Genomic DNA, 56,478 nt, shown 5'->3' with positions numbered 1-56,478 from the left:
GAGGTAGGGCTGGCCCCGAATACCGTTGCGAAGGCGTACCGCGAACTCGGTGAGCAGGGTGTGATCGAAAGCCGGGGCAAGCAGGGCACCTTCATCGCAGGCGGTGGCGACCCGATCCGTGTCGGTGCCGAGAAGGCGGCCACCCGATATGTGCAGGAACTGCGCAAGCTGGGCGTCTCCGACGACGAAATCCTCGACTTCGTGCAGTCGGCTCTCCGCGGCGCCGGTTGAGCTGGGCTTCATCCAGAAGAAGCGATTCCAGAAAGGGGAACACTCGGTATGGCCTCCGCACTGTTCCGTGACCTCGCCATCCTGATCGCACGCATCGGTCTGGGCGTCGTTTTCGTCGCGCACGGCTGGCAGAAGTTCTTCGAATACGGGGTGAACGCGACGCAGGAGTCGTTCGCCGACATGGGAGTACCACTTCCCGACATCTCGGCGATAGCGGCAGCGACGATCGAACTTGCGGGCGGATTCGCGCTCATCGTGGGATTGGCCACACCGGTGGCCGGATTTCTTCTGTTCCTCGACATGCTCGGTGCGCTGATCCTCGTGCACGCCGACAAGGGTGTCTTCGTTTCGGAGGGCGGTTACGAACTCGTGGTGGCATTAGGCGTGGGCTCGCTGCTTCTCGCCGTCATCGGCGCCGGGCGCCTCGGTATCGACGGTCTGATCGGACGGGGTTCGGGATGGGGCAAAGCCGCGGTGTGACTGCACGCGCACGCCGGCTCTCGGGCAGGGGTCGGCGCGCACCCCAGCTTGCTTTTACTTCCGTCAGTGACCAACGTAGTTGTTCATGGCAATGAATACTGATCTGCCGGATCACCCATCCGAGGCTCCGAATGTGCTTGCATCCGGTGGGCTGAAGCGGATCGGTGTTCGCACCGACTACGTCGTGTTTTCCGTCGCTGCCGCGGCGGTGGCGCTGATCGTCGTGTGGGGTCTCGCGGCCCCCGACAATCTCGATTCGACTACCGGCAAGGCCCTTTCGTGGTTGGTCACCGATCTCGGATGGCTGTTCGTTCTGTCGGCGTCCGGTTTCGTGCTCTTCTCGTTGTGGCTCGCATTCAGCCGGTTCGGTCACATTCCGCTCGGTAAGGACGGCGAGAAGCCGGAGTTTCGGACGGTCAGCTGGATCGCGATGATGTTCAGCGCGGGCATGGGTATCGGGCTGATGTTCTTCGGTGTCGCCGAGCCGCTCGCGCACTATGTCACGCCGCCCCCCGGCAGCGACGGTGGAATCGGAACCGCGATGGCTACCACCATGTTTCATTGGAGCCTGCACCCCTGGGCGATGTACGCCGTGGTCGGCCTGTCGATCGCGTACGGTTCGTACCGCAAGGGTCGCAAGCAGCTGTTCAGCTCGGCGTTCATACCTCTGCTCGGTCGGCGCGCGGAAGGTCCGATCGGCAAGTTCATCGATGTGCTCGCGATCTTCGCGACACTGTTCGGTACCGCTGCCTCGCTGGGTCTGGGGGCCCTTCAGATCGGCTCCGGTTTTCAGGTCGTCGGGTGGATGTCGGAGGTGAGCACCTTCCTGCTCGTCGCGATTGTCGCACTGCTGACTTTGGCGTTCGTCGCCTCCGCGGTGTCGGGTGTCGCGAAGGGCATCCAGTGGCTGTCCAACACCAACATGGTGCTTGCCGTCGTGCTGGCGCTGTTCGTGTTCGTGGTGGGTCCGACGGTCCTGATCCTGAACCTGCTGCCGACGACGATCGGTGCCTACGCTGCCGAACTGGCGCAGATGTCGGCGAGAACCGGGGCGTCCTCCGATCCCTCGACCGGTGAGTGGTTGTCGTCGTGGACCATCTTCTACTGGGCCTGGTGGATTTCGTGGACCCCGTTCGTCGGCATGTTCCTGGCACGCATCAGCCGCGGCCGGACCATTCGCCAGTTCGTTTTCGGAGTCATTCTGGTTCCGAGTGTGGTCAGCCTCGTCTGGTTCGCCATCTTCGGCGGCGCGGGTATCGGTGAGCAGCGCGACGGTATCGACCTCGCCGGGCAGGACACCCAGGAAGGGCAGCTGTTCGGGATGCTCGACCACCTGCCGCTCACCGGCATCACCACCGTTCTGGTGATGGTGCTCGTCGCCATCTTCTTCGTGTCCGGCGCGGATGCCGCATCGATGGTGATGGGTACCCTCTCGCAGCGCGGTTCGCTCGATCCGCAGCGCTGGGTGGTCGTTTTCTGGGGTTCGCTGACCGGTGGGGTGGCTGCCCTGATCCTGTGGACCGGTGGTGATACCGCCCTCGACGGACTGCAGACGATGACGATCATCGCGGCCGCACCGTTCGTGATCGTGATGATCGGTCTGTGCGTGTCGCTGTACAAGGATCTCTCGCGCGACCCGATCGTGGTCGACGCCAGGGAGATGCGGCGGGAACTCCGGAAAGCGGTGGCGAAACGACGCCGCTCGCCCAGTTCCGTGAAGAACCGGCGCGGGGGTTCCGGTTCAGCGCCAGCTGGGTAGCCAGAGCTGGTTTTGCCACATCTCGGGTGTGATCGGCAAACCGGTGAGGATGGGCCACAGCCAGATGAAGTTGGCCACCACCAGTCCCACGTAGAGGCAGACGGCGAGGAGACCGGTGCCGCGTCGTTCGTAGGACGACGTGGCCCTGCCGAGGATGTCGCCGAGGACGAGGGCGATACCCATCACCATGAACGGCGCAAGGGCGACTGCGTAGAAGTAGTACATCTGGCGGTCGAGGGTGGTGAGCCACGGGAGAAAGGCGGCGCCGTAGCCGGTGAGCACGGTGGCATATCGCCAGTCCTTGCGGACCACTGCTTGCCACAGCGCCCAGGCTAGCATCGGCACCGCGAGCCACCACATCGCGGGCGTGCCGACGAGCATGACCACCTTGACGCAGCTGGACGCGCTGCATCCGGACACATGGCCGCCCTCGGCGAAGTAGTAGAGCATCGGGCGAAGACCCATCGGCCACGTCCACGGTTTCGACTCCCACGGGTGATGGTTGCCCGCGGAGTTGGTGAGACCTTCGTGGAATTGGAGGACGTTGCCGCTGTAATACCACAGCGACCGCAGCGCGGACGGGAGGAACGACCAGGTTCCACCGGTTCCGATCTCGTTGCCCACCGCGTGCCGATCGACCCCGGTCTCGCTCGCGAACCATGCCCAGTAACTGCCGAGATAGACGAACAGCGGGACGACGACGAGCGCATACAGTGCGGGGCCGACGTCGCGGAGAGCGGCGCCGAACCAGGGCCGCTGCACCCCGTAGGTTCGTCGGGCCGCCACATCGAACAACACGCTGAGCAGCCCGAAGAAGACGATGAAGTAGATGCCCGACCACTTGGTTCCGCACGCCAGGCCCAACATGATTCCGGCACCGAAACGCCACCACCGGACACCCAGACGCGGCCCCCACTCGCTGTCGCCGATCCGCCCTTCGTCGTACACGCGGGCCATTCGCTCGCGAACCTGGTCGCGGTCCACGACCAGACATCCGAGGGCGGCGACGGCGAACAGGGCCAGGAAGATGTCGAGCATGCCGAGGCGGGAGGACACGAAGGTGACACCGTCCGCGACGAGCAGGATGCCCGCGAGACCGCCGAGGAGTGTGGACCGGCTCAATCGCCTGACGATGCGAATGACGAGCAGAACCAGGATCGTGCCCGCCACCGCCGACGCGAACCGCCACCCCCAGCCGTTGTAGCCGAAGATCGCCTCGCCCATCGCGATCAGTTGTTTCCCGATCGGCGGATGCACCACCAGGCCGTACCCGGGGTTGTCTTCTATCCAGCCGCCGGTGAGAACCTGCCAGCCCTGTGGCGCGTAATGCTTCTCGTCGAACACGGGTGTGCCCGCGTCCGTGGGGTATCCCAGCATGGTGAACCGGGTGATCGCCGCGATCGCCGTGACGAACAGGGTCACCACCCAGCCGCGGGCACGGTCCACGGGACCGAAGCTGCGGGGAGGGGTGAGGGGTGCCGGGCTGACCACCGCCGAGTGTCGTGCGGAGGGCGTCGGTCGCTCGTCCGTCAACATCGTCACGCGGCAATCGTAGGCTGTGGGTCATGACTGGTCGCCTCGTGCTCGCCGCAACGCCGATGGGGGACGTGGGTGACGCCTCGCCCCGGCTGCGTACGGCGCTGGAAACCGCCGACGTCGTCGCCGCCGAGGACACCCGTCGCACCAAGGCTCTGGCTTCGGCGCTCGACGTGACCATCACGGGAAAGGTGGTCAGTTTCTACGACCAGGTGGAGGTGGCACGACTGCCTGCGCTCGTCGCCGATGTTGCGGCGGGTAAGACGGTGCTCCTCGTGACCGATGCGGGGATGCCCTCGGTGAGTGACCCCGGCTACCGGCTGGTGTCGGCGTGTGTCGCCGAGGACCTGGCAGTGACCTGCCTGCCGGGACCGTCGGCGGTGACGACGGCACTGGCCCTCTCCGGGCTCCCGGTGGAGCGCTTCTGTTTCGACGGCTTCCCGCCCCGCAAACAGGGCCAGCGCAAGACGTGGTTGCGGGAGTTGGTGAACGAATCGCGGGCGTGCGTGTTCTTCGAGGCACCGCACCGGCTGGCCGACTGTCTCACCGACGCCGTCGAGGTTCTCGGCGGCACCCGGCGCGCCGCCGTCTGCCGCGAACTGACCAAGACTTACGAGGAGGTACGCCGCGGCACCCTCTCGGAACTCGCCGAATGGGCGGCCGAGGGGGTGCGCGGCGAGATCACCGTGGTCGTGGAAGGGGCCACCATCGTGGCCTCCGATCCCGCAGACCTCGTCGACGAGGTGGAACGACTCGTTGCCGACGGCACCCGGCTGAAGGACGCCTGCGCGTTGGTTGCGACCCCGGGCGTGTCGAAACGCGAGTTGTACGAAACCGTCCTGGCTTCGCGCAAGGAGTAGGGCCACCCCGACGGTGGCACTACCGCCGAAGTGCCCGCTCGCCGGGTGCGAGGGTGGCATCGTCGGCGGCCGCCTGCCCGGCGTACCAACCGTGCGCGTCCACCGCCCTTCCGCGGGCTTTGCGAGTACGCGGAAACAGGCGGTCGAACTCCGCGTCGACAGCTTCGGATTTCGTGGCGAGAATCGGCAGGAGGTCGTCGACCGGGATCGACGCCTCGTCCGCGGCCTCGACTGTCGCCCTACTGTCGGCGTCGCGTAACCGCTGACCGATCCGACTCGCGAACCCTGCGAGGAAACCTTTACGAAACGACGTGGTGCGGGACCCGCTGCGACTCTGCGCATCAGCGAATTGCATTGCCCGCGTGGCCTGCACCAGCAGTGAAGTGAAGAGCATGTCGACCTGTTGCAGGTCGAGTGGTGTTCCCACCACTGTGGCGATGGCCAGCGAACTGAACCACACCGTCCGCACCCGGTTGGAGTCACCGATCTCGGTGAGCAGGTGCACCTTCTCCTTGACGTACGGATTTTCGAGATGGATCCGGCGACTGTGGACAGCGGTGTTTCCCGAGCCGTTCTGGGTGTGGAGGAGGGCGGCATTGATGGCGTAGCGGGTCATCAACTCCTGGGCCTTCGCGGTGAAAATTTCGGCTTCCTCGGCGAAGTCGGTGGCCTCTGCCTTGGCGAGCAGTCCCCGAATCCTGTTGAGTACCTTGGCGTCGGCCTCGGTGTTCCCGCTCGCGACCGACCCGGTGACCTCGACCCGAACGCGGGGCCAGGTGGACGGCGGGGGAGTGAGGACGGTCCACCCGGGCAGATCGGTCCAGGCCAAGGAGAGGTCGGTCAACTGGTAGACCGAGTGGTAAGGGTCCTCGAAGAGCAACCCCGCAGCCAGGGCGCGCACGCCCGCGTCGTCGGACATGTCGTCCATCGCCTCACCGACTCGATCCGAAATGCGCTGCGCCAGATCCGAAGCCGCGGGGTACTGCTCGGCGATGGTACGGAGTTGATCGAGCCAGTCGTGGGGCGCCCGATCCTGGGCGCGGGTCCGCTCCGCCTCGTGCAGGACGAGTGCTGCCGCGAGCGGCGCGTCGGCCGGCTCCTTCGATCTCCGCGCCAGATGGAGGACGTCGGCAGGTTGCCAGCCGCGCTCGTACGCGGCCGACAACTCTCCCAGAAGGGTGTGGACGGCGGCCGCCGCCGGCGGGCTCACTTCGTCGTCGAACACGCGCGCTCCCGTTCCGGATCCACTACTGCCGAATCCGCCGTGTAGAGATCGAATGTATGTTCTATTCGCCGTCATGGGTGAGAGTGTGCATGCAGGGTCCGACAACTCGGGCCCTGCACGGCTCACTCGTCCACGTAACGAGGGAAAACGCCCGACGGTGCGGGCAGTGGCGTGCCCGCAACGATGCGGGTGGCGAGGTCGGTGAACTGGCGGGCCTCCGCTTTCTGGCCCAGCAGGTCCAAAATCTTTTCCGCCGCATTCGGCATCACCGGTTGCACCAGAATTCCGACGATGCGCACCACCTCGAGCGTCACGTACAGCACGGTGGCCATCCGCTCGGGGTCGGTCTTGCGCAGCACCCACGGTTCCTGCTTCGAGAAGTACCGGTTGGTCTCACCGAGAACCGACCAGATCGCCTCCAGCGCGAGATGCAACGCCTGGACGTCGTATTCGGCACGGCACTTGGCCAGCAGGGCGTCCGCCGAGGCGAGCATCGCCGAATCCTCGTCGGTCAGCTCACCCGGCACCGGAACCTGGGCGTCACAGTTCTTCGCCACCATCGACAGCGAGCGCTGCGCCAGGTTGCCCAGCTCGTTGGCCAGGTCGGCGTTGATCCGCGTGACGATGGCCTCGTGGCTGTAGCTGCCGTCCTGCCCGTACGAGATCTCCCGCAGCAGGAAGAAGCGGACGGCGTCGAGTCCGTACTGCTCGACCATGGCGACCGGGTCGACGACGTTGCCGACCGACTTCGACATCTTCTCGCCCTTGTTGTAGAGGAACCCGTGCACGAAGACCCGCTTCGGCAACTCGATTCCCGCCGACATGAGGAATGCCGGCCAGTACACGGTGTGGAACCGGGTGATGTCCTTGCCGATGATGTGGAGATTCGCGGGCCAGAACTTGCCGAACTGCTCCGACTCCGTGTCGGGGTAGCCCGCACCGGTGAGGTAGTTGGTGAGGGCGTCCACCCACACGTACATGACGTGCTCGGGGTGGCCGGGAACCGGGACACCCCAGTCGAAGGTGGTGCGTGAGATCGACAGGTCCTTCAAGCCGCCCTTGACGAAGCTGACGATCTCGTTACGACGTGTCGCCGGCGCGATGAAGTCCGGGTTCTCCTCGTACAACCGCAGCAGCTTGTCCTGGTACTCGGACAGCTTGAAGAAGTAGGTCGACTCCTCCGTCCATTCGACCGGCGTCCCGGTCTCGGTGGACAACCGCGAGCCGTCCTCCTGAAGTGTCGTCTCGGCCTCGGTGTAGAAGGCCTCGTCGCGCACCGAGTACCAGCCCGAGTAGGTGTCGAGGTAGATGTCACCTCGCTCGAGCATCTTCTGCCAGATCGCCTTGCTGGCTTCTTCGTGATCGGTGTCCGTTGTCCGGATGAACCGGTCGTACGAGATGTTCAAGGTCTTGTCGAGAGCCTCGAACACGTCGGAGTTCCTGGCGGCGAGCTCGCGGACGTCGATACCTTCCTTGATCGCCGTCTGCTGCATCTTCAGGCCGTGCTCGTCGGTTCCGGTCAGGAAGAAGACGTCGAACCCGTCGAGGCGCTTGAACCGTGCCAGCGCGTCCGAGGAGATGTACTCGTACGCGTGACCGATGTGCGGGACGCCGTTGGGGTACGCGATCGCCGTCGTCAGATAGAAAGGTGGCCGCGAAGCGGTGGAGTCAGCAGCATTCATGGTGCGACCACTCTATCTGCGCCCCGCGGTTCCGCGACGCGCAGATTGGTGTAAACGCCGCTTCGACCGGCCGCGAGACCGGGGTGTTGGCGTTCACGCGGTGTCGCCGTCGACAATGTGCGCATGAGCAAAGACCGTCCCGCACCCGAAGCGCCCCAGCCACTGTTTCCGCTCGTCGACGCTCACACTCATCTCGACGCGTGCGGAGCCTCGGATGCGGCGAGTGTCCGGAAGATCGTGGACCGGGCGGCCGCTGTCGGTGTGGAGCGAGTGGTCACCGTGGCCGACGACCTGGATGCCGCACGGTTCGCCGTCGATGCGGCCAACTGGGATGCGCGGGTGTATGCGGCCGTCGCCATTCATCCGACGAGGGCAAACGTCCTCGACGATGGCACGAAGGCCGAGATCGAGCGATTGGCCGGCGATCCGCGGGTGGTGGCGGTCGGGGAGACGGGCTTCGACTTCTACTGGCCCGGGAAGCTCGACGGCTGCGCCACCGTGCCGGAGCAGGAAGAGGGTTTCCGATGGCACATCGACCTGGCGAAACGGCTCGGAAAAACGCTGATGATCCACAACAGGGACGCAGATCAGGCGCTGCTGGACGTGCTGCGCGAGGAGGGGGCGCCCGACACGGTGGTGTTCCATTGCTTCTCGTCGGATGCGGCCATGGCGCGTGAGTGCATCGACGCGGGGTACGTGCTCAGTTTCTCGGGCACCGTCAGCTTCAAGAACGCGAAGGCGTTGCGAGAGGCGGCTCTCCTCGTGCCCGCCGACCAGCTCATCGTGGAGACGGACGCCCCGTTCCTCACCCCGCACCCGTTCCGGGGCGCGCCCAACGAGCCGTATTGCCTGCCCTACACGGTGCGTGCTTTGGCAGAGGTTCGCGGTGAGGAGCCGCAAGCGCTGGCACGGGCGTCGACGGTCACCGCCGAGCGGGTCTACGGCCTCCGGCCCGTGAGTGGTTGACGAGTCCCTGGACTCGTTAACCATTCACAGGGCCGCAGGCCTAGGTTGAAGTTTCAACTAAGACATTCTAGGCTGATGGCCGTCACGTAACGGTCGTCCCGATCCGCGGGGACGCCTCGATGAAAGGCACGGTCATGAACAACCCCGCAGTTCGCAATCTCGGAATCCTCATCGCCCGGGTGGGCATCGGAATCATCTTCCTCGCTCACGGCTGGCAGAAGGCCTTCACCAACGGGCTGGACAAGCAGACGGCCGGATTCGAAAGCATGGGTGTCCCACTCCCCGGTATCTCGGCGTTCGTGGTCACCTGGCTCGAGATCATCGGCGGTCTCGCACTGATCGTCGGCGCTGCGGTGCCGATCTTCGGCATCCTGCTGTTCCTCGACATGGTGGGCGCGTTCTTCATCGCGCACATCGACAAGGGCATTTTCGCCAGTGAGGGCGGATACGAACTGGTCCTCGCTCTCGGCGTCAGCTCTCTGCTTCTTGCAGTGGTCGGGTCCGGCGCGTACGGCGTCGACGGACTCCTCGGTGCCAAGCTGCCCTGGGCGGCGAAGGACACCGCGCGCGTCTGACCTCGCTGAAAGTGGCAGAGGACGCCTCGGGCGTCCTCTGCCACTTTCGTGTCAGAGGACCTTGTTCAAGAAGTCCTGGGTACGGGCCTCACGGGGACTCCCGAAGATCTGCTCGGGTGTGCCCTCCTCCACCACGTAACCGTCCGCCATGAAGATCACCCGATCCGCGACCTCCCGGGCGAAGCCCATCTCGTGCGTCACCACCACCATGGTCATGCCACCCTTCGCGAGGTCGCGCAGCACCTGCAGCACCTCCCCGACCATCTCCGGGTCGAGGGCGCTGGTGGCCTCGTCGAACAGCATGATGTCCGGGTTCATGGCGAGAGCGCGCGCAATCGCGACCCGCTGCTTCTGCCCGCCGGACAGGCTCGCGGGCTTGGCGTCCGCCTTCTCGGCGAGCCCGACCTGATCGAGCAGGCGGACCGCCGTTGCCCGTGCTTCCTCCTTGGTTGCCCGCTTTGTCTGGACGGGTCCCAGCATCACGTTCTCTATTGCCGTCATGTGCGGAAACAGATTGAAGTGCTGGAACACCATGCCGATGTGCTGACGCACCCGGTCGATGTCGATCTTCTTGTCGCTCACGTCGAAGTTGTCGACGACAACGCTGCCGCCGGTGATGTCCTCGAGCCGATTGAGGCAGCGCAGGAAGGTGCTCTTGCCGGAGCCGGACGGGCCGATCACGCAGACCACTTCGCCGCTCTGAACCTCGACGTCGATGCCTTTGAGTACCTCGTTGTCACCGAACGACTTCTTCAGACCGCGCACGCGAATCTTCGGCTCGGTGGTGGCCGTCGGGGTCGGGTTCGATTCGGTCATCGATTGATCCTCTTCTCGAGGCGATTCGACAGCTTGGTCAACGCCATGATGATGATGAAGTACATGACGCCGATGATCAGCCACATGTTGAAGGACTGGTAGTTGCGGGCGATGATGATGCGCCCGGTCTGCGTGAGCTCGGCCAGCCCGATCACGGACAGGATCGACGTATCTTTCAGGGTGATCACGAACTGATTGATGTACGACGGGATCATGGTGCGCACGGCCTGCGGCATCACCACCTTCTGCATCGACTTCAGATAACTGATTCCGAGGCTTCGCGACGCTTCCATCTGGCCCTTGTCGACCGACAGGATGCCGCCGCGCACGATCTCCGCCATGTAGGCGCCCGCGTTGAGACTCAGGGTGATGATGCCGGCGGTGAACGCCGACATCTGGAAGTCGAGTGCCGCCGGAATGCCGAAGTAGATGAAGAAGGCCTGCACCAGCAACGGCGTTCCGCGGAAGACGTCGACGTAGGTGGTGCCGATTCCGCGCAGCACGATGTTGGTCGACACCCGGAACAGGCCGAAGATCGCGCCCAGCATGAGAGCGATCGCGATCGAGACCACGGTGAGGACGATCGTGAGCCACAGTCCCTCGAGCAACAGCGGGTAGGTGCTCTTGATCAATCCGAGAATGGAATTGTCGTCTGTGCTCGCGTCGGTGTCGAGGTACCGGGCGAGGATCTCGTCGTACTGGCCGCTGGCCTTCAGGTTGGCGAGCCCGGCGTTGAACTGCTGCAGCAGCTGCGCGTTCTGGCTCTTGGCCACGGCGAAGCCGTAACTTGCGCCCGGAACCTTGTCGGTGACGGTCTTGAATCCGTTGCCCTGCTTGATGCCGTAAGCCAGTACGGGGTAGTCCTCGAACACGGCGGCCGAGTTACCGGTGCGCACCTCGTCGAACATGCTCGACGAGTCGGCGAAGTACTTGGTGGTGAAGCCGTACTGATTCTTGATGGACTCCGCGTAGGTGGCACCCTCGGTGCCGTTCTTGACTGCGACCGACTTGCCGCGCAGATCCTCATACGAGGTGATCGAGTCGTCGTCCTCGAGCACGCCCATCTGGACGCCCGACTCGAAGTACGGGTCGGAGAAGTCGAATGTGGCCTTGCGGGCGTCGGTGATCGACATCCCGGCGATCATTCCGTTGGCCTGCCCGCCCGTGACCGCCTGTAGTGCGGCGTCGAATCCGACCGCGTTGACGGTGTAGTCGAATCCCTGGTCTTCGGCGATAGCCGCGAGCAGATCCATGTCGATGCCGACGAGCTTGCCGGACTCGTCCTGGAACTCGAACGGCGCGAACGTGATATCGGTGGCGATGATGTAGTTGTTGCCCGGGGCGGGCGGTTGCGCGCCGTTCGGATCGGGCTGGTGCGCGGCTGCGAGGCCTGGCGCGACGAGTGTGACGAGCAGCGTCAGCGCGGCGATCACCGCGGGCACTCTCGGACGTCTGACGTGTCTCAGAAGTCGATCGGATCTGCTGTGCACGGAACCCCAGCTTTCTATGACAGGTGCCCGGTCGCTTCCGGGCTGTTGGTGCAGACGCAAGATACTGCGTCACCGCGGGTGGCCCGAATTCGACGCGTTTTCGCGTTCCAGTCGAAAACCATGTCCGATCTCAATCTTTTTGTGATCTAGGTAGCAGGTACAGGCTGCAAAGTTGCCATAGCAAGGCCGATTCGTTACCGTACCGTGATCAAACTTTCGCCAGCCTTTGGGACTTGATGTGTCAGTACTCGCCAGACTTAACAACGCCAAATCGCCCTTTCTCTACGTGGTGGTCGCCGCACTGCTTGCGACCCTCGTCGTCGGTGGCGCCCTGGCCGTAGCCCGGCACAAGACCGTCACAATCGACGTCGACGGCGAGAGCATGTCGCTCGGCACCATGGCTACCGATGTGAGCGGGGCCCTCGACGACGCCGGGTACACCCTCAACGAGCGTGACGCTGTCGCGCCTGCTGCCGGCGCCTCGATCTCCGAAGGTGACACCGTCGTGTTGCGGCGCGCCCGTGAGGTCACGCTCACCGTCGACGGAGAGCCGAAGAAGGTGTGGACCACGGCGCTCACCGTGGACGACGCCCTGAAGCAGTTCGAACTGGCCGACGACGTGCACGTCTCGGCGTCGCGTTCGCAGCGCCTTCCGCTCGAAGGTGCCGAGCTGGACGTCGTCGAGCCCAAGCTCGTCAAGGTTGCCGACGGCGGGGCGCCGATCGCCGAGGTCCGCCTCGCCGCCCCCACCGTGGGCGCACTACTGGCGGCAAAAGGTGCGCCACTCGAGCAGGCCGACACCGTCGTGCCTCCCGCCGACAGCCCCCTCGTCGACGGCGCCGAGATCCGCGTGACCCGCGACCGCACCGAGACCCGCACCGAGACCCTGCCGATCGCGCCCCCCGAGAACCGCGTGGACGATCCCGCGCTCGACAAGGGCAAGACCGTCGTCGAGAACCCGGGCGTTCCCGGTGAGCGCACCGTGACGGCCGCAGTGAAGACCGTCAACGGGGTCGAGGCAGGCCGCCAGGAACTGAAGTCGGAGATCCTGCGCGAACCGGCGCCCGCCGTCGTCCGCGTCGGAGTGAAGGAGATCGCCATCTCCAACGCGTCGACCTGGGACTCCATTGCGCACTGCGAGGCCACCGGCAACTGGGCCATCAACACCGGGAACGGCTTCTACGGCGGACTCCAGTTCACGCAGAGCACCTGGGAAGCGTTCGGTGGCACCGCCTACGCCCCACGCGCCGACCTCGCGTCGCGCGAGCAGCAGATCTCCGTCGCCGAAAAGGTCCAGGCGACGCAGGGCTGGGGTGCATGGCCCGCCTGCACCAGCAAGCTCGGACTCCGCTGACCCGCTCGGCTCGAGTAAAGGAACACGATGTCGCCCTTCGCCAAGATCAACTCGGCCCGCTCGCCGCTGCTGTACACCGTGGTCGCGCTGCTTCTCGCCACACTGATCGCCGGCGGAGTGATGGCCGTGGTCCGGCACAAGACCGTCACACTCGACGTGGACGGTGAGAAGGTCTCGCTGAGCACCATGAGCACGAGTGTCGATGCCGCGCTGTCCGACGCCGGGTACTCGCTCGACGAGCGCGACGTGGTGGCACCCGAACGGGACGCGACCCTGTCCGACGGTGACACGGTGGTTCTGCGCCGCGCACGTGAGGTGTCCCTGACCGTGGACGGCCAGCCCAAGACCGTGTGGACCACGGCGCTCACCGTCGAGGACGCGTTGAAGCAGTTGGAACTCGCCGAGGACGTGCACGTGTCCGCGTCGCGTTCGCAGCGTCTGCCCCTCGACGGCGCCGCGCTGGAGGTACTCAACCCGATGGTGGTCAGGCTGACCGACGGCGCTCTGTCAGTGACGGATGTGCGGTTGGCGGCACCGACGGTCGGGGATTTCCTCACCGCGCACGGTGCGCCTCTCGAACAGTCCGATACGGTCGTGCCTCCCGCGGACACGCCGTTGGCGGAGGGTATGGGCGTCACGGTCACCCGCGACCGAGTCGAGACGAAGGTCGAGACCCTGCCGTTGGCGCCGCCGGAGCAGCGGATCGAAGACCCCACGATGAACATGAGCCGCACCGTGGTGGAGAACCCCGGCGTGCCGGGTGTGCAGGACGTCACCTTTGCGGTCAACACGGTCAACGGCAAGGAAGTGGGCCGCAATCAGGTGGCGGCCACGGTCACCACGCCCGCGCAGCCCAAGGTGATCAGAGTCGGCGCGAAACCGGGCACGGAGGTGCCTCCCGTCGAGAACGGCGCCGTCTGGGATGCGCTCGCACAGTGTGAAGCCACCGGGAACTGGGCCATCAACACGGGCAACGGCTTCTTCGGCGGCGTTCAGTTCGACCAGAACACCTGGGAGCGTCAGGGCGGTCTCAGGTACGCACCGCGGGCCGATCTCGCCACCCGCGAGGAGCAGATCGCCATCGCGTCCCGAACGCAGCAGACCCAGGGCTGGGGAGCATGGCCGACGTGTTCGGGCAGGCTCGGAGTCCGTTAAAGTTCCCCTGGTGTCCGACGCCGAATCACCCCATGTCGAACGAGGCCAGTCTCCCCGAGGGCAGGCTGCTCTGCTCGGCCCCGCCGAAGTGCGTTCGCTAGCCGAGGAATTCGGTGTGCGCCCCACGAAGCAGCTGGGGCAGAACTTCGTTCACGACGCCAACACCGTTCGTCGTATCGTGGCCACCGCCGGCGTGGGGAGCAGCGACATCGTTCTCGAGGTCGGGCCCGGTCTCGGGTCGCTCACCCTGGCGCTACTCGACGTGGTGGACAAGGTGATTGCGGTCGAGATCGATCCCAACCTCGCCGCGCGGCTGCCGGTCACGGTCGCCGCCCGCGCTCCGGGGCTCGCGGACCGGTTGACCGTGGTAGGGGCGGATGCGATGCGCGTCCAGCCGTCCGAGATCCCCGGTGAACCCACCGCGCTCGTCGCCAACCTGCCGTACAACGTGGCCGTGCCGGTGCTGCTGCACCTGTTTGCGGAATTACCCAGTCTGCGAACGGCTCTGGTGATGGTGCAGGCCGAGGTGGCGGACCGCCTGGCGGCACCGCCCGGCAGCAAGACCTACGGAGTGCCGAGCGTGAAGGCCAACTTCTTCGGTTCGGTCCGCCGTGCGGGGTCCGTGGGCAAAGCGGTCTTCTGGCCTGTTCCCAAGGTGGAGTCGGGATTGGTGCGGATCGATCGTTACGCAGAACCTCCGTGGCCGATCGACGACGAGCACCGGCGACGAGTGTTTGCCGTGATCGACGCGGCATTTGCGCAGCGCCGTAAGACTTTACGAGCGGCGCTCAGTGGCTGGGCCGGATCGCCGGCCGAAGCGGAGCGCAGGCTCGTCGAGGCAGGAATCGAGCCGTCCACGCGCGGGGAGAGGCTCGACGCTGCGGCATTCGTGCGTCTTGCTGCCACCCGTCCGTAGCCGCGGTTCCGCATCCTGCGGAGGATGCCGGCAGCGAAGTGAGTATCTCGGGCCGAGGCGAGCGCCGACACGACGTGCCGAATCCCATCAGGTGGGCGCTGATCGACCCAAATTCTGGGGTTGGGGGAGACAAGCGGGCGCGGGTGTGGTTCACTATTGGAGGTCGTAAGTTTTGTGTTTGTGTTTCCCACGCTCGCAAATCGATGGTTGCGAGCGTTTGGACGTCCTCCACAGGAATTGTCATAAGCGGTCGTGTCAGATGACCCAGGTAACCGAGCCGGTTACCTGAAGAAGAAACTGTGTTAGAGGAGATTTACATGGCAGAGGGCATCGTGAAGTGGTTCAACTCCGAGAAGGGGTTCGGCTTCATCGCCCCCGAGGATGGCAGCGCTGACGTGTTCGTCCATTACTCGGAGATCCAGAGCGGCGGCTTCCGCACGCTCGAGGAGAACCAGCGTGTTTCGTTCGAGATCGGCCAGGGCAACAAGGGCCCGCAGGCCACCGGCGTCACCCTGGTCTGAGAACGGCTATGACTTCCCGGTTCGCCGGGACATGACGTTCGAGCAAGGCCCCACTCCGCAGGAGTGGGGCCTTGCCTCGTTTCCATCTCACGCCGAACGTAGATGCGCAGCCTGATACGCGAGATTGATCGCGCACACCAGCCAGAGCTGAAGCGCAGAGTTCGGGCCGAAGAGACCGACGACGGCGCAGATACCGAGGGTCAAAGCGACGAGGAAGGTTGCGGTGCCCAGTGCGCGTCGGCGTGCCGGCCGAAAGATCAGCACACCGGTGACGAGAAGTGCCCACACCGTCGAGGCGAGAATCGCCGCGCAGACATACCACGCCGACGAGTACCGTGCCGGCCAGGTCCACGGATCGTTTCCGTTGTCGAGTGTGCAGAGGAACGCGAGCGAGAACAGCATGGTGACGACGGTTGCGGCGCCGAGCGCCACATGGGCCCCCACAAGCACTTTCGCGCTGTTTTCGGGCCCTGACGGCGCGCGAGCGCGCCCCTCCTCGACAATCGTGTGCTGCATCCCCGACAACCCCGACCTTTCGTCTCGTCGCTGCTCGGACGCCGAACAACGACCGTGTCGCTCCGTCGTTATCCGGGACACGGTGACCACCGCACGGCGTCTTGGTCAGGCGTTACCGTAGCGGTCGGCGAAGAGGCGATGGCGCTCGCCCACCCGTCGGCACTCTTCCCGCAGCTCAGGGGGATCGAGGACGGTGAAATCGGTACCGAAAGCGCTGAGCCACTGGGCTATCGACGCCAGGGAGTCGCCGCCGAGCGCCACCGCGCAGCGGCCGTCCGGCAGTTCCTCGAGAGTGCCCCAGTCTTGGTGCACCATGGGTGCGATCTCACCGATCGGAGCGTGCAACAGCACTCGCGCGCGTACCCGGGTGACGGCGCGGGTGATCCCGCGGGCGACGAAGTCGGCGGCGCCGCCCGGTGGGAGCTCACGCGGCGTGAAGCGGGGTCCTGTCGGAATCTTCGGCGTCATCCGATCCACCCGGAACGAACGCCAGTCGGCGCGCGTGAGATCCCATGCCACCAGATACCAGCGGACCCCGGACCGAACGAGTCGATAGGGCTCCACCTCGCGGCGACTCGCGGTGCCGTCGTGGGTGTTGTAGTCGAAGCGGAGCCGCTCGTGGTTGTGGCACACAGATGCGACGTCGGAAAGCACCTGGGCGTCGACGGCGCTCCGTGCGGGTTCTCGGTGCACCACGTCGACCTGCAACGTCTCGAGGCGGTGCCGAAGCCGCGACGGCATCACCTGCCGGAGCTTGGCGAGGGCGCGCATCGACGCCTCGCCGATGCCCACCACCGAACCGGTGGAGCCGGACTGGAGTCCCAGTGCCACCGCCAGAACCTCCTCGTCGTCGAGTAGCAGAGGCGGCATCTCGGCGCCGGCACCGAGCTGATATCCGCCGCCGACGCCGACGGTCGCGTCGACCGGATAACCGAGGTCGCGAAGCTTGTCGACGTCCCGGCGAACGGTGCGCGGTGTGATCCCGAGTCGATCGGCCAGTTCGGCTCCCGACCACTCCTTGCGGGTCTGCAGGAGTGAGAGCATCCGGAGGAGTCGCGCCGAAGTTTCTCGCATGACGACAAGAATGCCACCGATTGCGGACGGGTTCTGTCCTGATTTGTGAAGCAAACCGCCGGGTACGAAACCGGGCAGGGCCACCGGGCGGGCCACTACACTGGCCGCCGACGCTCCACGGACCATCGCACGAGTCTTGTAGTGAAAAATCCGACGGAAAGGTCCTCGTTGAGAATGCACACGCATGTCCGGCCGTATCCGGCCAGAGCGGTGTTGGCCGCCCTTCTGTCCACCCTCGTCACGTTCGTCCTCCTCGTCTCACCCACCGCGACGGCTTCGGCCTCGGCGGCGGATCTCTTCAACAGTGCCCAGGGAAAATTTGCTGACGGGGACGCCCGAGGTGCGCTCGCCGACATCGGCGGAGCCGTCGCCCAGGACCCGGGGGACCCGAATGCGGTGGCTTTGCAAGCGATCTATGCCGATGCCGCCTCCGACCTGATCACCCGCGAGGCCGCGCTCTCACGACTGGGCGCGATGGATGCAGGCATGCGGGCCGGCGTGCACGGCCTGCTCGACGCCGTCAGGACTGCGTCGTTCACGCCACCGAACCCGCTTCCGGCAATCCAAGGCCCGTCCACCGCCATCATCGTTCTCGGTTACGGACTGCTGCCCGACGGCAGCATGCGCTCGGAGTTGATCAACCGGCTACAGGCCACGGTGATCCAGTCGTTCGTGTCGCCGTTCTCGCCCATCATCGTCACCGGCGGCAACCCACAGAACGGCATCACCGAGGCAGCCGCCATGCAGGGATGGCTGCAAGCCAACGGTGTTGCACCCCAGCGGATTCACGCAGAGCACCGTGCCGGATCGACGGTAGCCAACGCGCTGAACTCGGTTCCGCTGGCGCGCTCGCTCGGTGCGGGTGGCGCGATCATCGTGACGTCGGCCAACCACATCCGCAGGGCAACGGTCGATTTCAACGTTGCCGGGCTTCCGGTGGTCGGCGCGATGAGCGCCGTTACCAGTGCGGGGCAGCTGATCGCCGAAGTCGCGCCCTTGACCAAGGACCAGCAACTCGGCATGTACCGAGATGCCATCCGGGTGTTCGGCATCCCCGCCGGTTACTAGGTGTGCGGCACGATAGGGCAGTGCTGTGACGATTTCGTGTCATCGGTGTTTCTGCCACGAGAACGATAGTCGGCGCAGGCGTGGGAGGTGCCACACTGCAGATCGTGGCAGTATTGCGACGCACCGACCGCAGGAGGACACATGCGCTTGTCGCCCCATGAGCAGGAGCGTCTGCTTCTGAGCTACGCCGCCGAACTCGCGCGCCGGCGGCAACAGCGGGGCCTGACTCTTAATCATCCGGAGGCGGTCGCGATCATCACCGACCACATCCTCGAGGGGGCGCGGGACGGACGTTCGGTGGCAGAGCTGATGGTATCCGGGCGTGAAGTGCTCACCCGGTCGGACGTGATGGAAGGCGTCCCCGAGATGCTGCACGATGTGCAGGTCGAGGCGACCTTTCCGGATGGCACCAAGCTCGTCACCGTCCACGATCCGATTGCATAGGAGGCACCGTGATTCCAGGTGAGGTGTTCTGCGCCGACGGCGTGATAGCGCTCAACGAGGGCGCGCCCCGCACGCGGCTCGAGGTCGTGAACGCCGGCGACCGACCCGTACAGGTCGGGAGCCATGTCCATTTCCCGCAAGCAAACTCCGCTCTGCACTTCGACCGCGTGGCCGCGCACGGCTTGCGGCTCGACATCCCCGCCGGCACGGCAGTACGGTTCGAACCGGGCATCGCGCAGACTGTTTCGTTGGTGCCCCTCGGTGGCAGGCGCGAAGTGCACGGGCTGAACCTGACGCCTCCCGGAAAGCTGGACCCGTCTTGACCGAACTCACCCGTGCGCGGTACGCCGAGCTGTTCGGCCCCACCACCGGCGATCGTATCCGGCTCGCCGATACCGACCTGCTGATCGAGATCACCGAGGACCGCAGCGGGGGACCAGGCCTCGCCGGTGAGGAAGCTGTGTTCGGTGGCGGAAAAGTGTTGCGGGAGTCGATGGGGCAGGGCCGTGGGACGCGGGCCGACGGCGCCCCCGACACCGTGATCACCGGAGTGGTGATCGTCGATCACTGGGGAATCATCAAAGCAGACATCGGTATTCGCGACGGTCGCATCGTGGCTCTCGGGAAAGCCGGCAACCCCGACACGATGTCCGGGGTGCACCCCGACCTGGTAGTGGGTCCCTCCACGGAGATCATTGCTGGGAACGGCAAGATCCTCACTGCCGGCGGGATCGACTGCCACGTGCACTTCATCGCACCGCAGATCCTGGAAGAGGCGCTCGGCGGCGGCATCACCACGCTCGTCGGCGGCGGCACCGGACCGGCCGAGGGCAGCAAGGCCACCACCGTGACACCGGGGTCGTGGCATACCGCACGGATGCTCGAGGCGCTCGACGGCTGGCCGATGAACATTGCCCTGCTGGGTAAGGGAAACACCGTCAGCTCCGAGTCGATGTGGGAACAGCTGCGCGGCGGAGTGTCCGGTTTCAAGCTGCACGAGGACTGGGGTTCGACGCCCGCCGCGATCGACGCGTGCCTCACGGTGGCCGACGCCGCCGGAGTACAGGTGGCCCTGCATTCGGACACGCTCAACGAAGCGGGTTTCGTGGAGGACACCCTCGCCGCCATCGCGGGCCGAGCGATCCACGCCTATCACACCGAGGGTGCGGGCGGCGGGCACGCGCCGGACATCATCACGGTGGCCGCACACCCGAACGTCCTGCCGAGTTCCACCAATCCGACTCGGCCACATACCGTCAACACACTCGACGAGCACCTCGACATGCTGATGGTGTGCCACCACCTCAATCCCAAGATCCCCGAAGACCTCGCATTCGCGGAGAGCCGCATCCGGCCGTCGACCATTGCAGCGGAGGATCTGCTCCACGATCTGGGCGCGATCTCGATGATCGGCAGCGACTCGCAGGCGATGGGGCGCATCGGTGAGGTAGTGATGCGTACCTGGCAGACGGCCCACGTGATGAAACGGCGCCGGGGCTTTCTTCCCGGCGACAACGGGGCAGACAACCAGCGCGTCCAGCGTTACGTCGCGAAGTACACCATCTGTCCGGCGGTCGCGCACGGGCTGGAAGGGGAGATCGGCTCCGTCGAGGTGGGCAAACTGGCCGACCTGGTGCTGTGGGAGCCGGCGTTCTTCGGAGTGCGGCCGCACGCGGTGATCAAGGGCGGCATGATCGCGTGGGCGGCGATGGGTGATGCCAACGCCTCTATTCCGACGCCGCAACCGGTGCTGCCGCGGCCCATGTTCGGGGCGGCGCCCAGGGCCGCCGCGGCGACCTCGGTGCACTTCGTCGCCCCCCAGGCACTCGAGGACGGTCTGGCCGATCGGCTCGCACTCGGCCGGCGGCTGGTTCCGGTCGCGAACGTGCGGTCCAGAGGTAAGGCCGACATGCCCCGTAACGACGCGCAACCCCGCATCGAGGTAGATCCGGATACGTTCACCGTCCGTATCGACGGTGAGGTGTGGGAGGAACAGCCGGCATCGGAATTGCCGATGGCACAACGTTATTTCCTGTTCTGATGCGCCTCGCTCATCTGTTCACGCTGGCCGACTCCAGGTTGCCGACCGGCGGGCATGTGCACTCGGGCGGGATGGAAGAGGCCGTCACCAGTGGTCTGGTCCGCGACATCCCCACGATGGACGCGTTCCTCCGCAGGCGGATTCGGGCGTCCGGGCTGGTCGCCGGGTCGATCGCCGCGGCAGTGTGCGACGGCCGGCTCTCCACCGACCAGGGCGACCTCGAGATGGATGCACGCACCCCGTCTCCGGCGGCGCGTACCTCGTCCCGCGCACAGGGAAGGGGCCTGCTGCGGTTGTCCCGCACCACCTGGCCCGAACAGAACTGGTCGCTGCTGGGAACGCGTCCGCACCTTCCGGTGGTGACCGGAGTGGTCGGGCGTCTCACCGGTGTCTCGGCCCGTGAGGCGGCGCTGGTCGTCGTCTACACCACCATGACCGGTTCCGCGATCGCCGCGCAACGGCTGCTCGCGCTCGATCCCGCGCAGGTCGCCGCCTGCACCTTCACCTTGGCGGATCTGTGCGATGACGTCGCCGATGACTGCGCGACCGGGCTGGCGAGCGTGTCCGATCCGCTTCTCGACGTCGTCGCCCAGCGCCACGTGGAACGAGACCGACCACTGTTCGTGTCCTGACGACTGAATCCTGACGAGTAAGACTGAATTAGCCCTGAGTGAGGAGAGTGACCATGCCACCGCATGTCATCGACGGTGAACCGCACGTTCATCTGCACGATCGCCCGAAGCGGACACGAGTAGCGGGTGAGCCGGTCCGGATCGGCATCGGCGGGCCGGTGGGGTCGGGCAAAACGGCTCTGGTGGCAGCACTGTGCAGGCAACTGCGCGACGAGCTGTCCCTCGCCGTTCTGACCAACGACATCTACACCACCGAGGACGCCGACTTCCTGCGTCGTCACGCCGTGCTTCCGGACGAGCGGATTGCCGCCGTGCAGACCGGTGGCTGCCCGCACACAGCCATCCGCGACGACATCACCGCCAATCTCGACGCCATCGACGACTTGATCGACACCAACCCACCGCTCGACTTGATTCTCGTCGAGTCGGGCGGCGACAACCTGACGGCCACGTTCTCCTCCGGCCTCATCGACGTGCAGATTTTCGTCGTCGATGTCGCCGGTGGTGACAAGGTTCCGCGCAAGGGCGGTCCCGGGGTGACGTTCTCGGACCTGCTCGTGATCAACAAGACCGATCTGGCGCCGATGGTCGGTGCCGATCTGTCGGTCATGCAGCGGGACGCCGAGCAGGTTCGTGAGGGCAGGCCTACCGTGCTGATCTCGCTGACCGAGGACCCGTCGTCCGGGCCGGCTCTGCAGTGGGTGCGCGAGCAGGTCCGCACGCTCGCCGACGTGCACGGGTAGTGCGCACCGAGCTGACCATCGTGGCGACTCCCGGCCGGAGCCCCCGGATCTCCGCCGTCGGCGGGCTCGCTGCCCGGATCACCGGGCGCGACACGGTCCACGTGATCGGCACGGCCGCCACCCCGCTCGGCGGTGACCACTGGGACATCACCGTCCGGGTGCTGTCGGGGGCGCGGCTGTCGCTCCGCAGCGTCGCTGCGTCCCTGGCCCTGCCCGGCCGGGGATGCACGGTGTCGACGGCACACTGGTCGGTCGATGTGGAAGACGACGCCGCCCTCGACTGCGCCCTGGAGCCGACCGTCGTGGCCGGTGCCGCCGAGCACCGGGTCGAATCGACGGTGCTCCTCGCACCGACGTCGACGCTGGTCTTGCGAGAGCGGGTACAGATCGGCCGCAGCGGGGAACGTGCCGGAATCTGGATCGGGACGACCGACGCCGATCTGGGGAATGTTCCGCTGCTCCGGCACCGGCTGGAGTTGGGCGCCGGCACCGTCTCCCATGACCTTCTCGACGCGCCCGCCGCCCTCACCAGCGAGCTCCGCTATCCCGACGATCGTCCCGCCGAGGTGTCGGGCGACGCCCGCACAGCCCGAACACGTCTTCCGCTCGCACGAGGAGGCAGCCTCACGACGCAGCTCGGCCCGCGACTGTGAGTTGAGGTCGGGGGTGCCACGCATTTCGACCCCCGTACTGCGAGCGCCTAAGCTCTATCCTTGTGCTTTCCGTCGTTCCTCGCCCCGTCGTCGTCCGGGCCCCGTCCAAGGTCAATCTCCACCTGGCCGTCGGGGACCAACGCGCCGACGGCTACCACGAGCTGAACACGGTCTTCCAGGCGCTCTCGCTCGGCGACACCGTGTCGGTCGCGCCTGCGGATGCGCTGACGGTGAAGGTTCGCGGTGAGGATGCCCGCGTGGTTCCCACCGACAGCCGCAACCTCGTCTGGAAAGCCGCCGAGATGCTTGCGATCGAGGCCGACCGGCGTCCCGACGTCGAGATCTCGATCGACAAGGGCATCCCGGTTGCCGGTGGCATGGCGGGCGGCAGCGCCGACGCCGCCGCGACGCTGGTGGCCCTCAACGCGCTGTGGCATCTCGACCTCTCTCGTGAGGACCTCCATTCTTTCGCAGCGAAACTGGGTAGTGACGTGCCGTTTGCGCTGCACGGTGGTACCGCCTTCGGAACCGGACGTGGCGAGAGGCTCCTGCCGGTTCTCTCGCGCAGCACCTTCCATTGGGTACTCGCGCTCGCAAAAGGTGGGTTGAGCACCCCCACGGTGTTCCGGGAACTCGACCGCCTGCGCGCCGCCGGCACACCACCGAAGCTCGGCGGTGCGGACGACCTCATGCATGCGCTCACGACGGGCGACGCTGCAACGCTCGCGCCGCTGCTGGGCAACGATCTGCAGGCCGCTGCCCTGTCCCTCGAGCCACGACTGCGGCGGACGTTGCGCGCCGGAGTCGCCGCGGGCGCGCTCGCCGGCATCGTCTCCGGGTCGGGGCCGACCTGTGCCTTTCTGTGCGCTGACGCGGATGCCGCGGTCCGTGTCAGCGCAGAACTCGCAGGTGCGGGAGTGTGTCGCACCGTGCGGGTCGCGAGCGGACCGGTGCCGGGCGCCCGAATAATCAATGACGCGGCGGAGGGATCGCACTGATGGCGAATCTGATCAATCTCGAACAGGTATCGAAGTCGTTCGGCGTCAAGCCGTTGCTCGACTCGGTGTCGCTCGGCGTACAGGAAGGCGAACGCATCGGCGTCGTCGGCCTCAACGGTGGCGGCAAGACCACGATGCTCGAGGTGCTCGCCGGTGTGGAGGCGCCCGACTCCGGACGCGTCAGCCGGGTCGGCGGCCTGCGGATGGCGGTGGTAACGCAACGCGGCGTCCTGCCGCCCGGCTCCAGTGTCGGCGACGTGGTTCTCGGACCGCTCGGCGTCGCCGCTCACGAATGGGCCGGTGACGCCCGCATCCGCTCCGTCCTCGCGGGCATCGGAATCGACAACCTCGGCTTGGAAGTCACCGTCGACGGACTGTCCGGTGGCGAGCGACGGCGTGTCGCGCTGGCGGCGGCGCTGGTGCAGGACCTCGACCTCCTGGTACTCGACGAACCCACCAACCACCTCGACGTCGAGGGGGTGCAATGGCTGGCCGAGCACCTGGTGTCCCGCCGTAGCGCCCTCGTGGTCGTCACCCACGACCGCTGGTTCCTCGACACCGTCGCCAACCGCACGTGGGAAGTGGTGGGCGGCAGGGTCGAAAGCTACGAGGGTGGTTACAACGACTGGGTTTTCGCACGGGCGGAGCGGTCCCGGCAGGCGGACGCCTCCGAGGAGCGCCGGCGTAACCTGGCCCGCAAGGAGTTGGCGTGGCTGCGGCGCGGTGCTCCGGCCCGCACGTCGAAGCCCAAGTACCGGATCGAGGCCGCGGAGGCGTTGATCGCCGACGTGCCGCCGCCCCGCGACAACGTGGCGTTGGCGTCGTTCGCGCAGCGCCGGCTCGGCAAGGTGGTCATCGAACTCGAGGATGCCCGTCTCGAGACGCCCGACGGCCGGGTGCTCGTCGACGACCTCACGTGGCGGCTCGCGCCCGGTGAACGTGTCGGTCTGGTCGGGGTCAACGGTTCCGGCAAGACGACGTTGCTCCGCACGCTCGCCGGGGAGATCGAACCTGCGTCGGGCAAACGCATCCAGGGACAGACGGTCCACATCGGATGGTTGCGCCAGGAACTCGACGACCTCCCCATCGGCATGCGGGTCCTCGAGGCCGTCAAGGACGTCGCGGAGCGAATCACTCTGGGCGACAAGGAGGTCTCGGCTGGACAGCTGGCCGAGCGGCTGGGCTTCACGCCGGCTCGTCAGCGAACACCGGTGGGTGACCTGTCGGGCGGTGAGCGGCGCCGCCTCCAGCTCACGCGAGTGCTGATGGCCGAGCCCAACGTCCTACTTCTCGACGAGCCGACCAACGACCTCGACATCGACACCCTGCAGCAGCTCGAGGACATCCTCGACGGCTGGGCGGGCACGATGGTCGTCATCAGCCACGACCGCTATCTGATCGAGCGCATCTGTGACACGACCTGGGCACTGTTCGGTGACGGGAAGCTGACCAACCTCCCCGGTGGCATCGAGGACTACCTGCGACGCCGTGCGGTGATGGGTGACGTCGGCGCACCGTCCGTCGCGTCGACAGCGACGGGTGCGTCGGCACCCAAGCAGGCGCGTGACGGTGCGGCGGAACGTGCTGCGCGCAAGGAACTTTCTCGCCTCGAGCGTACGGTCGCCAAGCTGGACGAGCGCGAGCGGAAGCTGCACGAAAAGCTGGCCGAGGCAGCGACGGATCCAGACAAGTTGCAGAAGCTCGACGTCGAGCTCAAGCAAGTGGTGGCCGAGAAGGAAGCGGCTGAGGAGCAGTGGATGGAACTGGCCGCCGATCTGGACTAGCCGGTCGGAAACCGAACGGTCAGCACACCATCCCGGTCGGTGACGTGGACCGTCCGGCCGATCACCGACCGCGGGGGAGTGCGGGTGTACGCCGACAGGACGGCTGCGTCCTCGGGCCCGGTGCGTCCGGCGAGGCGCCGCCCGTCGGACGTGTGTGCGACGACGAATCCGGTGGCGGGGACACCGTCGCGGCCGTACTCCACGGTGGTCGTGAGAATCTCGGCTTCGCCGTCGTATCCGGTGACGAGTTCGGGAGCGTCCGAACCGAGCTGTTCCGGCTCGGGGGTGCCGATGTAGCCGTTCCGGTGCGGCGTGCCCGAGAGCAGGACGACGTGCTGGTACGTCAGATATCCGCCGTTGCCGTGGACGAGGGCCGGGCCGGCGCCCTCACGAACGCGGCGGGTCACTTCGGCGATGGCGTGCAGGGTGTAGCTGTTGAGCGGGCCGCCGAAGAACGAGTGCCCACCGGTCACGCTGGGGACGGTGTCCTCGGGTAGGCCGAGTGCGCGAATCAACAACTTCGGGACCACCGGGAAGCAACTGTAGGCGTCGACGACATCGAGGGCGGACGCCTCGAGGGAGGCCTGGGCCAGCGCGCGGCCGACGGCCTGGTTCATCGCCGCGGAGGCTCCGAAGCTGTTGCGGGCAAGCACATCCACCGGGTCGGTCGCTCCGGCGCCACCCCACAGATAGACCACACGGTCGTCGGCGATGCCGTGTTCGCGGGCGAGCGCCAGGGAGCACACCACGACCGCGGCCGCCTGATCGACGAACGGCATGGCGTTGAGCGTCAAAGGATACGGTTCACAGACCATGCGATTGCCCGGTCCGGTGGTCGCGATGTCTTCGGGGGAATACACCGTCGACGTCCACGACGCCGGATTCTTCGCCGCCAGCTCTGAGAAGGCCGAGTACATGCGGGCCGACCACGCCGAGGATTGCTCGGGTGTGCCGCCCGAATCGTAGGTGAAGCGATTCTCGAACAAGGGATAGACGCGGGTCGGCACGATCAGCCCGGCCCGCTGCATGCCGGGGCTCCCGAGATCGGAGGCATCGAAGGCCGGTGGCCCTCCCGGCGCCGTTACCCAGCCGAGCGACACCGGATCGGTGCCCGACTTCTGTAACGCCGTCATGGTCGCCTGCGCCTCACCGCCCACCAGCAGTGCCACCGACGATCGACCGCCGGCGATGTCGTCACCGATGCGGTCGAGAAGAGCAGCAGGCCAATGGCCGCCGATCGGCGAGGTGCTTGCGATGGTAGGCGCCTGCAGGTTCAGCCGGGCCGCGAGCAATCCCGGAAGATCGTCGTAGGACCAGCTGACGGACTTGACCGCGTGTATCGCGTCGATCCGGGACCGCAGCGCTGCGACACCGCAGTCGGCGATCGCTGACTGCGCGGCCTCCGAGATGAGATCGAGTGGCTCCCGCGGGCCCGCAGGAACCCCACTTCGTCCGGACCGTACGTCGCCGACACCGACGATGACGGGTACGCGCGCTGGATCGAGCATGGAAACCCCTTCGGTGTCCGGACGGTCGAGAACCTCGTCAGCGACACCCTAGTGTGGAACGCGTTATATGTAGATGTCGGGTCACATTCACCCTGGGGGATCGGAGATCGAGTGTGGCCGAAGTCCGATCGGCGCGTTTTCGACGGGTGCGGGCGGGAAGTCGATTCGTGACCTTTTCGTGTCCCGAATCACGGCGCAAATATGCATGATCCGGGCAAAAGGGGGGAATCCAAGGCGAGCCCGCAGATGTTCGGACTAATCTGCAGTCCAGGGCATGCATGTCGCTGCACAGGAGGCGGGGGTCATGGATCTCGAAGCAATCAAACAGATCGAGCAGCTCAAGCACCGTTACTCTCGTGCACTCGATACCAAGTCGTGGGAAGAATTCGCCGACACCATGGTTCCCGAAGTCAAGGCCACGTACAGCGAATACCTGACGTTCGATTCCCGTGACTCCTTCGTGTCCTTTCTGGAGAACACGTTGGGCACTCACGTGATCACCGAGCACCAGTGCGGGCAGCCCGAGATCACCGTCACCGGTGACACGGCTGTCGGAGTGTGGTTTCTTGCAGACACCACGCTCATCCCCGAGGACGGCATGTTGCTCCGGGGGTCGGCCTACTATCACGACAGTTACATCCGGTGCCCCGATGGTGCGTGGCGGATCACGTCCACCGGGTACGAGCGCACATGGGAATCGGTGGCTGCGCTGTCGGACTTCCCGAGTTTCCGGCTGACTTCCAACAAATGGGCGATGTTGCAACCCCCCGCCTCGGCCTGACCGAGCACCGGAGGTTGCCACGACGAGGCGGGAGGTGACGATGTCGTCTGCAGTGCCCGTTCCCGGTGCGGTGCCGTACCTTACGGTGCGAAGAGGCACCGAAGCTGTCGAGTGGTATTCGGCGGTATTCGGCGCGCGAGTGGTCGGGGAGCCGATCGTTCTGGACGACGGCAGGATCGGCCACGTGGAGTTGCAGCTCCCCACCGGGATGATCTACCTCGCCGAGGAGTTCCCGGAAATGGGTTTGACTGCGCCGGAGTCAGGTTCGACATCGGTCAGCTTGATGCTGGCCGTCGACGATCCCGACGCCGTCCTGTTGAGTGCCCGCGATGCCGGGGGGACCGTGGAGCGGTGGATCTCCGAGGGGCATGGACATCGCAACGCCACCCTCATCGATCCGTTCGGGCACCGCTGGATGCTCGTCGGGCCGTAGGCCACACCGGCCCGCTACTGTCGGCACATGCCGATCGCACCGGACCCTTCGTCGTTCCCGGACACCCGGGCGTGGATACGGGCTTTGCCCGCGCTCACCGTCGTCGACCCAGCGCTTCCCGAACCACTGCCCGTCGATGCGTTGCCGGACGCGCCGCAGATCCTCTTTCTCGACTGGCTCGCCGAGGCGGCGGCCGCCGGTGTTCCAGAACCGCACGCCGCCGCGTTGTCGACGGTGGACCCGGGCGGTCGACCCGACGCTCGGTTCCTTCTACTCAAGGACGTCACGGAGCGAGGTTTCTGGTTTTCCGGCGACACGCGTTCGCCGAAGGGGCGTGATCTGACGTCGAACGCTGTTGCTGCGCTGACTATCTACTGGCGGGAACGGGGGCGTCAGATCCGGGTGCGCGGAACTGTGGTCGACGGCGGTCCGGACGTGTCGGCCCGCGATTTCCGGGAGCGGTCGGTGACCGCCCGCGCCGTCGCGACTGCGAGTCGCCAGAGCGAGGTGCTCACCGATCCCGCGGAATACGAACGGGTGGTCACGGCGGCGGCCGCGAGCATCGAGGCCGACCCCGACTTCGTGTCGAGCACGTGGCGAGCCTGGTGCCTAGTGCCCGACAGCGTCGAATTCTGGCAGGCCGATCCCGGGCGCCGGCATCAGCGCTGGAACTACCGAAGAGAGCCCTCGGGCGAGGGGTGGACGCGCGCGATTCTGTGGCCGTAGGCGCCTGCCGGATGCGGGACGATCAGCGAAGGGTCGTGGAGGGGGAGCGCAGGTCCACGACGATCGACTGGCCGTTCAGCTGGGCGTGAATCTCCGGCCGTTCGAATCCGGCCGCCACGAGGTACTCACCGAGCAGCTCGAGCAGTTCGTCGGCGTCCACGGTGGGGTCGGCGGAGTGGCTGCTCGCGGACGCGAGGTGGTCCTCGAGAAGTTCGGTGTGTGCAAGACGGCCCGCGACCCGCACGGCTGCCACTCCCATCGCGTTGCGTCGCTTCACGGTGCGTCCACGGGACTCGAGGGACGAGGTGGTGTCAACCGGCTCGGCTGCCTCCTCGGTGCTGTGAGAGCCCGAGCTGCGCGTCGGCAGCGGGAAGGTGAACGTCTCGGCGGAGCTGGGCGTCGACGCGCCGTTGCCGGTCAGTGCTCCGCTGCTCGGTTCCGCGAAGGCTGATTCGGCGGTCGAGCCGTTGCCTCTGGAGCCGTTGCTGCCCGATCCATTGGTAGAAATGCCGTTCTCCATCGTGTCGCTTCCTGCTCGTAGACAAACGGGTTCTCGCACCAGCCCGCCAGTTTGCTCGATACGAACGTGAAAGCTACCAGCACCCGAGGTTCCGCCGCGGATCCGGCGGACGGCCGACTTCAGTCGGCGGCGGCCACCAGCGGCTCGAGCGTGAGGTCGGGCAACTCCTTCTGGATGTACTGCAGTCGCCACTTGTCACTCACGAGCGCCAGTAGAACGCCGTCGGATCGGGTGAACACCTCGACGCCGCGCTGACGGTTCAGCTCGTCGACGGACTGCGGATCGGTCCGTCGGGCCAACGCGTAGGCAAGCGGTTCCATCCGGGCCTCGACGTTGAACTCGGCCTTCATCCGGGCCGCAACCACCTCGAACTGCATGGGGCCGACCGCCGCCATGACGGGTGACGCGTCGCCGCGAAGGTCGTTGCGCAGAATCTGCACGACACCTTCGGAGTCGAGCTGATCCACCGCGCGGCGGAACTGCTTGTACTTGCCCGCGCTCTCGGCCCGCAGGATGGAGAAGTGCTCAGGAGCGAACGACGGGATCGGCGGGAACTCCACCTTCTTCTCGAAATAGAGAGTGTGCCCGGGGGCGAGGGCCGTGGCGTTGACCAGTCCCACCACGTCGCCCGGGTAGGCGGATTCGACGGTGGACCGTTCACGACCGAACACCGTCTGCGCGTACTTGGTGGTGAAGGGCTTACCCGTCTGGGCGTGGGTGACCACCATGCCGCGCTCGAAGACGCCGGAGACGATCCGCATGAACGCGAGGCGGTCGCGGTGGGCTGTATCCATCCCGGCCTGCACCTTGAACACGACGGCACTGAACGGGTCCGTGACCTCGCGGGGAGTGCCGGTGATGTCCTCACGGGGGCGGGGCGGCGGCGCCAGCTCCACCAGAGTGTCGAGGATCTGCCGCACGCCGAAGTTGAGCATCGCCGACGCGAAGATCACCGGCGAGGTCTGACCGCCGAGGAACAATTCCTGATCGTGGTCCTGGCCGGTGGCCGAGAGCAGCTCGCTCTCCTCCGCGGCGGTGACCCACTCGCTGCCCTCCTTCGCGAGGGCGGCGTCCGCGTCCATCAGCTCTTCCGGGGCGATCTTGGCGCCGCCCGCGGTGCGGGTGAACCGGATGTACTCGCGGGGGGCGCCGTCCTCGCCGCGGCGCAACAGTCCTCGGAAGTCACCGGCGATGCCCACGGGCCAGTACAGGGGCGTCGGGGTGAGGCCGATCCGCTCATGGATCTCGTCGAGCAGTTCCAGCGGTGTCTGACCGGGGCGGTCCCACTTGTTGATGACCGTGATCACGGGGATCCCACGGTGACGACATACCTGGAACAGCTTGAGCGTCTGCGGTTCGAGACCCTTCGCGGCGTCGATGAGCATGACGGCGGCGTCGACAGCGGTCAGGACTCGGTAGGTGTCCTCCGAAAAGTCCGAGTGACCGGGAGTGTCGACCAGGTTGATGACGTTATCGGTGAGGTCGTCCGGCGACGCCTCGGTGGAACGGTAGTTGAACTGGAGAGCCGTGGAGCTGACCGAGATACCGCGGGCCTTCTCCATCTCCATCCAGTCGGACACCGTCGACTTGCGCCCCGCCTTCCCGTGCACGGCGCCCGCCTCGGAGATCACCTTCGCGTGCAAGGCGAGAGCTTCGGTCAACGTCGACTTACCGGCATCGGGGTGGGAGATCACAGCGAAGGTCCGGCGGCGCTGAGCCTCCGCGCGGACGCCCTTGCCGAGCTTGTCCTGCGACGAGGCAGTGGTGGCGACAGACTCCGCCTCGGCTGGGATGATGTCGGCCGAGTCGGACGGGGTAGTCAACGAAGAACCTCTCGGGGGACTGGATGCGGAAAAGCCAGGTGGCCGCATACCAGGTTACCCGGGGGCCGAGAAGGGATTTACAGCACATCCGGCGAGAGGTAACACTGACCTGACGTAACACTCAGCTCGGGTTCGGATATTTAATCAGCGTGAGTCGTCGGGGCGCTCCGGAGTTACGTCTACTGCGTTCGGACACCCGTATCTGCACGAGGAGAAATCTTGAGCAAGTTCACCGACGAGATGTATGCCACCGCTGTCACCAGCAACCGCGGGTTGGTCACCGGTGAGCCGGATGCGCCGTTGCGACAGCCATGGGGCGAAATTCATCGGGTGGCGCGGCGGATGGCGGGTGCGCTCGCGGCGGCGGGTATCGGCCACGGCGACGCCATCGGCATCCTGGCCGGTCAGCCCGTCGACATCGCGCCGTCCTGTCAGGGAATCTGGATGCGTGGTGCGTCCGTCACGATGCTGCATCAGCCCACCCCGCGCACCGATCTGGCGGTGTGGGCCCAAGACACCGAAACCGTGATCAGAATGATCGATGCGAAGGCAGTGATCCTCGGTGCGCCATTCGACGCGGCCAAGCCGCTACTCGAGGAACGCGGCATCACAGTGGTGACGGTGGCCGAACTGAACGAAGGTCCGGAGGTCGAACCGGTCGAGACCTTCGAGGACGACATTGCCTTGCAGCAGCTCACCTCCGGCTCCACCGGGTCGCCGAAAGCCGTGCAGATCACCCATGAGAACTTCTACACCAACGCCTACGCGATGATCGATCGCATCAAGTTCTCCCTCGACGACGACGTGATGGTCAGCTGGTTGCCGCTGTTCCACGACATGGGGATGGTGGGCTTCCTCAGTGTGCCCATGCAGGTCGGTGCCGAGGTCGTCAGCATCACCCCGATGGACTTCCTCCGCACCCCGCTGTTGTGGGCGCAGCTGATGGGCAAGTACAAGGGCACGGTCACGGCGGCACCCAACTTCGCGTACTCGCTGCTGGCCCGTCGGCTGCGGCAAGCCGAGGACGGTGTGGTCGATCTGTCCAGCGTGCGGTACATGTGGAACGGGGCCGAACCGGTCGACCCCGACACGATGACGGCGCTCGCCGAGGCCGGCGCCCGGTTCGGACTGAATCCGTCCGCACTCGCCCCCGTCTACGGGATGGCGGAAACCACCCTCGCGGTGTCGATTCCCGACCCGGATCAGGGTCAGGTACTCGACTTCGTCGACCCGGACATTCTCGAGGCGATGTCCCGGGCTGTTCCGTCGAGCAAGCCGAATGCGCGTCCCCTCGCCACCCTCGGGAAGATGGTTCCGAACCTCGAAGGCCGGGTCGTCGACGGCGACGGGGAACTGCTCCCCACCCGTGGAGTCGGGATCATCGAGGTGCGCGGCAAGGCTGTGACCCCCGGATACGTCACTCTCGAGGGCCACAAGCCGGCGCAGGATCCGGACGGCTGGCTCAACACCGGTGATATCGGCTACTTCACCGAGGAGGGTCTCGTCGTGGTGTGCGGTCGCATCAAGGACGTGATCATCATGGGTGGCCGCAACATTTATCCCACCGACATCGAGCGGGCAGCCGGCACCGTGTCCGGTGTCCGCCCGGGCAACGCGGTCGCGGTGCGACTCGACGCCGGCCAGAAGCGGGAAAGCTTCGCGGTCGCGGTCGAAACCAACAACTATCAGGACCCGGACGAGGTCAAGCGGATCGAACACGAGGTCGTGCACGCAGTGGTCTCCGAGGTGGGGGTGCGTCCGCGTACCGTCGCGGTCCTCGGACCCGGCAGCATTCCCAAGACGTCGTCCGGCAAGTTGCGCCGGACCACCTCGGCGTCGCTGGTCCGCGACTGAGGCGCCTTCGGCGCCCGTGCGCCTTTCTGGTAGCTGGAACAACCAAAAAGGCGCACGGGCGCGGAGCGCCTAGTGCAGGCGATTCTGCGCAGCCTCGAGGCCGACCTTCAGCAGGAGTTCGACGGCGTCCGCCGCTTCCTCGCAGAGGATGTCGAGTTCCTTGCGTTCCACCGAGGAGAAGGGCTTGAGCACATACGACGCGGGGTCCATCCGTCCAGGCGGTCGTCCGATCCCGATGCGGGCGCGGAGGTAATCCTTGGTGCCCAGTGAACTGGAGATGGACCGCAAACCGTTGTGGCCGCCTTCGCCGCCGCCCTGCTTGAAACGGACGGTTCCGAAGTCGAGGTCGAGCTCGTCGTGGATCACCACGATGTTGTCGGGGTCGACGGAGAAGAATCGCGCCAACCCGGCTACGGCGCCTCCCGACAGGTTCATGTACGAGCGCGGTTTCGCCAGGATCGTCGGGCGCCCTTCGAGCCGCCCTTGAATGATGTCGGCGCCACTTTTCTTGTGTGCGCTGAACTTTGCTCCCATGCGACCGGCCAGCACACCGGCCACCATGAAGCCGATGTTGTGCCGGGTCTTCTCGTACTGCGGTCCCGGATTTCCCAGGCCGACCACCAGAGCCGTGTCTTCACTCACCGGCAGGTCCTTCCCTATGGCAGGTTCTCGTCACACGAGAGCGGCGCGTCACCCCGGAATTGTCCGGGACGACGCGCCGCCGAGTTCAGTGCGGTTGCGAGAGGATCAGCTCTCGGCGCCCTCTTCGGCAGGGGTGCCGGCTGCTTCGCCGGTCTCTTCCTCGAGGTCGGCTGCGGTGGGGGCCGGGACGACGTTGACGATGAGCAGCTCGGGGTCGGCCTGCAGGGTCGAACCCTTGGGCAGCTCGAGCTGGTTGGCCAGGATCTGCGTGCCGGCCTCGAGGCCCTCGACCGAAACCTCGATCTGCTCGGGGATGTGCAGCGCGTCGGCCTCCAGAGCGATGGTGGCGGCGTCCTGGGCGACCAGGGTGCCGGACGCTGCCTCACCGGTGACGACGACGGGGACCTCGACCGTGACCTTCTCGCCCTTCTTGATGACGAGGAGGTCGGCGTGCTCGATGTAGTTGCGGATCGGGTGGATCACGACCGACTTGGTGAGGGCGACCTGGGGGGTGCCGTCGATGTCGAGGTTCAGGATGGCGTTGGTGCCGTGCGCACGCAGGATCGCGGCGAAGTCGCGCGACGGCAGGTTCAGGTGGCGGGGATCCTCACCGTGGCCGTACAGAACAGCGGGAACCTGACCATCGCGGCGGGCGCGGCGGGCGGCGCCCTTGCCGAACTCGGTGCGTACGGCGGCTACGAGGGTGTTTTCGTCAGACATGGTGAAACGGCTCCTACAACTCACGGTGGTTACTGGCTGGCGTCTTGTCGCCGGTGAGGGACGAACGGGCGCACGGGCCAGGAGCGAAACGCTCGAGCTGAGCCGTAGCCGCGTCGATCACGGTAATCCAGCGTATCGAACAAGCCGGTTCACCCTCGCCGAGACAACTTACGGAACTCTACCGGATGGCTGCCGGGCCTGCTAATCGGGTCGTCGTTTCGATGACGCCCTCACCATGTCGGGCCCAGTCCTGCCACCGGCCCACTAACGGACTAGTGGTGTGGCTCACATGGCCGGGGGTAGCCTCGGCGGTGTGAGCACAGAACCCCGGAGCGCCGACCGGTTGACCGCGGTGGCCAGCGGCGTGGATCTGTCACGGCATGCCCGATTGCTGAGCAGGGTGCACGACGCGGTGCTGTCCGGGCAACAGCCGCCGGTGATGCCGCGGGACGTGGTGGCACGTTCGTGGTCGCGACTGCAGGCAGGTGGGGTGACCCCCGATCATTGTGCCGACGTGGAACCGGCCGACTTCGCGGAGATCGAGGAGCGCCGGACGCGCACCGCGCTGAGGTCCGTTCTACCCGAGCTGCGTAACACGCTGACGCAGGTGGCCGACGACGCCAACTTCATCGTGGTCATCGCCGATGCCGACGGCGTGCTGCTGTGGCGCGAGGGGTCACGCGGAGTGCGCAAAGCCGCTGATGCGCTCGGGTTCACGGAGGGCGCGCGCTGGGCGGAGCAGGCGGTGGGCACCAACGCGATCGGTACGGCTCTCGTCGAAGATGCTGCGGTACAACTCTTTTCGGCGGAGCACTATGCGCCGTCGCATCACGGGTGGTCGTGCACGGGATCGCCGGTCCACGATCCGCGCACGGGGGACATTCTCGGCGTGGTGGATATCAGCGGTTCAGCAATGTCGGTTCATCCGACCACGGTCGCGCTCGTGCGCACCGCGGTTCGCCTCGCCGAGGCCACCCTGTGGCGCGAGCACACCGCGCAACTCGAGAAGTTACGCGGACGGGCCGCCCCGTTGCTGGCTTCGGCGGGTGGTCCGGCTCTGGTCGTCGATCAGCACGGCTGGGTGGCGGGCGCGACCGGGATCGCTGCACCCGAGCGGCTGGCTACGCCGAGTCAGGGCAAACCGCTCCTCGTCCCCGGGCTCGGGATTTGCGTGCCCGAACCGCTGGGCGACGGGTGGCTGGTGCGTCGCCGGGTCGACGGCGCGGGACTGCAGGTGGAACTCGACCTCGGCGCGTCACCGCGGGTGACGGTGTGCGGAGACGCGAACTGGACGCAGGCCCTCTCGCCGCGGCATGCGCAGATACTCCGGGTGTTGGCGGTGGCGGGGAACGGGGGTGTCGATGCTGCTTCCCTCAGCGAGGCACTGTTCGGCGATCGAGAGCACGTGGTGGCCGTCCGCGCCGAAGTCTCGCGTCTGCGCAAGACTCTCGGCGCGGTGCTGAGCACGCAGCCCTACCGTTTCGCGGACGGCGTGAGCGTGCGGGTGCTCGACTAGCTCTGCTTCGCGGCGGCCACGCCCGCCCGGCGACCGTAGAAGCTGCCGTCGCCGAGCGACGTTCCGCTGGCGTATCCGCCCGCGCACACACCCGACGTGCAGCGGCCCGCTGCGAAGAGTCCGGGAATGGGCTCCCCGGAGACGTGTAGTACCTCGGAGTCGAGGGTGGTCCGTAGCCCGCCCAGAGTGAAGCCCAGCGTGAACCCGCGCAGGTCGAGTGCGGCGACGGGGGAGCCGATCGGCTTCACCCATTCGGACTTCTTGTGCAGCAGGGGATCGATGCCGTCGGCGGCGTGCTTGTTGTAGACCTCGACGGTCGATCGGAGTGCACCCTCGGGCAGCCCCATGTCCGACTCGAGTTCCTCGACGGTCTCGGCGACCCACTTGGGTTGTACGCGCAGGAAGGGGGTGGCGGTGGTGGCGGCAACACCTTCGTCGTAGGCCGCTTCGTCGATGACGAGGAACGCCTGATTGTCCTGGTGGAACAACGTCATCTGACCGATGCGCCCCGAATAGGTGTCTTCCGGGACGTACCGCTGTCCGCGACCGTTCACCAGAATGCCACGCACTATCAACTGGGGATCGCACACGAACGCCACTTCGGTGGCATCCATGTGGGCCAGGTCGGCGCCGAGAGCCTGGGCCATCAGGATCGACCGGCCGTCGTGTTCCTCGATGGCGGCACCGGGCCGGCCGATGAGGCGGGGAGCGTAGGCCTGAATCATCTTGTCGTTGTACGCGAAGCTCCCGGTGGCGAGGACCACGCCGCGTCGGGCCCGGACGGCGACCTCTTTGCCGTACTGCTTGGCGATGATCCCGACGACCCGACCGGTGTCGTCCGTGATCAGAGTCTGCACGCGCATGTCGTACTCGGCTCGCACGCCCAGCTTTTCGGCGGCCTCCACCAGTGGCTTCATCAGCATGTAGCCACCACCCTTCTCGCCGGTGCGCTTGCCGTCCATCTGCGGAACGTGTCCGCGGGGTGCAGGTGTGGCGATTTCGTTGAACGGTGCCGCGTTCTCACCACCCGAGTACATGAGGCCGTCGTCGAACGGCGGTTCCCAGCCCGGCTCTCCCCAGAAGCTCGCCTTGAACGGCACGCCGCACTCGACGAGCCAGTTGTAGTGCTCGACGCTGCCGTCGCAGTAGTCGGCGATCTTCTCCTCGTCGGCGCCGGGGCCGAGGGCTGCCATCATGAACTTCTTCATGTTCTCGGGCGAGTCCTCGAAGCCACAGGCTTTCTGAAGGGGTGTACCGCCGCCGAGGTAGATGAAGCCCCCCGCCAGTGAGGCTGCGCCACCCCAGCCGCTGGTGCGCTCGAGGACCAGAACATCGGCGCCGGCCCGTGCCGCCTCGATCGACGCGGACACACCAGCGATCCCGTACCCCGCGACGACGACGTCGGCCTCGTAGTCCCACGTGGCGATCTCGGAAACGGGTCGCGGGCGGATCGGAGTCGGTTCGGCCATGGGTGGTCCTCTCGGGCGCTCGGATGTGACGATGCACGGCTATCCGAACTGTAACCTGTTATAGCCGGGAGTCGACCTGCCGTCTCGCTGAGTGGGAGGCGATTTTCACGCTGTGCCTATAACTCCAGATCACGCACATCGGTCAGCTCGTAATGAAGCGTTTCCGTCCGCATCAGCCGGTGGGCGAGGTGGACGAAAACTCGTTGCAGAACCGGGTACCGCTTGTCGATGAGCACGCCGGCAGCGCGGGACTCCTCGCCGCTGAGCAGACGAGCCGTTGCCTGGGCCGGCGGCCCGGTCGGTTTGCCTGCCCAGGTACAGGGGCGGATCCGGACTTCGGGGAAGTTGCGGAGCCGTTTGTTCTTCGACGCCTTGCCCGGAGTGCGGAAGACGGCACGTTCGCCGTCCACCACCAGATTGACCGGAGTGTCTACCCAGGTCCCATCCCGCTTGCGGGTCTGCAGTTGCACGACCTTCTCTGCGGCGAAGCGGGGCAACGCCGTCGATGCCGGATTCGTCATTTTTCTCGCGTCCTGGCTTGTCGGTGCTCCCAGATTACGTCGCAGCCCCAGCCGGAACCACTACTTCGCCAGCGCTGCCACTTCCGCGAGTGCCCGATCGAGATCGTCCGGGGAACAGAAATAGTGTGGGGAGGCGCGCACGACGGCGTCCAGATCGCGGGCGCTCATGTCGAGCAAGGTCGATCCGCGCAGGCTGGCGGTGACGGTTACCTGACGGGTCGCCAATTGCGCACGCACATCCCGCGGATCGAGACCGTCGACGGTGAACGACACGATCCCGCAGCGGCGGGTCCCGAGGTCGCGCACCGTGACGCCGTCGATGTCGGACAGCCCCGAACGCAGGTACTCGGCGCCGTCGACCACAGCCGCCTCGACCTGGTCGACACCGAGGTCAAGGAGATAGTCCACTGCCGCGCCCAGGCCCAGCCGGGCCGCGACGTCGCATTCCCAGAACTCGAACCGACTCGCGTCCGCGGCCATCCGGTAGTCCTCGGCCCCGGTCCATTCGGCACTGTGCAGGTCGAGTGCCGCCGGCTCGAGGGTCGTGGTCAGTTCATCGGCGATGTACAGGAACCCGGTGCCTCGAGGGCCGCGCAACCACTTGCGGCCGGTCGCGGACAACGCGTCGACGCCGAGCTCGGCCACGTCCAATGCGATCTGTCCGACGGACTGGCACGCGTCGAGAAGCACGAGAGCTCCCTGGGCGTGTGCCAAGTCGACCACCTCGCGGACCGGGTTGACCAACCCGCCGTTGGTGGGCACGTGCACCAAAGACACGAGACGGACCCGGTCGTCGAGGAGCTTTTCGAGGGCGACGAGGTCGATCTGGCCGGACGGGTCACTCGGAATCACGTCGACGGTGGCGCCCGTGGACCGTGCCCGTTGAAGAACGGCGATCGCGTTGCTGGCGTACTCGACTTCGGAGAGAAGGACCCGGTCACCCGGCTTCAACGGGACCGCCTGGAAGAAGTCGTTCCATGCGGTGGTGGCGCTGTCGACGAGTGCGATGGTATCTGCGCTCGCGCCGATCAACCGGCCGATGGAGGTCTTCACCGAGGCGAGGTCACCAGCGCGTTCCGCGGCCGCGACGTATCCGCCGACGTCGGCCTCGCGGCGCAGATGAGCGAAGACCGCGTCGAGTACCGAGGTGGGTGGAAGCGAAGACCCGGCGCTGTCCAGAAACACCTTGTCGAGGCAGCCGGGGGTGTCCCTTCGCGCGCGCTCGAGGTCGAGCATGTCGGATACCTCCTGTTCAATGCGAATGGTGTCGAACGTACCGCGGCGGACTGACGAAAAGTATTGCCGTTCGCACGTGCATAGGTGGGCCCGGCGCTCTATCGTCGATAACGACGTTCAGGCGGCGCCCGAAAGGGAGGGTGGAATGGGTACTGCGATCCAGTCCGTCGAGGGAGTCGGTGTCACGTCGCGACCTGCCGCGGAGGCCTACATAGGAGGCGTCTGCTTCAAATTGGGTCCCCCGCAGCTGATCGGCGCGGAGTTGGAGTGGCTCACCGCGCAGGTGCCCGAATTCGTGCGTCCCGATCTGGCAGCTTTTGCGGACGCCCTCGGGCCGCACACTCCACGAACCATCGACCTTTCGTCACCAGCCGAGCCCCTCCCCGGCGGCAGCGCCGTCACTGTCGAACCGGGCGGACAGATCGAACTGTCCAGCGCTCCCTGCCGCTCCGCTCGCGAACTGTGTGACTACCTTTCCGCGGACTACGCCGTTCTCACCGATCTGCTCTCTACCCGGGCAATTCTCATGTCCTCCGAGGCGGCGGACACGCGCCGTCCTGCCCACCGGCTCCTTCAATCGCCGCGTTACTGCGCGATGGAGTCGCGCTTCCGGGAGATCGGCCCTTACGGGAAACTCATGATGTGCAATACCGCCGCCACGCAGGTCAGCGTCGACGCAGGCGCGGACCCAGCGGCCGTGGAGCAGCGTTGGCAGCTGCTGCACGCAATCGGGCCTGCACTGATCGCGGCCTTCGCGTGCTCGCCTCGGTTGTACGGGGTGCCGGACGGGCAGTGGGCGTCACAGCGGATGCGAACGTGGCTCGAACTCGATTCGCCTCGAACCGCCGGAACGCGGAACAGCGGCGACTACGCTCGCTGGGTACTGGATGTACCACTGCTGTGCGTCCGGGGCGACGGCACCGACTGGACTGCGCCGCCGGAGGCGACATTCGGCGACTGGGTGGACGGGGCACTGGACGACGTGATCGGACGCTCCCCGACTTCCGCGGATCTCGACTACCACCTCACGACCTTGTTCCCTCCCGTCCGGGCCGCCGGTTACCTCGAGGTGCGCTACCTCGACGCGCAGCCAGGGAATTTGTGGCGGGTGCCGGTGGCGGCAATCGACGCGTTGCTCTCGGGTCCGGGTGTCATGGCCGAGGCGCTTGCCGCCGCTCTTCCGACGTCGGAGCGTTGGCACGATGCCGCCGAGTTCGGCCTGGCCGACCTCGAATTGCGCGCAGCGGCAACGGCTCTGTTGTCGCTGGCGGCGTCGTATTCGCCGGACCCGGAGTTCGTCCGACTTCTCGATGCCGCCGCCGAACGATGTTGCCGGGGCCACGCTCCGGGCGAGGAGAGCTGATGGGAACCCGCGAGAAGGTCGAGGCCGTACTCACCCGTGCACGCCGGCGAACCGCCGGACTGACGGACTGCCTGGACGACTCCGACCTCGTCGCGCAGCATTCACCGCTGATGAGCCCACTGGTCTGGGACCTCGCCCACATCGGTAATCAAGAGGAATTGTGGCTCGTGCGCGATGTCGGAGGCCGTGAACCGGTCCGTAGTGACATCGACGAGTTGTACGACGCGTTCAAGCATTCTCGGCGTTCCCGTCCGTCGTTGCCACTGCTGAATCCGGCCGAAGCGCGGCACTACGTCCGTACAGTCCGGGACAAGGCGTGGGACGTCCTCGACAACAGCACCTTTCGCGGCAGGCCGCTCGAGGAACACGGATTCGCCTTCGGCATGATCGCCCAGCACGAGCAGCAGCACGCCGAGACGATGCTCGCGACCCATCAACTGCGTTCCGGAGCGCCGGTTCTGAGTGCGGACGCCGCGCCGCGTGTCGGGGTGCCGGTGACCGAGAAGGAAATCGTCATCCCGGCCGGAACATTCACGATGGGCGCGTCGGACGACCCCTGGGCGTTGGACAACGAGCGCCCGGCACACTCGGTGTACGTGCCGGCCTTCGAAATCGACGCCGTTCCCGTCACCAACGGTCGTTACCTCGAGTTCATGGATGACGGCGGATATCGTCGCCCCGAACTGTGGAGTGAGCGGGGGTGGGCGCACCGCTGTGAGGCGGCACTCGAAGCGCCGCAGTTCTGGGAGAGCGACGGGCGGGGCGCTTGGTGGCGCCGGGTGTTCGGGGTGCCCGCACCACTTCACCCGCAGGAACCGGTGGTACATGTCTGCTTCTTCGAGGCCGAGGCGTTCGCACGGTGGGACGGCAAGCGACTGCCCACCGAGGCCGAGTGGGAAAAAGCTGCTCGATGGGATCCCACCACGGGACGCTCCCGCCGGTTTCCGTGGGGTGACAGCGATCCGGACGACTCGTCGGCCAATCTCGGACAGCGGTTCCTCGGACCGGCTGTGGTGGGAGCGTACCCGTCGGGGGCCTCGCCCCTCGGTGTCCACCAACTGGTCGGTGACGTTTGGGAATGGACGTCCTCACCCTTCGAGCCGTATCCCGGATTCACGGCGTTTCCGTACCGCGAATACTCGGAGGTGTTCTACGGCGGGGATTACCGGGTATTGCGAGGTGGTTCGTTCGGTACCGATCCTGTGGCATGCCGCGGCACGTTCCGGAACTGGGACCACCCGATCCGACGGCAGATCTTCTCGGGTTTCCGGTGTGCACGCGATATTTCGGGGGACGAACGCTGATATGTGCCGCCACCTGGGATATCTGGGACCGGATGTATCCGTCGGCGAGCTCATCGGCTGGGGTGAGAACTCGCTGCTGCGGCAGTCGTGGGCGCCGCGGGACATGCGCCACGGCGGAACGATCAACGCGGACGGATTCGGTGTCGGGTGGTGGGGACAGGACGCCTTCTCCCGCTACCGCAGCCAGCAGCCGCTGTGGTCCGATCCGGCACTGCGGGAGACGCTGCCCCAGATACGTTCCGGCGCAGTGGTGGCCGCGACCAGGTCGGCAACGGTGGGTATGCCCGTGCAGGCCACGGCCTGCGCGCCGTTCACCGATCGGACGTGGGCGTTCAGCCACAACGGTCTGGTGAAGGGTTGGCCCGAGACACTCGGACCGCTCGCCGAGCAGCTTCCGGTGACTGACCTCCTGCAACTCGAGGCGCCGACCGATTCGGCTGCGCTGTGGTTACTGCTGCAACGAGCGCTCGCGGAGCAGGGGCCGGAGAAGGCGCTCACCACGCTGGTTCGTGCCGTCGACGCGGCCGCACCGAAGTCGCGCCTGAATTTTCTACTCGGTGACGGCCGCGAGTTGTGGGCCACCACCTGGGATCACTCATTGTCGGTGCTCGTCGACGACGACAGGGCAATCGTCATGTCCGAACCTTTCGACGACGATCCCGGGTGGCAGCCGGTACCGGATCGGCACATCGTGTACGCCCGCCCAGGACATCTGATAATCACGCCGCTCGAGATGGGAGCCTGATGACCACCGCACCGACCCTCGAGGTGTATCTGGAACCGGACCAGCTGAAGGACGCACTCCGCAAGGATGCGACCGTTGGGTTGACGTCGAATCCGAAGTGGCTGCCGCCCAAGTGGTTCTACGACGCGCGCGGAAGTGAGCTGTTCGAACAGATCACCGCGTTGCCGGAATATTTCCCGACGCGCACCGAGCGAGAACTGCTCCGGCAATGGTCGGGGGAGATCGCCGAGGTGGCGGCACCGGAAATTCTGGTGGAGCTCGGTTCCGGCTCCTCCGAGAAGACGCGGTTGCTACTCGAAGCGGGAACCCGACACGGAACCCTCCATACGTATGTGCCGCAGGATGTATCGGTGTCGGCGCTGCAGGGCGCCGCCGAGCAGATCGGGACCGAATTCCCCCACCTTACCGTCCACGGCGTGGTCAGCGACTTCACCGATTCGCTGCATCACCTTCCGCGGGGCGGTCGCCGCATGATCGCATTCCTCGGGGGCACACTCGGCAACATGGTCCCGGGCGAGCGGGCCGAGTTTCTCGCCGGAATCGCCGACGTGCTCGAGCCAGGGGAACATCTGCTCCTCGGAGTCGGACTGGTCACCGACCCTGCAGTCCTGGTCCCGGCGTACGACGACGCGGCCGGAGTGACGGCGCAGTTCAACCTCAATGTGCTGCGGGTCCTGAACGGTCAGCTCGACGCAGACTTCCCATTGGACGCGTTTCGGCACATAGCGCTGTGGGACGCCGGTAACGAGTGGATCGAGATGAGGCTCGAAGCTCAGCGCGCCCTGTCCGTCCGGGTTGCGGCACTCGACCTGGACGTCGAGTTCGCTCGCGGCGAGCAGATGCGCACGGAGATTTCCGCGAAGTTCACGCTCCCCGGAATCGCGGGGGAACTGGCCGCGGCCGGTTTCGAGGTCGAACGCACATGGAGCGACCCGGACGATCGCTTCGCCCTGGTGTGCGCAACACGGTCCTGACCGACAAGATCAACTTCGGGTCTCTGCCCGCCTATAGTGACCGGCATACCGCAGTCGACCCGAGGAGTATCCGTGCGTCAGTCCAAGCTCGCCGCCCTCGCTCTCGCTACCACAGCCGTTCTCGGTCTTCCGACAGCGCAGGCTACGGCGCAACCGTCGCCGTTCCCGTTCGACACGGGCAGCCTCGGGTCCGGCAGCGGCGACCCTGAAATTCCGACGGAGGACACCCTCCCGGACCTGACCGTCACCCCGCTCCTCGAGGGACTCGATCATCCCTGGGATGCGGTGCAGGCCCCGGACGGTGCCGTGCTTACAGGCCAGCGGTCGGGTGGTTTCTTCGTCCGTCGCGCCGACGGATCGACCGGTCCGGTCGCCGCGGACCTCGCCGACCTGTATGTGCAGAGTGAAACGGGATTGATGGGGATCGCGCTGGCTGCGGATTTCGCGCAGTCCCGAAGGCTATACACCTGCCAGGGATTCCAGGGTGGCGGCGTCACCGACATCCGGATCCAATCGTGGACCGTCGACTCGGCCTGGACGGAGTTGACCCGCGGCGCCGCGGTGCTGACCGGAATACCAGTCCAGGACGGGCGCCATGGGGGATGCCGAATTCTGACTGCCGCCGACGGCACCCTTTTCGTGGGCACGGGAGATACCGCAGCACCGGGGGTGCCTCAGGACCCGAACTCGTTAGGCGGTAAAACTCTTCACATCAACCCGGACGGGACACCGGCCGCGGGAAATCCAAATGCCGACAGTCCCGTCTACACACTCGGCCATCGCAATGCCCAAGGTCTCGCGCAGCAACCCGGCACGGGCCGCGTCTACGCCGTCGACCAGGGCACAACTCGGGACGACGAGGTCAACTTGCTCGTCGCCGGTGGCAATTACGGATACAAGCCGGATCGTATCCCCGGCATCTACGACGAATCCGTGCCGATGACCGACCCGGTCCGGGTACCGGGTGCGATTGCCGCGGTGTGGAGTTCGGGCAGCACGACGCTGGCTACGGGGAGTGGCGCATTCGTCTCCGGTTCGGGTTGGGGGCCGTGGAACGGCGCATTCGTCATGGGCGGGCTCAAGACGAAACAGCTGATTTTCCTTCGCCTGGCCGCCGACGGCCAGTCGGTGACGGCTCAGACGTTCGGACTGAAGGATCAGTACGGTCGGCTCCGCTCCGTCACCCCCACTCCGGACGGCTCGCTGCTCGTCACCACCGACAACGGTGACACCGACCAGGTACTCCGGGTGACACCGCAAGGGTGACGGCGGGGTTCAGATCCAGGCGAGGACTCGGCACGGTCCACCCGACCCACCGGCATGGGTAGGTGCGCCGACCATGACGGTGGCACCCGCCGGCGGTATCTGTGACAGATTGGCGAGCACTTCCACCGCGTACTTGCCGGCGCCCAACGCGCCGAGGTGAGCGCCGAACGTGGTGCTGCGCCCGGCGTCGATGCTCAGGGTGTCGGAGCCGAGCCCGACGATGTCGCGCTCGCGGAGCAGGAAGTCGACGGCGTCCGGGTCGAATCCGGGTGTGCGCTGGACGCCTGCGGCGTCCACATTGACGAATGCTCCTGGTTGTCCCACGCGATCCGCCCACCCCGAGTGCATCGCCACGAGGCAGCGCTCGGGCAGCATGCCGTGGTCGGACTCCCAGTCCACAATGTCCTGCCGGGTCAGCAGGGCGTCGTTGTCGGTGTGTGCACGCGCAGCGATGTCGATGACAGCGATCGGTGCCACCAGGTCGCGGGGCGGAATCTGTTCGACCGTGATGCCGTCCGCGCTCGCATGGGCCGGAGCGTCGATGTGGGTGCCGGTGTGCTCGTCGAGGCGTAATTCGTTCTTGTAGAACACGCTTGTCGCGCCGGGGGCGAGCGACCCCAGTGATCCCGTGCCGCCGCCGATCTGCGCCAAATTTCGCATCTCGAAGCCCTGCGAGCCAGGCCAGACCGGGAAGCCGGCCCGGAGTACGTGCGTGAGATCGACGATCGGCCCCTCAGGCGGCGCCACCTGAGGCACGGGCGCAGCGGACACCGACCCTGCCGTGGACGCTGCGAGCGCCGCCGCACCCAACGCCCCGAACATGGCACGACGAGTCATCTGCGGGCCGCGGCCCTCGATCGCTCCGTACACGTGGTTCATGATCCGTGGTGAGCACATCACGGCTCCTTCGGTGGGGGAAGCGGTTCCGACGCATCATAAGCGTTGGTGCGCACATCCCCTCGGATTCCGTTCCAGTCCGCCCGGGACCTGTCCTGTCCTGTCCCTGCCGCGCCTGCCCTGTCCGTCCATCCCACCACACGAACGGGACGTTCGTTGCGTCAGATCGAGCGAGCGTCCCGTTCGTGCGGGCCGGCGATGACGGGCGCGACGAACTGCTCGATCATGGCGCGCTCGTCGTCGTCGTCGACTCCGGGAACGGTGAGCAGCGAGACGATGACGCGCACGAGCCACCGTGCTCGGCGTGACGTCTCCTCGCCACCCAGTCCCGTCTGCCCGAGGAAGGCGGCGCCCAGCGACTCGATGACCTCCGAGGAGTGCGCAATCTGTGCGGCAAGTCCCGAGTCGCCCAACTGGAACCAGGCGGCCAAGGTGGGGTCGCGGCGGACGAGCCGGATCGCCGTGAGCATCGCCTCGACGATCACGTTCTGCGGGTCGGCGGTGCCCGAGACGTCTTGTGCGATCAGCGCACCGATGCGGCGGGCCTCGCGATGGACGAAGGCGAGTTGCAAAGCCTGGCGGCTGTCGAAGTAACGGTAGATGGTGGCGCGCGAACACCCTGCGGCCCGGGCAACCTCGGCCATCCCGACGGCGTTGATGCCGTTCTCGACGTACAACTGTGCCGCGACATCGAGGATGCGTTCGGCGGCGACGCGGGGGCGCTCGTCGCGCATCCAGTCCCCGGTCACGATCCGCGCACCGTGAACGGGATACTCGTCGGGCGGCGCACGTAGTTGCCTTCCGCGTAGACGACGGCATCGATGTCGACGGTGAAGTCGGGGCAGCGGGCGAGCAGCTCCTCCAGGGCGATGCGTGCCTGCATTCGGGCAGCGGCCGCTCCGAGGCAGTGGTGGGCCCCGTGACTGAACGTCAAAATCTGCTTCGGTCGTCGTTGCACGTCGACCTCTTCGGCGTCGGACCCGAACTGGCGCGGGTCGCGGTTCGCTGCACCATACAGCAGCAACGTCTTTCGCCCCTCCGGGATGACGGTGCCCTCGATCTCGACGTCCCTCGTGGTGGTGCGGGCGAGGCCTTGCACCGGCGACGTCAGACGCAGAAGTTCTTCGACGGCATCGCCGATGAGTTCGGGGCGGTCGATGAGGAGTTGCCGTTGGTCGCGGCGCTCCGTCAGCAATTGCACTGCCCCGCCCAGCATTCCCGTGGTGGTGTCGTTGCCGCCCGTCACCATCGTGAAGGCGAATCCGAGGATCGAGAGCAAACCTTCCACGTCGCCGTCGGCGCCCATCCCGCCGGCGACGAGGTGGGAGATCGTATCGTCTTCGGGTTCGGTGCGACGACGCTCGATCAGCGTGGAGAAGTACGTCATCAACTCGGTGATCGCATCGGTCGCGTTCAGGGTGTCGCCCTGGGCGTTGGCCGCCACGATCGCCTCGGTCCAGCCGTCGAACCGGTCCCGGTCTTCTTCGGGAACCCCGAGGTAGTGGGCGACGACCATGCTGGGCAAGGGTTTGAACAGCTCCTTCACCACGTCGCCCTCGCCGATCTCGCGGAGCCGCTCGATCCGCTGCACCACGAATTCCCGGACGGCGGGCTCCACGGCGGTGACCTGGCGTGGTGTGAAACCTTTCGACACCAGCCGCCGGAACGCGGTGTGATCGGGCGGGTCGAGCATCACCAGGGGAGGGTTGTCCTGCAGCCCGATTTTCTCCAGCTCGCCGTAGGTGGTGGTGAGTCCGGAAGCGGAGGAGAACGTGCCCGCGTCCCTCGCGGCAGCGTAGACATCCGCGTACCGGGACAGCACCCAGTAGTCGTGCCCCGAGTGGTCCTCAGGAACGACTTGGTGCACACGATCGTGATCGCGCAACTGCGCGTACATCTGCCACGGGTCACGCCACGAGTCACCCGACCTCGGCACGAAGGACACGCTGTTCGACACATTTGCGGTCATGTATCGATGTTGAGACATATTCGGCAATGTGTCAACCACAGTGATGTGTCGAGGAATGGCTCGGTCGTGCGTGCGGGCCCTTCCGGTGCCGGGTGACGCACCCGGCGCCAGATGCCACCGGCCGCGTACACACGCCGATCGAAATGGCTTATGTGAGGATGACCGGGATGGTCGCGCAGACGGACCGGAGTGACTCGGCATTGCGGGTGGACAGCGCCACCACGAACGCGCCCTGAATCAGGGCGAGGAGTGCGTCGGCCAGTTCCTGGGGACTCCGATCGGCCCGGACATCTCCGTCGGCTTGGCCTCGAGTGAGGATGTCGCAGAGGCTGGAGTGCCAGATTCGAAGGTCTTCGTCGAGGTGGTGCCGAAAGGACTCGGAAGTGGCGGCTACTTCGGTGGAGAATTTGCCGACCAAGCACGCCCGTTGAAACCCGGAGTCGATGAAACCGTCGGCCATTGCGTCGAAATAGCCGGTCAGTTTCTCCACCGTGCCGAGTCCGGGGCGCACTGCCCAGGAGGCGAGCAAGTCCATCTGGAAGGAACAGTATCGCTCCAGTACAGCTTGGCCGAACGCCTCTTTGGACCCGAAGTGGTGGTAGAACGATCCCTTCGGAACGCCGGTCGAATGGAGTAGGGCATCGACGGTCGTGCCGCTGAAACCGTGGGCATAGAACTCGCTCATGCCCTGTCGGAGCAGTCGCTCTTTGTGTGGGAGGTCTTTGCGGTTACGCCGCTCGCCGTCTGGTTTCCGGCTGTCGTGCTTTGTCGTCGACTCCCGCATAGTGGCACCCACCTGTCCCGATCGAAAAGACCTAGACCATCCAGTCTAGACAAGGATGGTCAGGTCTCCGCGGTCGGTGTGAAAATCACGTTCCCGACCTTCCCGTACTGAGGAGAGCACGGGACTTGGGTTCGCGGCGATCCGGCGGGTCGACAGCCGGATCGCCGCAAGACTCGGTGCGGCCAGTGAGCCGACTTCGAAATCAAGCTGTGCCGATTACAGGGCAACCTCGAACAGACCGGCACCACCCAGGCCGGTCGCGGCGCACATCGTCACGACGACGTACTTCGCGCCGCGCCGCTTGCCTTCGATCAGGGCGTGTCCCGCCATGCGGGCTCCGCTCATGCCGTAGGGGTGGCCGATCGAAATGGCGCCACCGTTCACGTTGAGGAGTTCGTCGGGGATGCCCAGCTTGTCACGGCAGTAGACCGCCTGAACCGCGAAGGCCTCGTTGAGCTCCCACAGACCGATATCGTTGACGCTCAGGCCGAATCGATCCAGCAACGCCGGTACCGCGTACACGGGTGCGATGCCCATCTCGTCGGGTTCGACGCCGACACTGGTGTAGCCACGGAAGTATCCGAGCGGCTCGATACCTTCCTTCTCCGCGGTGTCGCGATTCATCACGATGACCGCCGACGCACCATCGGAGAGCTGGCTGGCGTTACCCGCCGTGACACATCCATCGGCACGCATCACCGGCTTCAGGGTCTGCAGGCCCTCCAATGTGGTGCTGGGCCGGTTGCCTTCATCGTGTGCGAGGGTGACGGTACTGAACGATTCCTCGCCAGTTTCCTTGTCGACGACTCGCTTGACCGATTCCATCGGAACGATCTCGTCGTCCAGCAGACCCGCGGCCTGAGCGGCGGCTGTGCGTTGCTGGCTCTGGAACGAAAACTCGTCCTGAGACTCCCGGCTCACGCCGTATCGGTCGTAGACCACCTCGGCCGTTTCGATCATGTGCATGTAGTAGTCAGGCCTGTTCTGCCTGATCCACGGCTCTTCGATCATGAACTCGTAGCCCGGGACCTGAATCTGGCTGATCGACTCGACGCCACCGGCGGCGACGACATCGAGCCCCTCCTGGAGCACCCGGTAGGAACCCGCGACAATCGCTTCCAACCCCGACGTGCAGAACTTGCTGACGGTGATTGCCGGTGTAGTGACGGGGATTCCGGCGCGGATCGCGACCTGACGCGCGATATCACCGCTCTGCACTCCGGTCGTGAGGGCGGCTCCCATCACGACGTCCTGGACGCGAGAGGGCTCGAGTCCGGCCTTCTTCAGCGCGTGCTCGACGGCGTGGCCGCCCAACGTCGCACTATGAGTATTGTTGAACGCGCCGCGATACGCCTTTCCGATGGGTGTACGCGCCGTCGAGACGATTGCTGCTTCTCTCATGATTCTTCTGTCCTTAGATGTTGATGTTGTCGGCCGGTGCGTTCCGACTCAGTTGCCGGTGTAGACGCCGGCCCGGCGCTCCAGGAACGACGCGACGCCTTCGGCGGCATCGCTGCTTCCGACGACCTCGGACCGCAGCTGAGGAACTGCCTTGAATGCGGCCGTGGTTCCCTCAGCGGCTGCAATGCGGGACACGGCAAGCGAGTGATGCACTCCCATCGGCGCCGCTGCTGCGATCTCATTGGCCAACCCGAGGGCGCGATCGAAGAGCTCGGCCGCCGGAACGACCTCTTGCACCAGGCCGATCCGGTGCGCTTCCGTCGCATTCAAGTGATTGCCGGTGAGCAGGTACCGTTGCGCATTGGCATAGCCGACACGCTCGGCCCATCGCGCCGCACCACCGCCGAACGCAAAGACACCGCGCAGAACCTCTGGCTGGCCGAACAGCGTGCCCTCGGCGGCGACGATGAACTCACCAGCGAGAGCGAGCTCGAGTCCGCCAGCGAAGCACATCCCATGAACAGCAGTGATCAACGGCTTCGACAACCGAGAACCCTCCATTCCGAAGGGGTCGTACTCTCCTTCGTTGTAGACCAGCGCGCCGCTTTCGACGAGTTCCTTGAGCTGCGTCATATCCGCGCCGGCGCAGAACACCCCGCCCTCGCCGTACAGCACGGCACAGCGCAGATCGTCATCGCTGTCGTAACGCTTGTATGCGTCGGCCAGGGCCGAGAACATCTCCCCAGTCAACGCGTTCTTCTTGTCGGGCCGATTCAGGCCGATCAGCAGCACGTTTCCGCGTACCTCGGTGGTGACAGTGCTGGACTTCACGCCGGCTTCGATCGTCGATTCAGGCATTCTCTTCGCTCCTTCTGTTGGACTGAAATGCGGCCCACCCAAGGGCGAGCTCTTGTCGGCTATCTATCGCCGCCGGGGGGGCCGGCCACGAATCAATTGAGAAAATGCGCAATTGCAGCCTTGGCTTCTGTTGAATGGCACCGTTTTCGGAAAAACTCTGCTTCCTCGTCGATTACCTGGAGGACCTCGAGTCGGTCGCGATGGAGAAGGCGTTTGGTGATGCGCACCGATTCGGTGGGCAGTTCCTGAAGAGAAGTTGCGGTCTCGAGGGCAGCAGCAAGTGCGGTCCCGTCGGCGACTGCGCGGTTGATGAGACCGGCCTCTTCTGCCCGCTTCGAGGTAAATTTCTTCCCGAGCATCAGCAACTCGGTGGCCAGTTTGACACCGGCGATACGGGGCAACACAAGCGTTGTGGCGCCTTCAGGGGTCAGGCCTAGAGTGACAAACGGCAGCGAGAAGACGGTCGAACTGCCCGCGAAAGCTAAGTCGCAGTGCAGGAGCATGCTCGCCCCGATGCCGACCGCAAATCCCTCCACTGCCGCGACAATCGGTTTCTCTGTCACGACCAAGGTACGCAGAAGATCGAATGCAGCCATCGAATCGGGCTGATCCCGAAAATCGACAAGATCATTGCCGGCGGTGAAAACGCCACCACTACCCGTAATGACGATGACGCGTACTTCGTGGTCGCGGTCGGCCTCCACAATGCCCTCGGCCAGTGCAACATAGGTTTCGATATCGAAGGCGTTGCGTTTGGCTGGTCTGTCGATTGTCAACAGGCGAATGCCAGGTTCCACCGTATCGGTAATGAGGGACATCTTGTTCCTTCGAGGTTTGGTGCGCAAATATGGTGCGGCTGGCGGTGGACCTACACATTCGCCGAAATTGCGGCCGCGCGGCCGATGGAGTGCACTGAGCCGGTGTCGATGGCCACGCGTTCGGCATTCGAAGTGCGCCGCCGCGCGGGCGACGATGCACTGCAATCCCCGCCCGACCGAATGCGCTTTAGACTAGGGCGTCTAGACCAGACCGTCAAGAGCGCAGGGTGAAAAAGCGTCGTCTCGATGGGGTATCGAACGAGTGACCTAACCGATTACAGTCATGTCAATGGAACACAAGCCCGGAGAAGGCTCAGCCATGACGTGGTCTGCCTGCGCGCGGTACGAGATTGCGCCGGCGCCGGCCGGGTTGGCGCTGGTGCACGACTTCGTCAACACGATCTCGACCGGACGCCCGCGAGAGATCGACCTACTCGGCAGCCTTTCTGACGCACAGGCCTGGCTCGATAGAGCGCTGGCGACCTGGGCGGCGCGATCGGGGCAGTCGGCTGCGCCGGTCCCTCTCGCTGCCCATGACCTGCAGGAACTCGTCGGGCTGCGCTCCGAATTGCTGCAGCTACTCGAGCCGCGCGTTGGCGGCGGTGGCTACGATGCACCGGCAGTTCATGTCGCGGCGGCGGCCATACGGCTCGATCGCGGTGGACACGCGGTTCTCGAGCCCCGTGGCCAAGGGTGGCGGTACTTCGCCGCTGTGGTCTTGCTCGAGGTCTTCCTGGCCCAACAGGCGGGCGCGTGGCGCCGACTCAAGGTCTGCCGAAATGCGCGCTGCGGGGCGACTTTCTACGATTCCTCGCGCAATAACAGTGCGGTGTGGCATTCCGCCAAGCTGTGCGGAAACCCGGCAAACCTGCGTGCGCACAGGGCCCGTCAGCGGGCCCGAACCCCCGAATCGTAGTGCGCCGAGACAGCGTGTGTGCATAGTCGCTCGTGAGGTGGGGCGATGAAATGGTGCCGTGGTGTGAAATGACCAAAACTGATACGGTCATTTCTTGCATGCCTAGCCGGCATCGTCGGATCCTCAGGAGGAAACACGTGACCACAACCCCACGTGTCGTGCGGACAGCGCAGGTTCTCGGGCGCCCCTTCAGTGTTGGTGACCTGGTAGTACCCAACCGCATCGTCATGGCGCCGCTGACGCGGTACTTTTCGCCGGGCGGAGTCCCCGGCGATGACGTGGCCCAGTATTACGCGCGTCGCGCTGCCGCGGACGTCGGCCTGATCATCACCGAGGGGACGTTGGTGCAGCACGCCTCATCAGGCACCAGCGAGCGGGTCCCACGCTTCTGGGGCGGCGAAGCCCTCGCCGGTTGGCGGAATGTGGTGTCGGCTGTGCACCAGGCCGGAGGAAAGATAATTCCCCAACTTTGGCACGTGGGCTCTACTCGCACCGAAGGAGCTGGACCCATCAGCACAGCGCCGCCCGTGGGTCCTTCCGGTTTGGCCCTCGATGGTGTGCCCCACGGAATTGCACTCAGTGCCGCTGATATCGATGACGTCATCGGAAGCTTCGCCACCGCGGCTGCGGCCGCCCAGGACCTAGGATTCGACGGTCTGGAACTGCACGGTGCCCACGGCTACCTCGTCGACCAATTCCTCTGGGAACGGACCAATCGGCGTACCGATGCCTATGGCGGTGACCTCGCATCCAGGGTTCGCTTCGCCGCCGAGGTCGTCGAGGCCGTCCGGGCGGCAGTCACACCCGGTTTCCCTATCTTCTTCCGGCTGTCGCAGTGGAAGTCGGGACAGTTCGACGCGCGTATCGCCCATACGCCCACGGAACTGGAGGCAATCTTGGCGCCGCTGGCCGACGCCGGTGTCGATGTTTTCCACGCTTCTACTCGCCGCTACTGGCTTCCGGAGTTCGAAGGTAGCGACCTGAATCTCGCTGGCTGGGCCAAGAAAGTCACTGGTAAAGCATCGGTTACGGTCGGCTCCGTCGGTCTGGACAAGGAATTCGCCGGGCCTGATGGCAGGCCAACACAGTCTGCGGTCGCGGACATCGCTGAACTACTCGACCGTGCTGAACGCGATGAATTCGACCTCGTTGCAGTCGGCCGTGCGCTGATCGCCGACCCCGAGTGGGCTCGCAAAGCGCTCGCGGGTCGCCTGAACGATGCCGATCCCTACGACGCCGCGCTCCTCGAGTCTCTCTACTGACTTCCGCGTCGAGGTGACTCTCGATCCACGCCTGCACCGCAAGCCTTCTCGACACGACAAGGTTTGCGTGATCGAGTTGGCGGTATCATCCTCTCGCGCAGCATGAATCAACGAGACGCCGGCCACATTGCCGACGTACTTACATCGAAATAATTAACAGTTCTTCAACGGCCGGATCCGGGCAAGTTCGCCTGGACCGGCCGTTGTGCGCGTTATCGGCATACCTCGTCGGCGCGGTTCTCGGGCGTAGAAATACCGTTGCCCGTCGCCCTGGTCCTATTGACGGGGACGTGGCGTTCGTAATCTTTGGTTGTGGCTTAGACCACACCGATGGCCAGGTTGCCAGCTTTGAAGGACAGGGAGAACGACATGCCGATGTGGAAGATTTACGTGCCCGAAGGTGCGTACAGCAAGGAACAGAAGAAGGCGTTCACGGACGCGATCACCGACACCTACGTGGACTTCGCGGGGCTGCCGCGGTTCTACGTCGTGGTCGTGTTTCACGACCAGCCGGCCGACTCCATCTGGATCGGCGGGGAACCGGCGAACGATTTCGTCCGCATCACGATCGATCACATTGCCCGCCGTATGCCGGAGTCGGACGACTTCCGGGATATGACCATGGCCGCTTTCGAGGACGCAATCGCACCCCACGTCAAGGACCGCGGTTTCCGCTGGGAGATCCATATCGATGAAACCCCGATCCAACTGTGGCGGACCAATGGGATCAAGCCTCCGCCCGGAGATTCGGATGCGGAGCGGGAATGGGCGCGCCTGAACGCCGCCGTCGAGTGGGAATTGGTCTAGCGGCTAGAGCCGCGTCGAGGGTGGCCGTCTGCGCAGATGCCGCCGGACAATTCGACTACCCCAACGCGTCAACACATCCGAACCTTTCACTATGAGTTCACAGGCAACGTCGTTGCCGCCCGGTCGTGTCACGGCCGTCACGAGAGGAATCACAAGAATGTCCCCATCTCCCAGTGCCGAGGACCTGTACAAGTTCATCGGACTGACGTTTGAACAAGCCAAGAGCGACCCGAAGCTCGTCGAGAAGCTATCGGGCACCGAGGGGGTACTCAAGGTAGTCACCACCGAGCCCAACGGCGTAGTGATCATTGACATCCCGGGCATGACCGCCGTCCAGGGCAGCGCTGACGCCGAGTCGGACTGCACCCTCCGCATGACGGGTGAATACGCGAACCGCTTCTGGCAGGGCGACCTGAATCTCCTCTTGTCGGTGACGTCGGGTGCGATCGGCATCGAAGGGAAGATGGCCACTTTGGCCAGAGCCATTCCGGCAGCCAAGGAACTTTTCCCGACGTATATCAAGCTGCTGACGGACGCCGGCCGGGCAGACCTACTCGTGTGATCGCGCTGTTCGAACGATGGAACACCGCCTCGTGACGGACAATTCGGTCTCGACGCTCGACCTTCGCCAGGTCGAGCGCCGGGACCGCCGGGCAGCGTGGGAGCGGGCGATGGCGAGCCGGCTGGTGCCGATGGGCGTCCACCTCTCGGCCGACTCGGACGAGGACGACCACGGGATGTTCCGATCCCTCGACGTCAGCGATATCAAGGTGACCCAATGGGAGTGCCCCGAGCTGAAACTCGTCCGCACGAAGCGACTGGTCGAGACGACGGAAACTGAGGCGCTGATGCTCCTCACCGCGTCGGCGGGCAGTCAAGTCTTCGAATTGGATTCGGGAACCGCGCGCATGGAAGCCGGGACCGCCCTCATTTCGACGACTCGAGTGGCGTACTCCTCCACTGTGTCGAGCGGGCTCCGGAAGCGAAGCGTGGTCATCCCGTTCGCGGCCCTCGCCCCTTATGACACCGGCGGTGCGATTCCCGACTGCCTGATACTCGACCAATCTCGTCCGCTGACGCGCCTGCTGATCAGCTTCGTGGACAGCATGGGCACCCACATCACGTCCATGGACCCCGCCGAGGTCGACGCCGCGCGCGACGCGCTGCTCACGCTCGTGGCCGGGGTGATCCGCAGCAACACCTGCGCGGCGTACGACGGACCGGCCCTGCTTCCGGCCCTGCGGTCACAGCTCGAGGGGTGGATCAAGGAACACCTACGCGGTGGCCCGATCCGCGTGGTCGACATGGCCAAGGCATTCAATGTCTCGAGCCGTACGGTGCATCGAGCCTTCTCCCTGACGGGAGACACAGTCGGATCGGTCGTTCGTATGCAGAGACTCGCCGGTGCCCGCCGCGATGTCGTCGCCACCAGTCTCCCGATCGGGTCTATCGCCCACCGTTGGGGATATTACGACGCCAGCCATTTCGGTCGCGAGTTCAAAGCTTCTCTGTCCATGTCGCCGAGCGACTATCGGGATAGTTTCGGAACTTCCCATGTCGGCAAGCGTTCCGATATCGAAACGCCGAACCCGCGATTTGCATCGACCATGGACGACTTGGCTAGCTACTTCGACCTGAAAAAGTCGGGGTGTGGCGGTGCGTGATCAGCCAGTCCTGAAACGGGACAATGGCCTCAACCCTTGGGCTAGAAGGGATTGAGGCCATCGTGTTCCGTACCGTAGGCGATCAGGCGTCGTTGTTCGAGTCGGTGCTGCCGCAGGAGTTGCTGCGGCTGCCCGCGGAGCTCGAGCGAGTGGATGCGCTGTTGGATGATCCGGCGTTCTTC

General features: G+C 65.7%; 56 protein-coding genes (1 of these 56 only partly in view). 34 read left to right on the top strand and 22 right to left on the bottom strand.

Translation table 11 applies throughout. The features are described 5' to 3' along the window. The 3 genes from ACH49N_RS28935 to ACH49N_RS28925 form a co-directional block, all read left to right on the top strand. A protein-coding gene (locus ACH49N_RS28935) for a GntR family transcriptional regulator (RefSeq protein WP_159925034.1) crosses the window boundary here: on the top strand, positions 1 to 231 show its 3' portion. Its footprint begins 144 nt before the window's first position; only the last 231 of its 375 coding nucleotides appear in the window; its start codon lies off the left edge, out of view; its stop codon occupies positions 229 to 231. Between the two features lie 48 nt (positions 232 to 279). Then, positions 280 to 711, top strand: a complete 432-nt coding sequence (locus tag ACH49N_RS28930) for a DoxX family protein (protein WP_159925036.1) — start codon at positions 280 to 282, stop codon at positions 709 to 711. An 85-nt stretch (positions 712 to 796) separates the two neighbouring features. Next, positions 797 to 2,470, top strand: coding sequence for a BCCT family transporter (locus ACH49N_RS28925; RefSeq protein WP_358276004.1), 1,674 nt, complete (start codon positions 797 to 799; stop codon positions 2,468 to 2,470). On the opposite strand, the gene ACH49N_RS28920 is transcribed toward ACH49N_RS28925, so the two are convergent. After that, entirely contained in the window at positions 2,453 to 4,006 is a 1,554-nt protein-coding gene (locus tag ACH49N_RS28920; RefSeq protein ID WP_358276050.1) for a phospholipid carrier-dependent glycosyltransferase, read from the bottom strand. The two genes, ACH49N_RS28925 and ACH49N_RS28920, sit on opposite strands and share 18 nt — an antisense overlap. A 29-nt stretch (positions 4,007 to 4,035) precedes the next feature. Here ACH49N_RS28920 and rsmI point away from each other — a divergent pair, with 29 nt between their 5' ends. Further along, on the top strand, positions 4,036 to 4,866 hold the full coding sequence (rsmI, locus tag ACH49N_RS28915) for a 16S rRNA (cytidine(1402)-2'-O)-methyltransferase (protein WP_358276006.1): 831 nt from the start codon (positions 4,036 to 4,038) through the stop codon (positions 4,864 to 4,866). 19 nt (positions 4,867 to 4,885) lie between these two features. Here the strand turns inward: rsmI and ACH49N_RS28910 are convergent, their stop codons facing one another. Both ACH49N_RS28910 and metG read right to left on the bottom strand, forming a co-directional pair. Then, positions 4,886 to 6,091: a DUF2786 domain-containing protein gene (locus ACH49N_RS28910; RefSeq protein ID WP_358276008.1), complete on the bottom strand. Its 1,206-nt coding sequence runs from the start codon at positions 6,089 to 6,091 to the stop codon at positions 4,886 to 4,888. Between the two features lie 122 nt (positions 6,092 to 6,213). After that, entirely contained in the window at positions 6,214 to 7,773 is a 1,560-nt protein-coding gene (gene metG / locus ACH49N_RS28905; RefSeq protein ID WP_159925044.1) for a methionine--tRNA ligase, read from the bottom strand. A 123-nt stretch (positions 7,774 to 7,896) separates the two neighbouring features. Here metG and ACH49N_RS28900 point away from each other — a divergent pair, with 123 nt between their 5' ends. Next, complete coding sequence (locus ACH49N_RS28900; RefSeq protein ID WP_358276010.1) at positions 7,897 to 8,739, top strand: TatD family hydrolase; 843 nt, start codon at positions 7,897 to 7,899, stop codon at positions 8,737 to 8,739. Between the two features lie 134 nt (positions 8,740 to 8,873). Continuing rightward, on the top strand, positions 8,874 to 9,314 hold the full coding sequence (locus ACH49N_RS28895) for a DoxX family protein (RefSeq protein WP_159925049.1): 441 nt from the start codon (positions 8,874 to 8,876) through the stop codon (positions 9,312 to 9,314). Between the two features lie 51 nt (positions 9,315 to 9,365). Here the strand turns inward: ACH49N_RS28895 and ACH49N_RS28890 are convergent, their stop codons facing one another. Together ACH49N_RS28890 and ACH49N_RS28885 are read right to left on the bottom strand one after the other, a co-directional pair. Then, positions 9,366 to 10,130 (bottom strand): amino acid ABC transporter ATP-binding protein, encoded by a 765-nt coding sequence (locus tag ACH49N_RS28890; RefSeq protein WP_250771709.1) that lies wholly within the window; start codon positions 10,128 to 10,130, stop codon positions 9,366 to 9,368. After that, positions 10,127 to 11,572: an amino acid ABC transporter substrate-binding protein/permease gene (locus ACH49N_RS28885; protein WP_358276012.1), complete on the bottom strand. Its 1,446-nt coding sequence runs from the start codon at positions 11,570 to 11,572 to the stop codon at positions 10,127 to 10,129. Before ACH49N_RS28885 ends, ACH49N_RS28890 begins: the two co-directional genes overlap by 4 nt. Before the next feature lie 286 nt (positions 11,573 to 11,858). Between ACH49N_RS28885 and ACH49N_RS28880 the strand changes: the two genes are divergently transcribed. The 4 genes from ACH49N_RS28880 (at position 11,859) to ACH49N_RS28865 (ending at position 15,566) form a co-directional block, all read left to right on the top strand. Continuing rightward, entirely contained in the window at positions 11,859 to 12,974 is a 1,116-nt protein-coding gene (locus tag ACH49N_RS28880; RefSeq protein WP_159925055.1) for a resuscitation-promoting factor, read from the top strand. Between the two features lie 27 nt (positions 12,975 to 13,001). Further along, positions 13,002 to 14,129: a transglycosylase family protein gene (locus ACH49N_RS28875; RefSeq protein ID WP_358276014.1), complete on the top strand. Its 1,128-nt coding sequence runs from the start codon at positions 13,002 to 13,004 to the stop codon at positions 14,127 to 14,129. Between the two features lie 10 nt (positions 14,130 to 14,139). After that, positions 14,140 to 15,045: a 16S rRNA (adenine(1518)-N(6)/adenine(1519)-N(6))-dimethyltransferase RsmA gene (gene rsmA, locus ACH49N_RS28870; protein ID WP_159925059.1), complete on the top strand. Its 906-nt coding sequence runs from the start codon at positions 14,140 to 14,142 to the stop codon at positions 15,043 to 15,045. Between the two features lie 317 nt (positions 15,046 to 15,362). After that, on the top strand, positions 15,363 to 15,566 hold the full coding sequence (locus ACH49N_RS28865; protein ID WP_109332503.1) for a cold-shock protein: 204 nt from the start codon (positions 15,363 to 15,365) through the stop codon (positions 15,564 to 15,566). Between the two features lie 87 nt (positions 15,567 to 15,653). On the opposite strand, the gene ACH49N_RS28860 is transcribed toward ACH49N_RS28865, so the two are convergent. Beyond that, the gene (locus ACH49N_RS28860; protein WP_250771699.1) at positions 15,654 to 16,082 is read right to left on the bottom strand and encodes a hypothetical protein; all 429 of its coding nucleotides are present in this window, start codon (positions 16,080 to 16,082) and stop codon (positions 15,654 to 15,656) included. 105 nt (positions 16,083 to 16,187) lie between these two features. Then, positions 16,188 to 17,156, bottom strand: a complete 969-nt coding sequence (locus ACH49N_RS28855; protein WP_358276017.1) for a YafY family protein — start codon at positions 17,154 to 17,156, stop codon at positions 16,188 to 16,190. A 174-nt stretch (positions 17,157 to 17,330) separates the two neighbouring features. Between ACH49N_RS28855 and ACH49N_RS28850 the strand changes: the two genes are divergently transcribed. The 9 genes from ACH49N_RS28850 to ACH49N_RS28810 all read left to right on the top strand — a co-directional run bounded on the left by ACH49N_RS28850 (position 17,331) and on the right by ACH49N_RS28810 (position 25,519). Further along, on the top strand, positions 17,331 to 18,224 hold the full coding sequence (locus tag ACH49N_RS28850; RefSeq protein WP_358276019.1) for a YdcF family protein: 894 nt from the start codon (positions 17,331 to 17,333) through the stop codon (positions 18,222 to 18,224). 141 nt (positions 18,225 to 18,365) lie between these two features. Beyond that, complete coding sequence (locus ACH49N_RS28845; protein ID WP_159925067.1) at positions 18,366 to 18,668, top strand: urease subunit gamma; 303 nt, start codon at positions 18,366 to 18,368, stop codon at positions 18,666 to 18,668. Between the two features lie 8 nt (positions 18,669 to 18,676). After that, positions 18,677 to 18,991: an urease subunit beta gene (locus ACH49N_RS28840; RefSeq protein WP_109332442.1), complete on the top strand. Its 315-nt coding sequence runs from the start codon at positions 18,677 to 18,679 to the stop codon at positions 18,989 to 18,991. Next, entirely contained in the window at positions 18,988 to 20,709 is a 1,722-nt protein-coding gene (locus ACH49N_RS28835; RefSeq protein WP_358276021.1) for an urease subunit alpha, read from the top strand. The genes ACH49N_RS28840 and ACH49N_RS28835 overlap by 4 nt, the downstream gene beginning before the upstream one ends. Continuing rightward, a complete protein-coding gene (locus ACH49N_RS28830; protein ID WP_358276022.1) occupies positions 20,709 to 21,341 on the top strand; it encodes an urease accessory UreF family protein in 633 nt (210 codons plus the stop codon). Before ACH49N_RS28835 ends, ACH49N_RS28830 begins: the two co-directional genes overlap by 1 nt. A 53-nt stretch (positions 21,342 to 21,394) precedes the next feature. Further along, a complete protein-coding gene (gene ureG, locus ACH49N_RS28825) occupies positions 21,395 to 22,084 on the top strand; it encodes an urease accessory protein UreG (protein WP_358276023.1) in 690 nt (229 codons plus the stop codon). Continuing rightward, the gene (locus ACH49N_RS28820; RefSeq protein WP_250771686.1) at positions 22,084 to 22,737 is read left to right on the top strand and encodes an urease accessory protein UreD; all 654 of its coding nucleotides are present in this window, start codon (positions 22,084 to 22,086) and stop codon (positions 22,735 to 22,737) included. The genes ureG and ACH49N_RS28820 overlap by 1 nt, the downstream gene beginning before the upstream one ends. Positions 22,738 to 22,799: 62 nt before the next feature. Beyond that, on the top strand, positions 22,800 to 23,735 hold the full coding sequence (locus ACH49N_RS28815) for a 4-(cytidine 5'-diphospho)-2-C-methyl-D-erythritol kinase (protein WP_250771682.1): 936 nt from the start codon (positions 22,800 to 22,802) through the stop codon (positions 23,733 to 23,735). Further along, positions 23,735 to 25,519 (top strand): ABC-F family ATP-binding cassette domain-containing protein, encoded by a 1,785-nt coding sequence (locus tag ACH49N_RS28810; protein WP_358276025.1) that lies wholly within the window; start codon positions 23,735 to 23,737, stop codon positions 25,517 to 25,519. The genes ACH49N_RS28815 and ACH49N_RS28810 overlap by 1 nt, the downstream gene beginning before the upstream one ends. Here the strand turns inward: ACH49N_RS28810 and ACH49N_RS28805 are convergent. Then, entirely contained in the window at positions 25,516 to 27,027 is a 1,512-nt protein-coding gene (locus ACH49N_RS28805; protein WP_159925081.1) for an acetyl-CoA acetyltransferase, read from the bottom strand. The two genes, ACH49N_RS28810 and ACH49N_RS28805, sit on opposite strands and share 4 nt — an antisense overlap. A 304-nt stretch (positions 27,028 to 27,331) precedes the next feature. Here ACH49N_RS28805 and ACH49N_RS28800 point away from each other — a divergent pair, with 304 nt between their 5' ends. Genes ACH49N_RS28800 through ACH49N_RS28790 form a run of 3 tightly spaced genes read left to right on the top strand, consistent with a single transcriptional unit; the run spans position 27,332 to position 28,967 of the window. Beyond that, positions 27,332 to 27,808 (top strand): nuclear transport factor 2 family protein, encoded by a 477-nt coding sequence (locus ACH49N_RS28800; RefSeq protein ID WP_109332434.1) that lies wholly within the window; start codon positions 27,332 to 27,334, stop codon positions 27,806 to 27,808. A 40-nt stretch (positions 27,809 to 27,848) separates the two neighbouring features. Next, complete coding sequence (locus ACH49N_RS28795; RefSeq protein WP_159925083.1) at positions 27,849 to 28,241, top strand: glyoxalase/bleomycin resistance/extradiol dioxygenase family protein; 393 nt, start codon at positions 27,849 to 27,851, stop codon at positions 28,239 to 28,241. A gap of 27 nt (positions 28,242 to 28,268) precedes the next feature. Beyond that, positions 28,269 to 28,967: a pyridoxal 5'-phosphate synthase gene (locus tag ACH49N_RS28790; RefSeq protein ID WP_159925085.1), complete on the top strand. Its 699-nt coding sequence runs from the start codon at positions 28,269 to 28,271 to the stop codon at positions 28,965 to 28,967. A 22-nt stretch (positions 28,968 to 28,989) separates the two neighbouring features. Here the strand turns inward: ACH49N_RS28790 and ACH49N_RS28785 are convergent, their stop codons facing one another. Next, positions 28,990 to 29,487 (bottom strand): hypothetical protein, encoded by a 498-nt coding sequence (locus tag ACH49N_RS28785; protein WP_159925087.1) that lies wholly within the window; start codon positions 29,485 to 29,487, stop codon positions 28,990 to 28,992. Positions 29,488 to 29,606: 119 nt separating this feature from the next. Beyond that, positions 29,607 to 31,310, bottom strand: a complete 1,704-nt coding sequence (locus tag ACH49N_RS28780; RefSeq protein ID WP_159925089.1) for a peptide chain release factor 3 — start codon at positions 31,308 to 31,310, stop codon at positions 29,607 to 29,609. Positions 31,311 to 31,529: 219 nt separating this feature from the next. On the opposite strand from ACH49N_RS28780, the gene ACH49N_RS28775 reads away from it, so the two are divergent. Next, complete coding sequence (locus tag ACH49N_RS28775) at positions 31,530 to 33,164, top strand: fatty acyl-AMP ligase (RefSeq protein ID WP_159925091.1); 1,635 nt, start codon at positions 31,530 to 31,532, stop codon at positions 33,162 to 33,164. Between the two features lie 69 nt (positions 33,165 to 33,233). Here ACH49N_RS28775 and pth read toward each other — a convergent pair whose 3' ends face one another. Further along, entirely contained in the window at positions 33,234 to 33,806 is a 573-nt protein-coding gene (pth, locus tag ACH49N_RS28770; RefSeq protein WP_250771667.1) for an aminoacyl-tRNA hydrolase, read from the bottom strand. A 105-nt stretch (positions 33,807 to 33,911) separates the two neighbouring features. Beyond that, positions 33,912 to 34,526 (bottom strand): 50S ribosomal protein L25/general stress protein Ctc, encoded by a 615-nt coding sequence (locus ACH49N_RS28765; RefSeq protein ID WP_109332428.1) that lies wholly within the window; start codon positions 34,524 to 34,526, stop codon positions 33,912 to 33,914. A 289-nt stretch (positions 34,527 to 34,815) separates the two neighbouring features. Here ACH49N_RS28765 and ACH49N_RS28760 point away from each other — a divergent pair, with 289 nt between their 5' ends. After that, a complete protein-coding gene (locus ACH49N_RS28760; RefSeq protein ID WP_358276029.1) occupies positions 34,816 to 36,042 on the top strand; it encodes a GAF domain-containing protein in 1,227 nt (408 codons plus the stop codon). Here the strand turns inward: ACH49N_RS28760 and ACH49N_RS28755 are convergent. The 3 genes from ACH49N_RS28755 to ACH49N_RS28745 all read right to left on the bottom strand — a co-directional run bounded on the left by ACH49N_RS28755 (position 36,039) and on the right by ACH49N_RS28745 (position 39,268). Further along, a complete protein-coding gene (locus ACH49N_RS28755) occupies positions 36,039 to 37,511 on the bottom strand; it encodes an FAD-dependent oxidoreductase (protein ID WP_358276031.1) in 1,473 nt (490 codons plus the stop codon). The genes ACH49N_RS28760 and ACH49N_RS28755 overlap by 4 nt on opposite strands. Before the next feature lie 116 nt (positions 37,512 to 37,627). Then, a complete protein-coding gene (locus tag ACH49N_RS28750) occupies positions 37,628 to 38,032 on the bottom strand; it encodes a PPOX class F420-dependent oxidoreductase (RefSeq protein WP_159925097.1) in 405 nt (134 codons plus the stop codon). A 60-nt stretch (positions 38,033 to 38,092) separates the two neighbouring features. Then, positions 38,093 to 39,268, bottom strand: coding sequence for an aminotransferase class V-fold PLP-dependent enzyme (locus ACH49N_RS28745; RefSeq protein WP_358276033.1), 1,176 nt, complete (start codon positions 39,266 to 39,268; stop codon positions 38,093 to 38,095). A 145-nt stretch (positions 39,269 to 39,413) separates the two neighbouring features. Here ACH49N_RS28745 and egtA point away from each other — a divergent pair, with 145 nt between their 5' ends. From egtA to ACH49N_RS28720, 5 genes are all read left to right on the top strand, one after another. Continuing rightward, positions 39,414 to 40,631, top strand: a complete 1,218-nt coding sequence (egtA, locus tag ACH49N_RS28740; RefSeq protein ID WP_358276035.1) for an ergothioneine biosynthesis glutamate--cysteine ligase EgtA — start codon at positions 39,414 to 39,416, stop codon at positions 40,629 to 40,631. Beyond that, positions 40,631 to 41,935, top strand: a complete 1,305-nt coding sequence (gene egtB, locus ACH49N_RS28735; RefSeq protein ID WP_358276037.1) for an ergothioneine biosynthesis protein EgtB — start codon at positions 40,631 to 40,633, stop codon at positions 41,933 to 41,935. The genes egtA and egtB overlap by 1 nt, the downstream gene beginning before the upstream one ends. Before the next feature lies 1 nt (position 41,936). Then, positions 41,937 to 42,680 carry an ergothioneine biosynthesis protein EgtC gene (gene egtC, locus ACH49N_RS28730; protein WP_250771647.1) on the top strand — a complete coding sequence of 248 codons (744 nt, stop codon included), beginning with the start codon at positions 41,937 to 41,939 and terminating at the stop codon, positions 42,678 to 42,680. Beyond that, positions 42,680 to 43,654 carry an L-histidine N(alpha)-methyltransferase gene (gene egtD / locus ACH49N_RS28725; RefSeq protein ID WP_317766557.1) on the top strand — a complete coding sequence of 325 codons (975 nt, stop codon included), beginning with the start codon at positions 42,680 to 42,682 and terminating at the stop codon, positions 43,652 to 43,654. Before egtC ends, egtD begins: the two co-directional genes overlap by 1 nt. A 72-nt stretch (positions 43,655 to 43,726) precedes the next feature. Then, on the top strand, positions 43,727 to 44,920 hold the full coding sequence (locus ACH49N_RS28720; RefSeq protein ID WP_250771639.1) for a PQQ-dependent sugar dehydrogenase: 1,194 nt from the start codon (positions 43,727 to 43,729) through the stop codon (positions 44,918 to 44,920). Between the two features lie 9 nt (positions 44,921 to 44,929). Here ACH49N_RS28720 and ACH49N_RS28715 read toward each other — a convergent pair whose 3' ends face one another. From ACH49N_RS28715 to ACH49N_RS28685, 7 genes are all read right to left on the bottom strand, one after another. After that, entirely contained in the window at positions 44,930 to 45,817 is an 888-nt protein-coding gene (locus ACH49N_RS28715) for a cyclase family protein (RefSeq protein ID WP_358276039.1), read from the bottom strand. Positions 45,818 to 45,978: 161 nt separating this feature from the next. Further along, a complete protein-coding gene (locus tag ACH49N_RS28710) occupies positions 45,979 to 46,566 on the bottom strand; it encodes a TetR/AcrR family transcriptional regulator (RefSeq protein WP_159925113.1) in 588 nt (195 codons plus the stop codon). Further along, entirely contained in the window at positions 46,563 to 47,786 is a 1,224-nt protein-coding gene (locus tag ACH49N_RS28705) for a cytochrome P450 (RefSeq protein ID WP_358276040.1), read from the bottom strand. The genes ACH49N_RS28710 and ACH49N_RS28705 overlap by 4 nt, the downstream gene beginning before the upstream one ends. 148 nt (positions 47,787 to 47,934) lie before the next feature. Continuing rightward, positions 47,935 to 48,486, bottom strand: a complete 552-nt coding sequence (locus ACH49N_RS28700) for a TetR/AcrR family transcriptional regulator (protein ID WP_374434080.1) — start codon at positions 48,484 to 48,486, stop codon at positions 47,935 to 47,937. 300 nt (positions 48,487 to 48,786) lie between these two features. After that, the gene (locus ACH49N_RS28695; RefSeq protein ID WP_250771626.1) at positions 48,787 to 49,971 is read right to left on the bottom strand and encodes an acetyl-CoA C-acyltransferase; all 1,185 of its coding nucleotides are present in this window, start codon (positions 49,969 to 49,971) and stop codon (positions 48,787 to 48,789) included. Positions 49,972 to 50,019: 48 nt separating this feature from the next. Beyond that, positions 50,020 to 50,829, bottom strand: coding sequence for a crotonase/enoyl-CoA hydratase family protein (locus tag ACH49N_RS28690; RefSeq protein WP_159925121.1), 810 nt, complete (start codon positions 50,827 to 50,829; stop codon positions 50,020 to 50,022). Positions 50,830 to 50,921: 92 nt separating this feature from the next. Beyond that, the gene (locus tag ACH49N_RS28685; protein WP_317766568.1) at positions 50,922 to 51,647 is read right to left on the bottom strand and encodes an enoyl-CoA hydratase-related protein; all 726 of its coding nucleotides are present in this window, start codon (positions 51,645 to 51,647) and stop codon (positions 50,922 to 50,924) included. Between the two features lie 289 nt (positions 51,648 to 51,936). On the opposite strand from ACH49N_RS28685, the gene ACH49N_RS28680 reads away from it, so the two are divergent. The 5 genes from ACH49N_RS28680 to ACH49N_RS28660 all read left to right on the top strand — a co-directional run bounded on the left by ACH49N_RS28680 (position 51,937) and on the right by ACH49N_RS28660 (position 56,296). Beyond that, positions 51,937 to 52,563, top strand: a complete 627-nt coding sequence (locus tag ACH49N_RS28680) for a CGNR zinc finger domain-containing protein (protein WP_358276042.1) — start codon at positions 51,937 to 51,939, stop codon at positions 52,561 to 52,563. 137 nt (positions 52,564 to 52,700) lie between these two features. Continuing rightward, positions 52,701 to 53,825: an NADH:flavin oxidoreductase gene (locus ACH49N_RS28675; protein WP_358276044.1), complete on the top strand. Its 1,125-nt coding sequence runs from the start codon at positions 52,701 to 52,703 to the stop codon at positions 53,823 to 53,825. Between the two features lie 330 nt (positions 53,826 to 54,155). Next, on the top strand, positions 54,156 to 54,632 hold the full coding sequence (locus ACH49N_RS28670; RefSeq protein WP_236603268.1) for a tautomerase family protein: 477 nt from the start codon (positions 54,156 to 54,158) through the stop codon (positions 54,630 to 54,632). A gap of 157 nt (positions 54,633 to 54,789) precedes the next feature. Continuing rightward, complete coding sequence (locus ACH49N_RS28665; protein WP_159925127.1) at positions 54,790 to 55,194, top strand: SCP2 sterol-binding domain-containing protein; 405 nt, start codon at positions 54,790 to 54,792, stop codon at positions 55,192 to 55,194. Positions 55,195 to 55,225: 31 nt separating this feature from the next. Next, positions 55,226 to 56,296, top strand: coding sequence for a helix-turn-helix transcriptional regulator (locus tag ACH49N_RS28660; RefSeq protein ID WP_358276046.1), 1,071 nt, complete (start codon positions 55,226 to 55,228; stop codon positions 56,294 to 56,296). Positions 56,297 to 56,478 lie beyond the last annotated feature (182 nt).

Source organism: Rhodococcus sp. NPDC019647 (genome assembly GCF_044389235.1).
Taxonomy (GTDB): Bacteria; Actinomycetota; Actinomycetes; order Mycobacteriales; family Mycobacteriaceae; genus Rhodococcus_F; species Rhodococcus_F oxybenzonivorans.
Note: the sequence above shows the minus strand (reverse complement) of the source record. Positions and strands in the feature narration are given on the sequence as shown.

Bases quoted from the DNA above. Each gene is read 5' to 3' on its own strand.
- ACH49N_RS28930 (WP_159925036.1), top strand. From the start codon at position 280: ATGGCCTCCGCACTGTTCCGTGACCTCGCCATCCTGATCGCACGCATC.
- ACH49N_RS28925 (WP_358276004.1), top strand. From the start codon at position 797: ATGGCAATGAATACTGATCTGCCGGATCACCCATCCGAGGCTCCGAAT.
- ACH49N_RS28920 (WP_358276050.1), bottom strand. From the start codon at position 4,006: ATGTTGACGGACGAGCGACCGACGCCCTCCGCACGACACTCGGCGGTG.
- rsmI (WP_358276006.1), top strand. From the start codon at position 4,036: ATGACTGGTCGCCTCGTGCTCGCCGCAACGCCGATGGGGGACGTGGGT.
- metG (WP_159925044.1), bottom strand. From the start codon at position 7,773: ATGAATGCTGCTGACTCCACCGCTTCGCGGCCACCTTTCTATCTGACG.
- ACH49N_RS28900 (WP_358276010.1), top strand. From the start codon at position 7,897: ATGAGCAAAGACCGTCCCGCACCCGAAGCGCCCCAGCCACTGTTTCCG.
- ACH49N_RS28895 (WP_159925049.1), top strand. From the start codon at position 8,874: ATGAACAACCCCGCAGTTCGCAATCTCGGAATCCTCATCGCCCGGGTG.
- ACH49N_RS28890 (WP_250771709.1), bottom strand. From the start codon at position 10,130: ATGACCGAATCGAACCCGACCCCGACGGCCACCACCGAGCCGAAGATT.
- ACH49N_RS28875 (WP_358276014.1), top strand. From the start codon at position 13,002: ATGTCGCCCTTCGCCAAGATCAACTCGGCCCGCTCGCCGCTGCTGTAC.
- ACH49N_RS28865 (WP_109332503.1), top strand. From the start codon at position 15,363: ATGGCAGAGGGCATCGTGAAGTGGTTCAACTCCGAGAAGGGGTTCGGC.
- ACH49N_RS28860 (WP_250771699.1), bottom strand. From the start codon at position 16,082: ATGCAGCACACGATTGTCGAGGAGGGGCGCGCTCGCGCGCCGTCAGGG.
- ACH49N_RS28855 (WP_358276017.1), bottom strand. From the start codon at position 17,156: ATGCGAGAAACTTCGGCGCGACTCCTCCGGATGCTCTCACTCCTGCAG.
- ACH49N_RS28850 (WP_358276019.1), top strand. From the start codon at position 17,331: ATGCACACGCATGTCCGGCCGTATCCGGCCAGAGCGGTGTTGGCCGCC.
- ACH49N_RS28845 (WP_159925067.1), top strand. From the start codon at position 18,366: ATGCGCTTGTCGCCCCATGAGCAGGAGCGTCTGCTTCTGAGCTACGCC.
- ACH49N_RS28830 (WP_358276022.1), top strand. From the start codon at position 20,709: ATGCGCCTCGCTCATCTGTTCACGCTGGCCGACTCCAGGTTGCCGACC.
- ureG (WP_358276023.1), top strand. From the start codon at position 21,395: ATGCCACCGCATGTCATCGACGGTGAACCGCACGTTCATCTGCACGAT.
- ACH49N_RS28810 (WP_358276025.1), top strand. From the start codon at position 23,735: ATGGCGAATCTGATCAATCTCGAACAGGTATCGAAGTCGTTCGGCGTC.
- ACH49N_RS28805 (WP_159925081.1), bottom strand. From the start codon at position 27,027: ATGCTCGATCCAGCGCGCGTACCCGTCATCGTCGGTGTCGGCGACGTA.
- ACH49N_RS28800 (WP_109332434.1), top strand. From the start codon at position 27,332: ATGGATCTCGAAGCAATCAAACAGATCGAGCAGCTCAAGCACCGTTAC.
- ACH49N_RS28795 (WP_159925083.1), top strand. From the start codon at position 27,849: ATGTCGTCTGCAGTGCCCGTTCCCGGTGCGGTGCCGTACCTTACGGTG.
- ACH49N_RS28790 (WP_159925085.1), top strand. From the start codon at position 28,269: ATGCCGATCGCACCGGACCCTTCGTCGTTCCCGGACACCCGGGCGTGG.
- ACH49N_RS28785 (WP_159925087.1), bottom strand. From the start codon at position 29,487: ATGGAGAACGGCATTTCTACCAATGGATCGGGCAGCAACGGCTCCAGA.
- ACH49N_RS28765 (WP_109332428.1), bottom strand. From the start codon at position 34,526: ATGTCTGACGAAAACACCCTCGTAGCCGCCGTACGCACCGAGTTCGGC.
- ACH49N_RS28760 (WP_358276029.1), top strand. From the start codon at position 34,816: ATGGCCGGGGGTAGCCTCGGCGGTGTGAGCACAGAACCCCGGAGCGCC.
- ACH49N_RS28755 (WP_358276031.1), bottom strand. From the start codon at position 37,511: ATGGCCGAACCGACTCCGATCCGCCCGCGACCCGTTTCCGAGATCGCC.
- ACH49N_RS28750 (WP_159925097.1), bottom strand. From the start codon at position 38,032: ATGACGAATCCGGCATCGACGGCGTTGCCCCGCTTCGCCGCAGAGAAG.
- ACH49N_RS28745 (WP_358276033.1), bottom strand. From the start codon at position 39,268: ATGCTCGACCTCGAGCGCGCGCGAAGGGACACCCCCGGCTGCCTCGAC.
- egtA (WP_358276035.1), top strand. From the start codon at position 39,414: ATGGGTACTGCGATCCAGTCCGTCGAGGGAGTCGGTGTCACGTCGCGA.
- egtB (WP_358276037.1), top strand. From the start codon at position 40,631: ATGGGAACCCGCGAGAAGGTCGAGGCCGTACTCACCCGTGCACGCCGG.
- egtC (WP_250771647.1), top strand. From the start codon at position 41,937: ATGTGCCGCCACCTGGGATATCTGGGACCGGATGTATCCGTCGGCGAG.
- egtD (WP_317766557.1), top strand. From the start codon at position 42,680: ATGACCACCGCACCGACCCTCGAGGTGTATCTGGAACCGGACCAGCTG.
- ACH49N_RS28715 (WP_358276039.1), bottom strand. From the start codon at position 45,817: ATGTGCTCACCACGGATCATGAACCACGTGTACGGAGCGATCGAGGGC.
- ACH49N_RS28705 (WP_358276040.1), bottom strand. From the start codon at position 47,786: ATGACCGCAAATGTGTCGAACAGCGTGTCCTTCGTGCCGAGGTCGGGT.
- ACH49N_RS28695 (WP_250771626.1), bottom strand. From the start codon at position 49,971: ATGAGAGAAGCAGCAATCGTCTCGACGGCGCGTACACCCATCGGAAAG.
- ACH49N_RS28690 (WP_159925121.1), bottom strand. From the start codon at position 50,829: ATGCCTGAATCGACGATCGAAGCCGGCGTGAAGTCCAGCACTGTCACC.
- ACH49N_RS28685 (WP_317766568.1), bottom strand. From the start codon at position 51,647: ATGTCCCTCATTACCGATACGGTGGAACCTGGCATTCGCCTGTTGACA.
- ACH49N_RS28680 (WP_358276042.1), top strand. From the start codon at position 51,937: ATGGAACACAAGCCCGGAGAAGGCTCAGCCATGACGTGGTCTGCCTGC.
- ACH49N_RS28670 (WP_236603268.1), top strand. From the start codon at position 54,156: ATGGCCAGGTTGCCAGCTTTGAAGGACAGGGAGAACGACATGCCGATG.
- ACH49N_RS28665 (WP_159925127.1), top strand. From the start codon at position 54,790: ATGTCCCCATCTCCCAGTGCCGAGGACCTGTACAAGTTCATCGGACTG.